Annotated in this window: 43 protein-coding genes and 1 tRNA gene; 18 read left to right on the top strand and 26 right to left on the bottom strand. The window is 41.8% G+C overall.

All coding sequences use genetic code 11. The features are described from left to right. Positions 1 to 580 precede the first annotated feature (580 nt). Entirely contained in the window at positions 581 to 2,518 is a 1,938-nt protein-coding gene (gene mnmG / locus NIES592_RS05835; RefSeq protein ID WP_073555179.1) for a tRNA uridine-5-carboxymethylaminomethyl(34) synthesis enzyme MnmG, read from the top strand. 354 nt (positions 2,519 to 2,872) lie between these two features. After that, positions 2,873 to 4,174, top strand: a complete 1,302-nt coding sequence (locus tag NIES592_RS05840) for a type II secretion system protein N (RefSeq protein WP_073555180.1) — start codon at positions 2,873 to 2,875, stop codon at positions 4,172 to 4,174. A 427-nt stretch (positions 4,175 to 4,601) separates the two neighbouring features. On the opposite strand, the gene NIES592_RS05845 is transcribed toward NIES592_RS05840, so the two are convergent. The 6 genes from NIES592_RS05845 to NIES592_RS05870 all read right to left on the bottom strand — a co-directional run bounded on the left by NIES592_RS05845 (position 4,602) and on the right by NIES592_RS05870 (position 13,909). Then, positions 4,602 to 4,946, bottom strand: a complete 345-nt coding sequence (locus tag NIES592_RS05845) for a hypothetical protein (protein ID WP_016868919.1) — start codon at positions 4,944 to 4,946, stop codon at positions 4,602 to 4,604. Positions 4,947 to 4,988: 42 nt separating this feature from the next. Continuing rightward, positions 4,989 to 5,375, bottom strand: a complete 387-nt coding sequence (locus tag NIES592_RS05850) for a nuclear transport factor 2 family protein (protein WP_062243508.1) — start codon at positions 5,373 to 5,375, stop codon at positions 4,989 to 4,991. Between the two features lie 147 nt (positions 5,376 to 5,522). Then, positions 5,523 to 7,415: a hybrid sensor histidine kinase/response regulator gene (locus NIES592_RS05855; protein WP_073555181.1), complete on the bottom strand. Its 1,893-nt coding sequence runs from the start codon at positions 7,413 to 7,415 to the stop codon at positions 5,523 to 5,525. Between the two features lie 15 nt (positions 7,416 to 7,430). After that, on the bottom strand, positions 7,431 to 7,877 hold the full coding sequence (locus NIES592_RS05860; protein WP_178379479.1) for a response regulator: 447 nt from the start codon (positions 7,875 to 7,877) through the stop codon (positions 7,431 to 7,433). A 129-nt stretch (positions 7,878 to 8,006) separates the two neighbouring features. After that, positions 8,007 to 10,922: a PAS domain-containing protein gene (locus NIES592_RS05865; protein WP_073555182.1), complete on the bottom strand. Its 2,916-nt coding sequence runs from the start codon at positions 10,920 to 10,922 to the stop codon at positions 8,007 to 8,009. A gap of 170 nt (positions 10,923 to 11,092) precedes the next feature. After that, a complete protein-coding gene (locus NIES592_RS05870; protein WP_073555183.1) occupies positions 11,093 to 13,909 on the bottom strand; it encodes a hybrid sensor histidine kinase/response regulator in 2,817 nt (938 codons plus the stop codon). Positions 13,910 to 14,576: 667 nt separating this feature from the next. Between NIES592_RS05870 and NIES592_RS05875 the strand changes: the two genes are divergently transcribed. Next, positions 14,577 to 15,050: a molybdenum cofactor biosynthesis protein MoaE gene (locus NIES592_RS05875; protein WP_026086564.1), complete on the top strand. Its 474-nt coding sequence runs from the start codon at positions 14,577 to 14,579 to the stop codon at positions 15,048 to 15,050. Positions 15,051 to 15,454: 404 nt separating this feature from the next. On the opposite strand, the gene NIES592_RS05880 is transcribed toward NIES592_RS05875, so the two are convergent. Continuing rightward, complete coding sequence (locus tag NIES592_RS05880; RefSeq protein ID WP_073555184.1) at positions 15,455 to 15,670, bottom strand: hypothetical protein; 216 nt, start codon at positions 15,668 to 15,670, stop codon at positions 15,455 to 15,457. Between the two features lie 45 nt (positions 15,671 to 15,715). Between NIES592_RS05880 and NIES592_RS05885 the strand changes: the two genes are divergently transcribed. The 5 genes from NIES592_RS05885 to NIES592_RS05905 all read left to right on the top strand — a co-directional run bounded on the left by NIES592_RS05885 (position 15,716) and on the right by NIES592_RS05905 (position 17,511). Continuing rightward, positions 15,716 to 15,952, top strand: a complete 237-nt coding sequence (locus tag NIES592_RS05885; RefSeq protein WP_009456735.1) for a DNA-directed RNA polymerase subunit omega — start codon at positions 15,716 to 15,718, stop codon at positions 15,950 to 15,952. Between the two features lie 88 nt (positions 15,953 to 16,040). Beyond that, a complete protein-coding gene (locus NIES592_RS05890; RefSeq protein WP_143168342.1) occupies positions 16,041 to 16,490 on the top strand; it encodes a hypothetical protein in 450 nt (149 codons plus the stop codon). A 71-nt stretch (positions 16,491 to 16,561) separates the two neighbouring features. Continuing rightward, positions 16,562 to 16,927, top strand: coding sequence for a DUF1818 family protein (locus NIES592_RS05895; RefSeq protein ID WP_062243524.1), 366 nt, complete (start codon positions 16,562 to 16,564; stop codon positions 16,925 to 16,927). Between the two features lie 82 nt (positions 16,928 to 17,009). Continuing rightward, a tRNA-Pro gene (locus tag NIES592_RS05900) sits at positions 17,010 to 17,083 on the top strand. A gap of 101 nt (positions 17,084 to 17,184) precedes the next feature. Next, a complete protein-coding gene (locus NIES592_RS05905) occupies positions 17,185 to 17,511 on the top strand; it encodes a hypothetical protein (protein ID WP_231936341.1) in 327 nt (108 codons plus the stop codon). Positions 17,512 to 17,723: 212 nt separating this feature from the next. Here NIES592_RS05905 and glgB read toward each other — a convergent pair whose 3' ends face one another. The 3 genes from glgB to NIES592_RS05920 form a co-directional block, all read right to left on the bottom strand. Beyond that, on the bottom strand, positions 17,724 to 20,021 hold the full coding sequence (glgB, locus tag NIES592_RS05910) for a 1,4-alpha-glucan branching enzyme (protein WP_062243528.1): 2,298 nt from the start codon (positions 20,019 to 20,021) through the stop codon (positions 17,724 to 17,726). 187 nt (positions 20,022 to 20,208) lie between these two features. Further along, a complete protein-coding gene (locus tag NIES592_RS05915) occupies positions 20,209 to 20,529 on the bottom strand; it encodes a hypothetical protein (RefSeq protein WP_073555186.1) in 321 nt (106 codons plus the stop codon). Between the two features lie 168 nt (positions 20,530 to 20,697). After that, positions 20,698 to 21,774 carry a PIN/TRAM domain-containing protein gene (locus tag NIES592_RS05920; RefSeq protein WP_073555187.1) on the bottom strand — a complete coding sequence of 359 codons (1,077 nt, stop codon included), beginning with the start codon at positions 21,772 to 21,774 and terminating at the stop codon, positions 20,698 to 20,700. 352 nt (positions 21,775 to 22,126) lie between these two features. On the opposite strand from NIES592_RS05920, the gene hemW reads away from it, so the two are divergent. Continuing rightward, positions 22,127 to 23,311: a radical SAM family heme chaperone HemW gene (gene hemW / locus NIES592_RS05925; RefSeq protein ID WP_073555188.1), complete on the top strand. Its 1,185-nt coding sequence runs from the start codon at positions 22,127 to 22,129 to the stop codon at positions 23,309 to 23,311. 138 nt (positions 23,312 to 23,449) lie between these two features. Here hemW and NIES592_RS05935 read toward each other — a convergent pair whose 3' ends face one another. From NIES592_RS05935 to NIES592_RS05945, 3 genes are all read right to left on the bottom strand, one after another. Continuing rightward, positions 23,450 to 23,773, bottom strand: a complete 324-nt coding sequence (locus NIES592_RS05935; protein ID WP_073555189.1) for a DUF2103 domain-containing protein — start codon at positions 23,771 to 23,773, stop codon at positions 23,450 to 23,452. 5 nt (positions 23,774 to 23,778) lie between these two features. After that, positions 23,779 to 24,105 (bottom strand): ATP-dependent Clp protease adapter ClpS, encoded by a 327-nt coding sequence (clpS, locus tag NIES592_RS05940; protein WP_073555190.1) that lies wholly within the window; start codon positions 24,103 to 24,105, stop codon positions 23,779 to 23,781. Between the two features lie 127 nt (positions 24,106 to 24,232). Beyond that, entirely contained in the window at positions 24,233 to 26,266 is a 2,034-nt protein-coding gene (locus tag NIES592_RS05945; protein WP_073555191.1) for an FAD-dependent oxidoreductase, read from the bottom strand. A gap of 472 nt (positions 26,267 to 26,738) precedes the next feature. On the opposite strand from NIES592_RS05945, the gene NIES592_RS05950 reads away from it, so the two are divergent. From NIES592_RS05950 to hisC, 3 genes are all read left to right on the top strand, one after another. After that, on the top strand, positions 26,739 to 26,981 hold the full coding sequence (locus NIES592_RS05950; RefSeq protein ID WP_062243556.1) for a hypothetical protein: 243 nt from the start codon (positions 26,739 to 26,741) through the stop codon (positions 26,979 to 26,981). After that, complete coding sequence (locus NIES592_RS05955; RefSeq protein ID WP_062243560.1) at positions 26,978 to 27,424, top strand: type II toxin-antitoxin system VapC family toxin; 447 nt, start codon at positions 26,978 to 26,980, stop codon at positions 27,422 to 27,424. The genes NIES592_RS05950 and NIES592_RS05955 overlap by 4 nt, the downstream gene beginning before the upstream one ends. A gap of 90 nt (positions 27,425 to 27,514) precedes the next feature. Further along, complete coding sequence (hisC, locus tag NIES592_RS05960) at positions 27,515 to 28,567, top strand: histidinol-phosphate transaminase (RefSeq protein ID WP_062243562.1); 1,053 nt, start codon at positions 27,515 to 27,517, stop codon at positions 28,565 to 28,567. Between the two features lie 123 nt (positions 28,568 to 28,690). Here hisC and NIES592_RS05965 read toward each other — a convergent pair whose 3' ends face one another. The 7 genes from NIES592_RS05965 to menD all read right to left on the bottom strand — a co-directional run bounded on the left by NIES592_RS05965 (position 28,691) and on the right by menD (position 36,197). Continuing rightward, positions 28,691 to 29,017 (bottom strand): hypothetical protein, encoded by a 327-nt coding sequence (locus NIES592_RS05965; RefSeq protein WP_062243565.1) that lies wholly within the window; start codon positions 29,015 to 29,017, stop codon positions 28,691 to 28,693. A 209-nt stretch (positions 29,018 to 29,226) separates the two neighbouring features. Next, entirely contained in the window at positions 29,227 to 30,780 is a 1,554-nt protein-coding gene (locus tag NIES592_RS05970) for a hydantoinase B/oxoprolinase family protein (protein ID WP_073555192.1), read from the bottom strand. A 168-nt stretch (positions 30,781 to 30,948) separates the two neighbouring features. Then, positions 30,949 to 31,245, bottom strand: coding sequence for a type II toxin-antitoxin system RelE/ParE family toxin (locus NIES592_RS05975; RefSeq protein WP_062243571.1), 297 nt, complete (start codon positions 31,243 to 31,245; stop codon positions 30,949 to 30,951). Next, complete coding sequence (locus NIES592_RS05980; protein ID WP_062243575.1) at positions 31,242 to 31,469, bottom strand: addiction module protein; 228 nt, start codon at positions 31,467 to 31,469, stop codon at positions 31,242 to 31,244. Before NIES592_RS05980 ends, NIES592_RS05975 begins: the two co-directional genes overlap by 4 nt. 89 nt (positions 31,470 to 31,558) lie before the next feature. Next, on the bottom strand, positions 31,559 to 31,909 hold the full coding sequence (locus NIES592_RS05985; RefSeq protein WP_256678066.1) for a protein-tyrosine phosphatase family protein: 351 nt from the start codon (positions 31,907 to 31,909) through the stop codon (positions 31,559 to 31,561). 87 nt (positions 31,910 to 31,996) lie between these two features. Further along, entirely contained in the window at positions 31,997 to 34,123 is a 2,127-nt protein-coding gene (locus tag NIES592_RS05990) for a hydantoinase/oxoprolinase family protein (protein ID WP_062243577.1), read from the bottom strand. A gap of 295 nt (positions 34,124 to 34,418) precedes the next feature. Beyond that, on the bottom strand, positions 34,419 to 36,197 hold the full coding sequence (gene menD, locus NIES592_RS05995; RefSeq protein ID WP_073555324.1) for a 2-succinyl-5-enolpyruvyl-6-hydroxy-3-cyclohexene-1-carboxylic-acid synthase: 1,779 nt from the start codon (positions 36,195 to 36,197) through the stop codon (positions 34,419 to 34,421). 188 nt (positions 36,198 to 36,385) lie between these two features. Between menD and folB the strand changes: the two genes are divergently transcribed. The 4 genes from folB (at position 36,386) to NIES592_RS06015 (ending at position 41,509) form a co-directional block, all read left to right on the top strand. Next, positions 36,386 to 36,745 carry a dihydroneopterin aldolase gene (gene folB / locus NIES592_RS06000; RefSeq protein WP_062243579.1) on the top strand — a complete coding sequence of 120 codons (360 nt, stop codon included), beginning with the start codon at positions 36,386 to 36,388 and terminating at the stop codon, positions 36,743 to 36,745. A gap of 549 nt (positions 36,746 to 37,294) precedes the next feature. Beyond that, the gene (locus NIES592_RS06005; RefSeq protein ID WP_073555193.1) at positions 37,295 to 38,593 is read left to right on the top strand and encodes a diguanylate cyclase domain-containing protein; all 1,299 of its coding nucleotides are present in this window, start codon (positions 37,295 to 37,297) and stop codon (positions 38,591 to 38,593) included. Positions 38,594 to 39,232: 639 nt separating this feature from the next. Beyond that, entirely contained in the window at positions 39,233 to 40,516 is a 1,284-nt protein-coding gene (locus NIES592_RS06010; RefSeq protein WP_073555194.1) for an ABC transporter substrate-binding protein, read from the top strand. 93 nt (positions 40,517 to 40,609) lie between these two features. After that, positions 40,610 to 41,509 (top strand): carbohydrate ABC transporter permease, encoded by a 900-nt coding sequence (locus NIES592_RS06015; RefSeq protein ID WP_073555195.1) that lies wholly within the window; start codon positions 40,610 to 40,612, stop codon positions 41,507 to 41,509. 425 nt (positions 41,510 to 41,934) lie between these two features. Here the strand turns inward: NIES592_RS06015 and NIES592_RS06020 are convergent, their stop codons facing one another. The 6 genes from NIES592_RS06020 to NIES592_RS06040 form a co-directional block, all read right to left on the bottom strand. After that, positions 41,935 to 42,930 carry a PRC-barrel domain-containing protein gene (locus NIES592_RS06020; protein ID WP_062243590.1) on the bottom strand — a complete coding sequence of 332 codons (996 nt, stop codon included), beginning with the start codon at positions 42,928 to 42,930 and terminating at the stop codon, positions 41,935 to 41,937. A 58-nt stretch (positions 42,931 to 42,988) separates the two neighbouring features. Further along, on the bottom strand, positions 42,989 to 46,678 hold the full coding sequence (gene smc, locus NIES592_RS06025) for a chromosome segregation protein SMC (RefSeq protein ID WP_073555196.1): 3,690 nt from the start codon (positions 46,676 to 46,678) through the stop codon (positions 42,989 to 42,991). Positions 46,679 to 46,777: 99 nt separating this feature from the next. Continuing rightward, complete coding sequence (locus NIES592_RS06030; RefSeq protein ID WP_306417342.1) at positions 46,778 to 47,104, bottom strand: hypothetical protein; 327 nt, start codon at positions 47,102 to 47,104, stop codon at positions 46,778 to 46,780. A 53-nt stretch (positions 47,105 to 47,157) separates the two neighbouring features. Beyond that, a complete protein-coding gene (locus NIES592_RS24935; RefSeq protein ID WP_178379481.1) occupies positions 47,158 to 47,310 on the bottom strand; it encodes a hypothetical protein in 153 nt (50 codons plus the stop codon). 589 nt (positions 47,311 to 47,899) lie between these two features. Then, complete coding sequence (locus tag NIES592_RS06035) at positions 47,900 to 53,422, bottom strand: translocation/assembly module TamB domain-containing protein (protein ID WP_073555197.1); 5,523 nt, start codon at positions 53,420 to 53,422, stop codon at positions 47,900 to 47,902. Between the two features lie 744 nt (positions 53,423 to 54,166). Further along, positions 54,167 to 54,994 (bottom strand): carbohydrate ABC transporter permease, encoded by an 828-nt coding sequence (locus NIES592_RS06040; RefSeq protein ID WP_009457419.1) that lies wholly within the window; start codon positions 54,992 to 54,994, stop codon positions 54,167 to 54,169. A 431-nt stretch (positions 54,995 to 55,425) separates the two neighbouring features. Between NIES592_RS06040 and NIES592_RS06050 the strand changes: the two genes are divergently transcribed. Beyond that, complete coding sequence (locus tag NIES592_RS06050; RefSeq protein ID WP_009457420.1) at positions 55,426 to 56,121, top strand: aldehyde oxygenase (deformylating); 696 nt, start codon at positions 55,426 to 55,428, stop codon at positions 56,119 to 56,121. A 493-nt stretch (positions 56,122 to 56,614) separates the two neighbouring features. Continuing rightward, entirely contained in the window at positions 56,615 to 57,634 is a 1,020-nt protein-coding gene (locus tag NIES592_RS06055) for a long-chain acyl-[acyl-carrier-protein] reductase (protein ID WP_009457421.1), read from the top strand. Positions 57,635 to 57,671: the final 37 nt, after the last annotated feature.

Here is a 57,671-nt window from a genome sequence, read left to right on the forward strand (position 1 = left end):
CTGCCGAAGGAATTGGCACTCTTGGTATGTTAATCAACTTCGTTGTCACTTGGAGCGTTTCTCGACTCACACCACCTCCACCACTGGAAGTCCAAGAGATGGTTGAAGTACTACGAACCCCTGGTGATGAACCACCAGCAATTGAGGAACTGGATGAAGATCATCTGGATTAGTAGGTAGGGGTGTTTCATTCCCTCAAACAAGTAAAATTTGCAAGTATTGAGGGAATTGAATAATTGTGGCAAATCTCTCCAAAGACAGAGCGATCGCTTTCTATTTGACCTCTTGCACGAATATTTGATAAGGAGGAATGAACCGCAAAGGCGCGAAGGACGCAAAGAAAGAAAATTTAGTGCAGCCGCACAGCGCGCGCGGTCTAGGCTATTTTGTCATTTGGCATCAAGCCAAGACGGCAAGTAGTCTCACCAATTACCCATTACCCATTACCAATTACCGACCCCAACGGATAATATCAGTGTTCAAACGGATATGATATGAATGGATTACCGTTGAGCGTGGGGAACTTACGGTGAGTTAGTTAGAATTAGTTAGATGTCTCCATGCTTAGTGTTTTTTCGTTATGACCATGCACAATTCTATAGATTTCCAAGACGTATTTGATGTCATCGTCGTTGGTGCTGGTCACTCTGGTTGTGAAGCAGCGCTTGCTACCGCACGCCTTGGTTGCCGTACCATGCTGTTGACACTCAACTTAGATAAAATTGCTTGGCAACCTTGTAATCCAGCAGTAGGTGGGCCTGCTAAATCTCAGTTAACCCATGAGGTGGATGCACTTGGTGGAGAAATAGGTAAGATGGCAGACCGTACTTACCTGCAAAAGCGGATTCTCAATTCTTCGCGGGGTCCTGCGGTGTGGGCATTACGCGCCCAGACTGATAAGCGGGAATACGCAGCGGTGATGAAGGGTATTGTTGAGAATCAAGAAAATTTAACTGTCCGCGAGGGGATGGTTACTGATTTAGTGCTGGGTGCTAATGATGAGGTTATTGGTGTTCAGACTTATTTTGGTGTAGGTTTCCAATGCAAAGCGGTAATTCTGACAACTGGTACATTCTTGGGTGGCAAAATATGGGTTGGTAATAAGTCGATGTCAGCGGGGAGGGCTGGAGAATTTGCTGCTGTCGGGTTAACGGAAACTCTACAGCGTTTGGGCTTTGAAACTGGGCGCTTGAAAACAGGTACGCCGGCACGAGTGGACAAGCGGTCTGTAGATTACAGCAAAATGGAACCCCAGCCAGGGGATACGGATGTGCGTTGGTTTAGCTTTGACCCCCAAGTGTGGATAGAAAGGGAACAAATGCCCTGCTACATGACGCGGACAACAGCCGAAACTCATCGTCTGATTCGGGAAAATCTCCACTTGTCGCCGGTGTATGGTGGTTGGGTAGAAGCGAAAGGACCGCGTTATTGTCCTAGTATTGAAGATAAAATAGTACGCTTTGCTGATAAGGAAAGCCATCAAATTTTTATCGAACCGGAAGGTAGAGATATACCAGAACTCTATATTCAAGGGTTTTCTACAGGATTGCCAGAAAACTTGCAATTGCAAATGTTGCGCAGTCTTCCTGGTATGGAAAACTGTATCATGTTACGTCCGGCTTATGCTGTGGAGTATGATTATTTACCTGCGACTCAGTGTTTTCCCACGCTGATGACAAAAAAAATTGAGGGGCTGTTCTGTGCCGGGCAAATTAACGGTACGACTGGCTATGAAGAAGCGGCAGCCCAAGGAATTGTGGCAGGAATTAATGCGGCAAGATTTGTGCGGGGAGAAGCAATGATTGTGTTCCCGCGTGAAGAAAGTTACATCGGTACACTAGTTGATGATTTGTGTACAAAAGACTTGCGGGAGCCTTACCGGATGTTAACTAGTAGGTCAGAGTATCGTTTAATTTTACGCTCTGATAATGCTGATCAACGCCTGACTCCTTTGGGAAGGGAAATTGGTTTGATTGACGATCGCCGTTGGGAATTATTTACCCGCAAGCAAGCAAATATTGCCGCTGAAAAAGAACGGTTGCACAGCATCCGGGTGAAAGAACATGATGAAGTTGGCAAAGCGATCGCTCAAGCCACAGGACAAGCAATTAAGGGTTCGATTACCCTCGCTGATTTATTACGACGTCCTGGATTTCATTATACAGACCTCAATGTCTACGGACTCGCAAATCCCCACCTCAACCGTGCTGAAACAGAAGGGGCAGAGATTGATATCAAGTACTCTGGTTATCTGGCGAGACAGCAAAATCAAATTGAGCAAATTGCTCGTCAAGCCAATCGCCACTTACCTCCAGATTTAGATTACGGAGCAATTGATACCCTTTCTAAAGAAGCACGGGAAAAGCTCACCAAGGTAAAACCGTTGACCATCGGTCAAGCAGCACGGATTGGTGGTGTGAATCCGGCTGATATTAACGCTTTGTTAATTTATTTAGAATTGCGTAGAACAAAGACGGATACTGAGTTTTCAGCTTTAGCTTCCCAACAAACTTTATGAAGCAGGAGTATAGTAGTAGGGTATATCAGGGTATAGTTGAGTATGATTGATGACATCAGTATATACTGAGAATAATCATCTAGCTTCCTGACTCCAGTCGAATTTAATACCAAATCCCTCATTAACTCGTCTAACTAAGACGGGATAATAGACTTTTGCTCCCAGATCAGCACCAGGGCTAACAAAATATAGGGGAAAGGTTAAAGGGGAAAACTAGATGATGGGGGGATGGGGAGATAGGGGGAAATTTCCACCCCACCTGCCCACCTCTCCATCCGGTAGACTTTATCCTTTCCCAACTTCTACAAGAAGTCTATTGGTTCGCTACGACGAAGCTAAAACTGAAAAATCGCTATGTCTCAAGAAGCCAGTACCAACCTCATTATTCCAGAACCATCAGAGGAATTAATCGCCATTGAACCTTGGACGATAGATACCTACGCAGATGGTTTTATGGATGATCTATTTGCCGAAATAGACTCAATTTTGGATAGTAGTGCCAATCTACCTTCGCACACGGTGCAGCAAACAAACCCGATGCCGCCAGTTGTTTTGCCAAATCAACCGTGGCAAAACATACAAACAGTAACGCACTACAGAAACAACCCGAATGCAGTGGTGGTGAATACTGCTCCTGTCAGAAAAGTTGTGAAAAGAGTACGCCCAAAATCACGACACTGGTTCAGTCGGATGCTAAGTGTAGGAACAAACTTGGCAGTGGCGATCGCTAGCATTGTCTGGTTAATGAACTCTGGTTTGTTCCACCGCTTCAGATTAGCATCTTTCCAGCAAGCCTTAGAAGCACCCCAACCGAAACTGCCCACAAAGGCAGAAATAGAAGCAGATTTTGTGAATTATATGTTGGGTTCGCTTGCTGCCATAGACAGACAAGAAGCGAAAACCAAAATCAAACCCATCAACGTTGCACTCACACCAGGAGTAACAACTAACCGCACAGCCTTAGCTTATGTCAGGAATGACCAACCTCCTCCCAGCCTACCACCAGTTTTGACCGCTAACAATACATCTCCTGCTCCGACTTCTACTTCTACGAACGTTGTTGAGCGAATTTATATCCCTGTTTATAAAGCGCCATTACCAATGCGCTATGTACCTCCAAAAGTTTCTGGCATTAGTAACACTTTGCCACCACTGCCATCTGCCGTGAATCAAAAGACAACAAATACCTCTAAACCACCATCCGTTGTCAAACCCTCTGCAAATAGTGGGATTCAACCAACTAAACCTGCAAATGTCTTAGCAGTAGTGCAACAAAACCTGAAACCCGTAGATATAAAAACAGCACCAATTACAGTTAGACAAGCACCTAAAGCAACGCTACCGTCTTTGTCAACTTCGTTAAAACCTGTACAACAACCTACAACTACAGCACCGCAATCACAACCAACACCAATCAAAGAAGTCACAGCTATTGCATCTGCTCCTACTCCTGCCTATGTTCTTGAGGGATTGCTAGAGTCAGAGAATAAATCCAAATCTGCTGCTTTATTTCAAATCGATGGTGTAACTCAGCGCGTTGGTATTGGTGAAAGCATCGGTTCTAGTGGTTGGACACTAGTAGATGTTGCAAACAAAGAAGCAATCATCCGCCGCAACGGCGAAGTGCGATCAATTTTTGCTGGACAGAGATTTTAGTTAATATATATCATGTTCGCTTGAATACCTATACTGTCGCGTATGCTGGTAATAGGTAATTGGTAATCCGTAATGGGAAAAACTAATGACCAACAGCCAAGCATAATATCGTAAGCAGTTAGTCGAACTTGATATAAGTTAGTGTGAACAAATGGCTGGTTAAGGCTGTGAGTAGTTAGTAGGTAAAAACAACTTCCAATTTCCGTCTACACCTTAACACAGTAATATCTTTCGCCTTTTGTGCAAACCAGACAAGGGCACATCATCTTGAAACTGAAGTTTAATTCGACAAAAATAAAGCTACTAAACTGTCCTAATTCAAAGATTCAAATGCAGAAAAACTCCACGACCATTTGGGTTGAAAAACGCTATGTTTTCACGGAACACTCAACCAAATAGTTTATCAAATTAATTGATTCTTACACTTTTAACGAGACTCTAATTTAGTAACTCGCTTCTCTAATCCTTGGACTTGGCGCTTAACTTCGACTACTAATGTCGCCAGTCTATCAAACATTTTATCTTTTTCTTGTTGGGAAAGATTTCGTCGGGATGGCGACGGAGTTATGGTTGTTCTGGGTAATGAAGAAGGACGATTTGATAACTGGGATTGGAGTTGATTTACTTCTGACTGCAAGCGATTAAAATCAGCTTCTAAATTGTTAAGTCGAGATTCTATTTGTTGCGATGCGGCAGGATGAGAAAACAAACCACCCCAAATAAAAATAAACGTTAATATTCCCAGAGAGATTAACACCCCGATTCTTTTCATTGCTTTGCTATAGTGACAATTATATCACTACGTTAGCGCATGTCATCGCATAATCGGGCTGGCATGATGATGGATTAAGTACCATTTTCCTCCCAAAAATTCAAAAATATTTGTAGCAAGCGATCGCGCTTCGATTTTCCTACCGTTTATCACTTGCATCACATTTTCTACTAACACAATATAGGCAAGATGATCGCGTATCTCTACACTAATTATCTCGGCATTAATTTCAATATAAGGAGTATTTTTAAATATCTTCTGCCAAGAGGTAGAAATTGCTTTCCAACCCCGGAGTATATCCCAGCCAGGGTGAACACAAAGACTACCAGTTCCTTGAGACCAAACTGCACTCATAGCCTCAATATCTTTTTTTTCAAACGCCCGATAAAAAGCATCATTCACAGCTAAAATTTCAGAATTATTTGTCATTTTTCATTGGTTAGTAGTTAGTTGTTAGTAGTTAGTTGTTGTTTAATACTTACCCCTCACACCCCTCACACCCCACCCTTACGGGAAGCCGCTACGCGTCTACACACCCCTCCCCATCACCCCATCACCCCATCACCACATCAGAAACTACTTTCCACTTTTCACCACACCAATGGTTTGCAATAATTGCTTGGCGGTGAAGGGTTTAGATAAAAAGGCTTTGACACCGATGTCGGCTGCGGCGTTTACCTTTTCGGTGGAAGCCAGTCCACTGACGGCGATAATTTTGACGTTGGGATTAATTTTTTTCAAGGTGCGGATGGTTGTCAGTCCATCCATAGATGGCATGAGCATATCTGTTAATACTACAGATATTTCGTCACGATGTTCTGCATAAAGAGCGATCGCTTCAATACCATCGCTAGCTGTGATTGCTTTATAATTGTGGGTTTCTAGGGATGTTTTGGTGATGTCCCGAATCGAATCTTCATCGTCAACGACCAAAATTAATTCACCATTGCCGGTGGGTAATTCTTTTTCTGGTTCTTCTAGACTTTCTGGTGTCTGTTGTGCTGGTAAAAATACTTTAAATTGGCTGCCTTTACCAACTTCACTATAGACATTAACAAAGCCGCCATGACTTTTGACGATTCCTAGTACTGTAGAAAGACCTAAACCAGTTCCTTTGCCAAATTCTTTCGTCGTATAAAATGGCTCAAAAATCCGGTCGAGGATTTCCGGGGCAATACCCACTCCTGTGTCAGCAACAGTAATTGCTACGTAAGCCCCTACTTGGGCATCTAAATGCATTCTGGCATAGTTTTCGTCGACTAAAAAATTTTCTGTGGAGATTGTTAAATTACCACCGTTGGGCATAGCATCACGGGCATTGACACATAAATTCATCAGTACTTGATGCAGTTGGGTAGCATCACCATATATAGTCCAGAGATTTGGAGGGATAGAGGTAGAAACGTTAATGGATTTCGGGAAGGTTTCTCTAATTACTTGCTGGATTTCTCGGACTATGTGCTTGAGTTGCAGCAAGGTGCGATCGCCTTCCATCCCCCGAGTAAAAGATAATACTTGTTTAACTAAATTTGCTCCCCGTTTGGCATTACTAATTAAAATTGGTAAAAGTCGCTTACTGCGCTCATCATCTAGTTGTGATTCTAAAAGTTGCGCTGTCATCAATATTGGTGCTAGGACATTGTTCAGGTCATGGGCAATACCACTAGCCAAAGTACCTATACTCTCTAATCTTTGGGCGCGTAAAAATTGTGATTCTAATAATTTTTTTTGGGTAATATCAGTATTTACAACTAAAAAACATTGGGTTGTGTTGTCAAAATCTTTTACGAGTGTCCAACGGCTTTCAACTGTAATCTCCTGACCCGTTTTTGTTATTTGCTGTAATTCACCTTCCCAGGCACGATTTTTCATTAGAATCGAGAGGGCAGCTTGTAATTTTGATAAATCTTTTTCTTGCCAAAGTTCTGAGGCTTTTTTACCAATAGCTTCTTCTTTTTTCCATTTGTAAAGTAGTTCAGCAGCTTTATTCCAAAATAAAATTTTTCCTTCTAAATCTTGGACAAAAATAGCATCAGTTGCTACATCTAATAAAGCGGCTTGTTCTCGGATTTTTTGCTCATTTTGTTTACGTTCTAGGGCATAACGAATCGAACGTTCTAGTAAAGGTGCTGCTAACTGACTTTTTTCCAGATAATCTGCGGCTCCGGCTTTCATCGCCTCGATGTCTATTTCTCTGTCTCCCTGACCGGTAAGAAAAATAATCGGAGCTGTACAGCCATGATCAACAGCTTCACGTAATAATTCTAGACCGTTGCCATCGCCTAAACGGTAATCTACTAGATAAACATCATACTGCCCAGAGGCGATCGCGTCTCTGCCTGCTTGATAATTATCTACCCATTCCAATGTACAGGTAGCTACTTGAAATTCTTTAAACCAATCGCGAGTTAATATATAATCATCCTCATCATCGTCAATCAGCAGAACCCTGATTAAGTTGTTTTTCATTGCTGCCTCCCACGCTTATAGCGGCAGTTCTACAATTTCAAACCAGTACTTTCCTATAGTCTTCATTACTTCTACTAAGGCGGCAAATGTCACCGGTTTAATGATGAACGAATTTGCTCCCAAATTATAGGTACGATAGATATCTTCCTCGGCTTTTGAGGTAGTGAGTACCACAACGGGAATTGACCTTAGTTCTGGATCATTTTTGATTTCCCTAAGTGCTTCACGACCATCTTTTTTCGGCATATTCAAATCTAACAAAACCAGACCAGGACGAGGTGAAATATGAGGATCAGCATATCGGCCGTGCCGATACAGATAATCCATTAACTCTTCTCCATCCCGAACGATCCGTAGCTCAATGGTCAAGCGACTTTCTGCTAATGCTTCACGAACTAACATACAGTCGTCCTCATCATCATCGGCCATTAAAATAGTGACGGTTGTTTGCCGACCCTTCACCCTGCATTTTCTCCTTTATGAGGTTTCTTAGGATTAATTCATTATTAAATTGCAACAAATAAATGGGTAAAAATGCAAAACTGCTAATTATCATATGGGGTATGATAAACCCATTAGTAGCAGAAAAAATCAAGAGTGAGGATGAATAGGCAAAGTGACGATAAATTTTGCCCCTTGTCCTGGTTCACTCCTGGCGTTGATGGTCCCTTGATGACGCTCAACTATTTTGCGGCAGATTGCTAACCCTATACCAGTGCCATCATATTCACTACGACCATGTAGGCGCTGAAAAACGTTAAAGATACGGTCTAAGTATTTCTCATTAAACCCTATACCATTATCTTCCACAATGATTTGACATTGTTCAGCACTGACATGTTCTGGATCATACAGGAGTTGGCTGTAGATTTTCACAATAGGCTGTATTTCTTTTTGATGAAACTTCAGAGCATTACCAATGAGATTCTGCAATAATTGTCGTATTTGCAGCGGGTCGGCATCGATCACGGGTAATTCTCCGATTTCTATAGTTGCTCCGGTTTGCTGTATGCTAATTTCCAAATCAGACAACACTTCTTGGGTAACCTGTAAAAGATCCACCGCCACAAAAGGCTGCGCTCTGGTGGTAACTCGCGAAAGGGTCAATAGATCTTCTATCAATGTCTGCATCCGACGAGCAGCATTTTGCATTCTTTCTAGATAGTCACGTCCTTGTTCATTGAGGACATCACCATAACTAGCTTTCAGGCGATCGCCAAAGGTTTTAATTTTCCGTAGTGGTTCTTGCAAGTCATGGGAGGCGACAAAAGCAAATTCTTGCAGTTCTTCGTTAGAACGGCTGAGTTCCTGTCGTTGTCTGGTTTCTTGTTCTAGGAGTTTAGCTTGGGCGAGGGCAATACCAATTTGATCTGCTAGTTGGCGCAACAATTCGGTTTCCCACTCATTCCAGTAGCGGGGATGGGCGCACTGATGGGCAATCAACAGCCCCCAGAGTTGATCTTGCATGATAATGGGCACAACTAGGTTAGCTTTAACTGATAATCCTTGGAGAAATTCCACATGACAAGGTTGGATATCGGCTTGGGTAATATCTTCAATAGCGCTAATTCGTCCCCGGCGGTATTTTTCGATGTAATCTTCTTGAAAGCAGGGATCAACAATGTTTCGCCCCAAAATCATGGGTGTACCAGGAACCACGGCTTCTTTTACTACAGTCCCAGAACCATCAGGACGTAATCGAAAAACTACTACCCGATCTGCACCTAATAGCTTTTGGACTTCTGTGACGCTAGTTTGCAGAATGTCATCGATTTGTAATGATTGGCGAATTTTGAGAGTGATATCAGCAAATAACCGCGATCGCATGTTTTGCCGTTGTAATTCTTCTTGTACCCGTTTGCGATCGCTGATATCCATCATGGCACCGATCATGCGGACAGGATTACCTGCACGGTCAAGAACAACGTAACCGCGGTCAAAAATGTGTGCGTAGGAACCATCAGCACGACGAAAACGATATTCGTTAGACCAAAATTGTTGTCTACTGTCTATAACAGCGTGAATATCAGCAATAATTCTCTGTCTGTCATCTGGATGTATGCATTCATACCACCAATTAGTATTATTCCTACTTTCTTCTGGTGGATAACCAAACAATGTTTGGACATTTTCATTCCACCACACTTGGTCGGTTGACAAATCCCAGTCCCATACCACGTCAGTGGTAGCACGGGCAAGGATTTGAAAACGTTCTTCACTTTGATGTAATTTTTCCTCTGCTAGCTTACGTTCGGTAATATCTGTATGGGAACCTACCATCCGCACAGCGTTACCATCTTCATCCCACAGGGCTTGACCGCGATCTAAAATCCATTTGTAAGTACCGTCTTTACATCTAATGCGGTATTCACTGATGTAAAAAGGAGTTTTTTTATCAAAGTGGTCTTGAATCACTCGTCTCACCCAACCAAGATCATCGGGATGCACTCGGCTTGACCATTCATCCAAGTGGTTGGAAATCTCTTGTTCTTCGTAACCAAGCATTTCTTTCCAGCGTGTGGAAAAGAAAACTTCATTGGTTTTGACATTCCAATCCCAAATGCCATCATTACTACCCTGCACAGCTAATTGCCAACGTTGCTCACTTTCTTTGAGGGCTTCTTCAGCTGTCTGGCGGGCGATCGCTGTTGCTAGAACATTGGCAGTGGCTTGTAAAAAGTAAATATCATCTTTGCTAAAAGTACGATATTTGGTTGTATGGGCGCCTAAAACACCAAAAGCACGGTCTTTACCATGAATAACGACACTGAGGCTACTAATTAATGGCTGTTCCTGAAAAAACGGTGAGGAATTGAACCGTGTTTCTGTGCGCAGGTCTTCTACAATCACTGGTTCGTTAACTTTGAGAGTGTAGCCAGCTTGAGAATTGTTTCCAGCTTGGATAGTTGCCTTTCCCACTAGTTGTTGTTGCCAACCTACTGCTGCTCGCAACAGTAGTGTGTTGTTATCTGGTAGCAGTTCCCAAGCTTTGCTATACTCTACTTTTAGACACTGGGCAACAAAGGTGACTGCTTGCTGCATCAGGGAGGTAATATCTGTGCCAGCTAGTGCCTGTTGACTGAGTTCTGCTACTAGAATCTGCTGTTCGGTTTGTTGTCGTAGCGCCTGCATGGCGTGACTAGCTTCTAAAAGACGCTGCACTCGTTGACGCAATATTGGCCATTTCACAGGTTTGGTAATAAAATCTGCCGCACCTGCCGCAAAAGCCTTTTCTATAGATTCTTGGTCAGTAAGACCTGTAACCATTAATATAGGAGTGCGATCGCCACCAGGAAGGCTTTTTAATTGGGCGCAGCAGGTAAATCCATCCATCCCCGACATCAAAACATCTAGTAACACCATGTCTGGTTGCTGTTGAGTATAAATAGCTAGGGCCTCTTCACCACTACTTGCCTCTAGTACTCTATATCCTGCTGTTTTTAACAATTCATGTAACTGTTTACGTACACAATGGTCGTCATCGACAACCAAAATTAAATTAGTCATTTTTTAAGAGTCAATGATTAATAGTCAAGATGTTTAAAATATTTTGATAAAAAAATTAATATTATTTTTTTACTTATTCCATTCTATGTATTTTTTGCTTCTTTTTCTATTACTTTCTGCATCAGATAAGCATTTTGCTAACTTATAATTCAACATCAGATGACAATTGACTATTGACTATTAACTACATGTAATGTTTTTAATAATTCCTGTGCAGTATAGGGTTTTGGTAAGAAAACTGTACGCTTTGTATTGTTATTTAGTAAAATTTGTTCACCTGTTGCCAAGCCACTCACAGCAATAATACGTAAAAGCGGATTCATTTTCCGCAATGTGTTAATAGTGGTTGTGCCATCCATATTTGGCATCATCATATCTATAATTGCTGCACTAATTTTGTCTTTGTGTTGGGCATACAGTGCTACTGCTTCAATGCCATCACTAGCAGTGAATACTTTGTAGTTGTGATTTTCTAAAGAAGTTGCTGTAATCTCTCTGACGGCGACTTCATCATCTACAACCAAGATCCATTGTCCTTGACCTTTTGGCATTTCTATGTTTTCTGATGGTGCTTCAGTCTGTGTTGGAACTGCTGGTAAAAATACTTTAAATTTTGTACCTTTACCAAGGGTACTAGACACAGTGATAAAACCACCGTGACCTTTGACAATACCCATGACTGTTGAGAGTCCCAGTCCTGTACCTTTACCAAACTCTTTGGTTGTGAAAAATGGCTCAAAAATTCTGTCTAATATTTCTTGAGAAATGCCGACTCCTGTATCAGTGACTTTCAGGACTATGTAAGAACCAACTTTTGCATCTAAATGCATTTTGGCATAGTTTTCATCAATGACAATATTTTGAGCAGCAATTGTGATCTTTCCACCAGTGGGCATGGCATCACGCGCATTGAGGCACAAGTTCATTAATACTTGATGTAGTTGGGTACTATCTCCACAAACGCTCCACAAATCTGCTTGAATTTCAGTGTCAACAGTAATTGATTTGGGAAATGTTTGTTCGACAATTTGCTTCATTTCCAAAATCAGGTGTTTGACTTGGAGAACAGTGCGATCGCCTTCTATCCCCCTTGCAAATGACAGTACTTGCTTCACTAAATTTGCACCACGCTTGGCATTATTTTCTACTATTGATAAGATTTGGCTATCGCGTCTGTCTTGGGATTTAGCTTTTAATAGTTGTACCGACATCAAAATTGGCGATAAGACATTATTTAAATCATGAGCAATGCCACTAGCAAGAGTCCCAATACTCTCCATACGTTGGGCGCGTAAAAATTGTTTTTCTAGTTCTTTTTTTTGGGTGATATCTGTATCAACTATCAGAATGGATTTTGGTTGTTGATGTTCATCTCTTACCAGTGTCCAACGACTTTCAATGATGATTTGTTGACCAGATTTGTGAGTTTTTTGTAATTCTCCTTGCCAAAAACCGTGTTCTAAAACTGTGTTATTAATTTCTCTTAGTAGTGATAATGGTTCGTGAGCAAAAAGTTCATCAGCATACTTACCTATAGCTTCTTCTGATTGCCAGCCGTAAAGGTTTTCTGCACTTTTATTCCACAGTAAAATCTGATTAGATAAATCTTTCAGAATGATGGCATCAGTGGCAATATCGAGTAAAGCTGCTTGTTCGCGGACTTGTTGTTCTGCTTGTTTGCGGGCAGTGATATCCTCAAAAATATATAAACGTCCAAAATATTGATCATTAACGTCGCGGACTTGGGTTGAGAACCGCCGTATGATTCGCCCATCGGTAAATAAAATTTCGTCTTCAACAACACAGTGGTTGTCTTCGCTTTGTAAGGGTTTACAGGACTCAGCAAAAGCGGGAATATCTGCTATTAATTGTAGACAATCGGGTATGATATCCTGATTCTTTAATTGACGACGTTCCATCAATGGTTTGAGGTGTTGGATACCCCAAATTTCACAAAATCGATCATTGAAATACAAAATATTGTCTGTACGATTATCGACAACATAAAATGCTAGGGGTGAAACGCTAGTCATAGAACGTAATAGGGCTTCTTGCCAGCAGAGATGTTCTTCGGCAAGTTTGCGATCAGTAATATCTTCTACTACATAAGCAAATTGTGGAGTGCCGCCACAACAGGCAGCAATTGGTGATACTGTACTTCTAAGCCATTTTTTACCCTGGGGGTGATCGTGAGCATATTCAAAGCTGACAGGTAATTTGGTATATTCAGCCTCACGATAATAATGTATCCACTCATTCACGGACTCTTTTGGTACACCTAACTCACTAGCAAAGCGATTTTGCATCGCTTCTGGAGTTAGCCCAAAAAATTTGGCACTAGTCGCGTTATCAGAAATGTGCAGTATATCATTACCTCGGAGTTCAACAACTCCCATCATCATAGGGGCACTGTCATAGAAACTACGGAGGGTAGATTCGCTCTGCTGTAGTGCTGTTTGTGACTGTTTATATTCCTTTTTAATACTGACTAATTCGGAGAGATTTCGTCGTAATTCTAATTGCCTAATAACTAAGCGGCCAATAGCTTGTAGTGCTTGTATTTGTTCTGAGGTAATTTCACGGGAAATGTAATCAACTACACAAACAGTCCCAATTGCTTCTCCCTCTGGTGCAAACAAAGGCACACCTGCATAAAATCTGACATGTGGTTCCGAGGTAACTACAGGCGAGTTGGCAAACCGTTCATCAGCCAAAGTGTCAGGGACAATCAAAATATCCTTCATTTCTATACAAATAGGGCAGAATCCCATCTCTCTTGGCATTTCTCCCACCGATAATCCCACTTTAGCCTTGAACCACTGACGCTTAGCATCAATAAAATTAATCAGAGCGATCGGTGTTTGGCAAATTTGAGCCGCTAAAAACGCCAAATCGTCAAACACTTGTTCTGGTAAAGTGTCTAGAATTTGATACTCATGAAGAGCTTCAAGCCTCTTCACTTCATTATTAGGCACTAAAGTTTTCATGAGATGTTTTCCCACTATTCCTGATTTACGGCTTGCCTTCGTGTAACCTATGGCTGTTGAAATGACTGAAGTAGGGCGGTAAGAAATAAAAGAGCGACATCAGTCATGAGTGTGTTTGCAACTGCTATACACAAATACCCTAACGGGAAAATTGCTTGCTAATTCACCTTACGATTACTTTAAGTTGGTAGTTTAGTTCAAGTTACTATCCAGCCATCTAAATTAGAGACAATTAGACAACTTTGTCACTTCAACTATAGTAATATGCCTTAGGGGAGATGACAAAATAATTATTAAATTGGGTAAAACTACTTAAAAAATCCAAAAATTGCCCAGTTATAAGCACTTTTGTTATGGATGATCTTTGGATAAAGCTGACATAAGCTGGCAACAACAGGATCAAAGATACTTACTATGGGTGTAGGGTAACTGATAATAGTTGGTGGTTGGTTGTTAGTGGTGAGTCCAGCTCCCCAAAAAGGCGGTTACCGTCACGTAGACACCTAGACGCGTAGTGGCTTCCCGTAAAGGTAGGTTGGTGGTTATTTCTCTACTTCGCCCACTCCACTCTACGGGAAGCCGCGCAAAGCGCGTCTACACGCTCTCCCTACTCTTCACACTCCACACTTCTGTAATGTCCAATGCTTCATACCCAATAACTTTTGCTATGATAACAACATTTCCCTTTTCCATAAAACCTAAATCTGAAGATAGCTTTGTCATTACCTTTGCACCGTTACTAGTTGAGGAAATCTATCGATTAGCTAATGATCCAGCAAACGGGGCTGTAGTGGTGATGAGCGGTACAGTTCGCAATCAAACTGATGGTAAACCAGTTGTTTCCTTGGAATACCAAGCTTATGAACCAATGGCTCTACAAGTGTTCTATCAAATTGCTACCGATATTCGTCAAAAATGGACTGATGTCAATCGTGTAGTCATTCACCATCGCATTGGACATTTGCAAATTGGCGAAATCAGTGTTTTAGTGGCGGTGGGTTGTCCTCACCGTTCGGAAGCATTTGCAGCTTGTCGTTATGCAATCGACACTCTCAAACATAACGCCCCCATTTGGAAAAAAGAACATTGGCAAGATGGTTCTAGCAGTTGGGTAAGTATTGGTGCTTGTGAACAGTCTTGATGTTTCCTAGCTGGGGGGTTGCAGGTATGAGGGGGCTGCCACTGCAACCATCAATGGTATTGCAATCAGTATAATCTCCGTTATTGATTACTCCTACCCAGGAGTAATTGCAGCGATCGCGTATACGGAACTCACTGCGATCGCCCTCAAAATAATGTCGCGATCCACAGAATCGCGACATTAGTAAAAGAAACCTTAGGGAAAAAACGAGTAGATGATTGAGGAAATCATTTACTTCTAATATTGTCTTGCTTTTATGTAAAGCACTAATCTATCGATTGTTTTGAAAATAAGTGTCAAAGTGATAATATATCAGCTTATCTAGAGGAAATATCTAAAAACAAATATCTGATTGATGTGGAAAACAAATTTACCTGAGTGCATTAATAAAAATACCGCCATGATCACAAAACTACGACGGTAAGCACAATGCCTTTGTTAATGCGATCGCTCTGATCTAGTTGTTCAATTGCTTTATAACCCTCAATTGTCAAAATAGCAGTTCCCCCTGCAAAACAACCTCCACGCGCAGCAGCAACATCAGTGACACAAAAAGAAAATAATAAAATAATCAAATTAACCTCTTCCCCGACTTCTACAAGAAGTCTAATCAATGGCAAATGACAATACTGCTAAACTAAAAAAGACCCAAAGAACCAGTAAATATGCTAAAGCGTTCTAAGTTCGAGACAACCCAAACCCAAATTATGCATCGTGCAGAAGATTTGATTAGTGCAGCTTCAAATCGCTACCGTATTACGGTTCAGGTGGCAAATCGTGCTAAGCGTCGGCGTTATGAAGACTTCGAGAGTAATGATGATGTGATGATGAAGCCAGTACTCAGAGCAATTATTGAAATGTCAGACGAACTGACTCAACCAGAAATCATCGGAGAAGTATAGATAAATTAATTTTAATAAGGTGTGGTGTACTATGCTCAAGCTTTGGCGGGCATTATTTACTCCCCACTTTTTGAGGGGGGTCGGATGTATGTTAATTTTAGGTGGGTTTTGGTCTAGCTCAGAACACCAGCAATTTTTCCATACTAATTTACTCTCCACCTCACCTGCCTATGCTCAAAGAGTACCCTTGACTGATGTTTGGCAGCAGGTGTATAAACAATTGCCTGATTTACCAAAAGAAAATCAATTCATTAGCAAACAAACAGGGAAAGTCGCCGAAAGCAACACCCTAGTTAGTCGCATGATTAGTTATCACGTCTATGTTAAAGGGCGTACACCAAATTATCGGCTAGATTGGAAATTGACTTTGGCTGATTACCTGGATGCAAATGAAGTAATGTATGAATCATCGTATCCAGGTAACGATACTTTACGAAAAAATCCCTTTGCAAGCGATCGCGCTGCCATTCGCCGCCTGACTCGCCAGCAACGCAATGCCCTCGTGCAAGCATTAGTCAATGCTTTTAGCCAAAATTAGTTAGTGGTTGTTTTTTGTTTGTTTGTAGTTTGGAACAACCAACAATCAACAACCAACAACCAACATAAGTTATGCAACGTCTCATCAAAAGTGGAGCTGGTTGGCGTATCGGTTGGAACCCATCTGCACCAGAATTTAAGGGTTTGGTGGGTACAGATGATTGGGCAATAGAATTAACAGAAGCGGAATTAAATGATTTTTGTCGGCTACTGTTGCAGTTAGCAGACACAATGCAGCAGCTGACGTCAGAATTAATGGATGAAGAAAAAATTGCCTGCGAAGCCGAAAGCGATTTGTTATGGATGGAAGTAGAAGGTTATCCCCACGCCTATAGTCTGCGTTTTATCCTCAACACAAGCCGTTGTGCAGAAGGTAAGTGGAATGCTGCGGCGGTTCCGGGTTTATTGCAAGCTGCGGGAATGCTGAAAGTTTTTTGAGTAGGATAGTTGATTATTCCAGAGCTGATTGCTATAATTAGGAGGTTGACTAAAACAATTCCAACTTGTGAATTGTTGTGTCCGGGGCGTAGCGCAGCTTGGTAGCGCGCCACTTTGGGGTAGTGGAGGTCGTGGGTTCAAATCCCGCCGCTCCGATTGATAAAAAGCTTACTCTAAGCAAGTTTCAATCATTCTCTTGAATTTAGCAGACAAGTAAAGAAGTGCCATTTTCAGCCTTTAATTGGTATGAGAGTGGTATGACTAAAAAAGCTCAGGATGCCTATCAGAAGGGAGTTGTGGCTGTTGAAGACCATCAAGACAGACTAAGGTTAAGATGGACTCATGCTGGTAACAGGTACTGTTTAGCTCTGGGTTTACCAAACTCTAAAGTCAACCTGAAAGCAGCTAAACGCAACCCTGTGTTGGAAAACGCTGACTATAGTATTCCCATACCTACAGAACATCAAACTATTCCTCAGCGCGATCGCACGGATGCTTACTATATAAAAGTAATAGAAGGATGGAATCCGATTGTTAAGCTTGAATTAAATGCGCCATACCGAGGTCGTATTGGCGGATGCTAAGTGCGATCGCTCAATATGAAGAAATGTAGTAGGCGTAAGCATACCTTATACAGTTATCAGTTTTCAGTTTTTTCTACTGATCAAAGTACTCCAGCAATTGATGGTTACTGATGATCAGCATTGTTGGGGCTTATGTGTCCCGAAATACACGCCTAATCACTGATAACTATTCACTGTTTACTGATGCTAAACCGCCTACTACAACATCATTATTACTCTTGTTGAGACTTCATCACCTCGGCTGTCTTCTCCCTATCTAACTTGAGAATTAACACACCCAAAGGTGGTAAACACAAATCCAGCGAATAAGACCGATTGTGCATCGACCAATTATCCGTCCACTTACCACCTAAATTGCCCATATTGCTGCCACCGTATTTACGCGCGTCGCTGTTAAACAACTCGGTGTAAAATCCGGGTTCCGGTACACCGATGCGGTAGTGAGAATGGGGTTGGGGGGTGAAGTTACAAACAACAATCACAAAATCTGCAGAGTCTTTGTCTCTGCGGATGAAGGACACAACGCTGTGGCGGTTATCGCTACAATCAATCCACTCAAACCCTTCGCGGGCAAAATCTAGGGTATACAAAGACGGTTCACTGCGGTAGAGATGGTTTAAATCCTTAAAAAAGTCTTTGAGTTGTTGGTGTGGCTCATGTTGCAATAAATGCCATTCTAAGTCAGCCCAAACATTCCACTCGCTCCACTGCCCAAACTCCATGCTCATAAACATGGTTTTCTTACCTGGGTGAGTAAACATATAGGTGAACAAACAACGCACGTTAGCAAACTTCTGCCATCTGTCACCGGGCATTTTACCAATGATGTTGCTCTTACCATGGACAACTTCATCGTGAGACAGTGCCAACATGAAGTTTTCACTGTGGTGATACCACATACTAAAAGTGACATTGTTCTGGTGGAACTGACGGAACCAGGGGTCCATGCTGAAATAATCAAGCATGTCGTGCATCCAGCCCATGTTCCACTTTAAGTTGAAGCCCAAGCCGCCAGTGTATGTCGGCCAAGAAACCATTGGCCAAGCTGTAGATTCTTCAGCAATAGAGACAATTCCCGGAAAATAGCTAAAGATAAGGTGATTTACCTGACGCAGAAAATCTGCCGCTTCTAGGTTTTCTCTACCTCCATATTGGTTAGGTAGCCATTCGCCTTCTTTACGGCAATAATCGAGGTAAAGCATCGAAGCAACCGCATCAACGCGAATACCATCAATGTGGAATTTATCAAACCAAAACAAAGCATTGGCAGCTAAGAAATTGCGGACTTCGTTGCGTGAGTAGTTAAACACCAAAGTTCCCCATTCTTTATGTTCGCCTTTGCGGGGATCAGCGTGTTCATAAAGGTGAGTACCATCGAAGAAAGCTAAACCGTGACCGTCTTTGGGGAAGTGACCAGGAACCCAATCTACGATTACGCCAATACCGTTTTTGTGGCACTGGTCAACAAAATACATAAAATCTTCTGGGCTACCATAACGGGAAGTAGGGGCGTAATAGCCTGTGACTTGATAACCCCAAGAACCATCAAAGGGATGTTCAGCGATAGGCAATAATTCCACATGGGTATAGCCCAAATCTTTGACGTAGGGGATTAACCTGTCTGCTAGCTCTCGATAAGTCAGAAAACGCGCACCAGGATTAAGTTCAGAAACAGGAACGACAGGCTCGGTTTCCCCATTAGGCAGTCTAGGTGGTTCTGCGCTAGAGGCGTGTAACCAAGAACCTAAATGTACTTCGTAAACTGAGATGGGTTGAGTTAGAGGATCAGTGTGACGCCGCTGCTCCATCCAATCTTCGTCGTTCCACTGATAGCTATTTAAGTCAGTGACAATCGATGCTGTTTTGGGACGAGGTTCTTGTTGGAAACCGTAGGGGTCAGATTTTTCGTAAATGTGACCTTCTAGATTTTTGATTTCGTATTTGTAATGTTCTCCTACCCCAAGTTCAGGAATAAACAATTCCCAAACCCCAGTTTGTCCTTTACGCATCTGATGTTTGCGTCCATCCCAGTGATTGAAATCGCCGATCACGGAAACGTTACGTGCATTGGGAGCCCAAACGGCAAAATAAACACCTTTAACGCCGTCTACTTCTGTGGGGTGTGCTCCCAGTTTTTCATAAATGCGGTGATGGTTTCCTTCAGCAAACAAGTGCAAATCAAAGTCAGTTAAGCGAGGAGAACGGAAGGCGTAAGGATCGTAGATGACTCTTTCGTGTTCTCCTTCTTTGATTTTGAGTTGGTAGTTGGCTAATTCTTTTGTTTCAATCGCGCACTCAAAAAAATGGGGGTCATGCACGCTTTGCATGGGATATTCTTTCCTTTCTTCTGGAAGAATTACCCACGCCTGACTGGCATTGGGTAGGTAGGCTCGCACAGCCCAGACAGTTTTGCCATTTGCTTCTACAAGGTGGGAACCCAATATTTCAAAAGGATCTTGATGTTGATTCCAAACGATGCGGTTTACTTGTTCGGGGGCAATCATGGTCATAGACATGGAGCTACCTATGTTAGTTGAATAAAGTGGTTAAGTAAATCTACTTTTTTAAGTTCTATATATTATTCTTTACATTTATTTGCAGTTTTGTCTTGATGGTCATCGTGAATTGGGGGGATTGGGGAGACAAGGGAAGGGGGAGAAGGAGAGAAACAAATGACTAATGACCATTGACCATTGACTAAATCAATGTATCCAGAAAAGGGAAAAGCTGGAGTAAAGCTTTACGCAGTCTCAGCAAAAAGATATTGTCTCTGATGTTAGAACTTAGTTTTGGTGGTGGGGCTTGTTGTAGTTGGGCTTGCAGTTGTGCATAGTCGCCGGCGGATAGGGGTTTGCCATCAATTGGCGATCGCGCTGCTAAGATAATTTCTGTCCGTAATATTTCTTCTGGTATGTCTTCTGCTGGTGGTAATGCTGCTACTATTGCTCCCTGATAGTTTGTTATGCTTACAACAATGCTACTAATAGCTGTCAAACAAATATATTTTATATATTTCATCTTTATTAATTTTTGATTTTTAATTTCGGTTATTTATTGCTAAAAAGTTTATACCACAGTTGCTGCCGCACAACTTGTATATATTGAGCAATTAACCAAAAAATAACCGATGCACTCTAGTTGCATCGGTGAGAAAAATATTTAGTAAACTTAAACTGGACATTTCCTTCATGCCAATGCAGATGCTTGGGGTTTAGCAAAGATCATCCTACCGGCTGAGGTTTGTAGGGCGCTGGTGACAACTACCCGCAATTCACCACCTACATAATTGCTACCTTCTTCAACTACAACCATTGTGCCATCGTCTAAGTAGCCGATGCCTTGACTGGGTTCTTTGCCTTCTTTGAGAATCTTGAGGTCAATGTTATCGCCCGGTAAGTAGGTGGGACGTACAGCATTAACTAAATCGTTAACGTTTAAAACAGGCACTTTTTGCACACTGGCGACCTTCGATAAGTTATAGTCGTTGGTTAAAAGTGTGCCATTGATTTCTTGGGCAAAGCGGACTAACTTCGCATCTACGGTTGCGATATCCTCGTAGTCTATTGAGTTAATCAAAATGCGATCGGGGTATACTGTTTTAATCCGGTTGAGAATTTCTAGTCCCCGTCTTCCCCTTACACGTTTTTGGTCTTTGCTTGCATCCGCTACTTGTTGCAGTTCTTGCAAAACAAATTGTGGTACGAGTAATTGTCCTTCCAAAAAGCCAGTTTCTAGAAGTGTTTCAATACGACCATCAATAATGCAGCTGGTGTCTAGTACTTTGGTGCTAGCTGGTTTGAGTGTTCCTTCTACCACCATTGTTTCTACAGTATTGGGATTAATCAAACGCAATAAACCACGTCCGTGGGTATCTGCGAGATTCATGCCAGTATATGCCAGTACGATGCTGCCAACAACTGCTACCAATGGCTTAATAAAGCTAAAATCGGTGGGAATCGGTAGCAGGAATAGAGGTGCTAGCATTAAGTTAGCGATCAGTAACCCAATTACTAGACCGATCGCACGGGTTAAGATGATTTCAAAGGGCATCTCCCGGACTTGACTTTCTAGGCGGCGATATGAGGTCTGAAATCTCAGTCCAACTGCACCGCCAATAATAGCAGCAAAAGCAGCAAAAACTAAGCGGAGAGCTTCTTGGTTTGTTACCCGTTCGAGTGCCCCATTTGGTAGAAACTCGATACTATAGTAGCCTACGCCTGCTGCTGCCAGGATGAATGAGAAAATGATAATTGCATCTAGCATAATTGTGTTGTTTTCCTGCAACAGTGTTAGTCGATAAGTAAAGTAATTTTTATCTCATCGCTAAGAGCGATTTAGAATATTTACGCTCATACTAGATGTTGAGACTGACAACATCTGCACTCATTATAACTAATGATTTTTATGCTCTATTATTGCCATCTTTTGACTGAAAAACGATAAAAAATTGTTAATAAATAGCTAGAAATAATTAAGATAAAATGCTAACTACAAAAACACTGTCAGGGAGCAGATTTGCTCTTTTGCCTTATATGTTCCGTCTTATGTGTTTTACTTAACTTATTAATTTTCATGTTTTGTAATTCTCATAATCATATTTTAATTTTCACTTAAAATGGCACAAAAAGATATATTTTCAGATCTTCCAACTTCTACCTATATACATATTCCCTTTTGCAGACGCCGATGCTTTTACTGTGATTTTCCTATTTCTGTCGTGGGCGATCGCTTGCGTGGAGAAACATCAGGCACAATCTCTCAATACGTAGACTTTCTTTGTCAAGAAATTGCCCTTGCTCCTGTTTTTGGTCAATCTTTGCAGACGATTTTCTTTGGTGGCGGTACTCCCTCGCTTTTATCTGTGCAACAATTGCGACATATATTAAAAGCACTAGAGCAAAAATTTGGTATTTCTCCTGGGGTGGAAATTTCTATGGAAATAGACCCAGGTACGTTTGATTTAGAACATATTCAAGGTTATCGTAGCGCAGGCGTCAATCGTGTGAGTTTGGGCGTGCAAGCCTTTGATGCAGATTTATTGCAAGCTTGTGGGCGATCGCATTCTGTTAACGATATTTACAAAGCAGTAGAATTAATTTCGCAAGTCGGGTTTTCTGACTTTAGCATAGACCTCATCTCAGGATTACCGCATCAAACTCTAGATAGGTGGCAGGTATCATTAGAAAAAGCAATTGCGATCGCACCAACCCATATATCTATATATGACCTGACTATAGAACCTGGAACTGCCTTTGGTCGTTATTACAAAGGGGGTACTCATCCCCTACCTACAGATGAAACTACAGTCAAAATGTACCAAATGGCGCAGCAAATCCTCACTAGTGCAGGCTATGAACACTATGAAATTTCCAACTATGCCCAAGTAGGACACCAGTGTCGGCATAATCGAGTTTACTGGCAAAATCGCCCTTACTATGGTTTTGGTATGGGTGCAGCCAGTTACATAGAAGGGAAAAGATTTACCCGTCCCCGTAAAACCAAAGAATATTATCAGTGGGTAGAAGCTGGCTGTGTAATCGATTGTGAAGTGACATCCGCCGATGAAATTTTGTTAGAAACCTTAATGCTAGGGTTGCGGTTAGCAGAAGGTGTCAATTTGGCAGTGCTAAAAGAACTGTTTGGAGAAAAGAAGGTAGAAGAGATTGAGAAATGTTTACAGCCGTACTTGCACCAAGGCTGGGTAAAACTCGAGGGAGAAAATTTGCGTTTGAGTGATCCCGATGGTTTTTTGTTTTCTAACGTGATTTTGGCAAAGTTGTTTGCTGAGTTAGGGGAATAGGGAGGTGGGGAGTATGAGGGGTGTGGGGAGTGTGAGGGGTGTGGGGAGTGTGAGGGGTGTGGGGAGTGTNGGGGAGACATAGAGGACAAGGAAGAACTCTTGTAGTGTTTTCTCCCGATCTCTGATCCCCAATGATGACTACTTTTGCATCACAGTTGCGATCGCTTCTTCGAGTTGTTGTTGCGGTAAGGTGGTTAAAATAAATACTTCTTGTACAGTTTTACCGTGACGTGCAATTAATTTAAACCCGCCCCGAATGGGTACAGACACCCGCAATTGCAACTTTGGGCTGTGACCTTTTACTCGTCCAAGTTGTCCTGGTGTGACGGTTTGAATGCCATCTAGTTTGCACAGACGTTCGAGGATGGGAATAAGTCCAGGGATATGGGTTGAGTGATTCCAAACTAATCTGCCATCTTTAACAGGTGTTGCTTTGCGGGTGTCTGGGGTGGGTTTTGTCATAAATTTTACGCTGCTTCCAGAGGAGCCATTGTGAGACCAGCTCGACGTAATTGCTGATGGTAAAGTTCAGCTGGTTCTTGCGGTCCAGTCCAAACAATGGCTTGACCTTCGTAGTGTACTTGGTTTGTGAGTTCCCAAGCGCGATCGCTAGTCATTCCCGGAATATACTTCACCAAGCACTCAGCAACATGCTGAAAAGTATTGAAATCATCGTTTAAAACAATGACTTTGTAATTTGGATAGGTCTTGCGAGTAACTTGAGTTGACCGTTCAGGAGCTATAGTTGGTGTCGCTGCCATCGCGTAAACAGCTGCTGAAAGTTTGGTAATCATAAAAGAATTAACCAACAGGTCTTTACAAAACTACACTACAATTAACAGTTTAGTCTATGGTAGTTGATTGTTGATTGTTGTTTGTTGTTTGGGACAACCACCAATCAATTACCAACACCCAACAAAATTATTTCCAATCTTCCCAATTTTGATTGAAAATCGAGGTATCAGGGAAAGCGGTGGGGTTGCCGTTTTTCTTGAGCAGATTTTGCAAGGCAATCAGTTGCGGTTCTATTTTTGGTAATTCATCTACTAGTTGGTAGGGGGCGATGTTGTTTTTCAAAGCAAAAGCTGCTGTAGTCCCTGCTGCTGCACCAGCAGACCATTCAAAGGAGTGGACGCGGTAAGCTGCTGCTGCAATGTGACTGGTAGCAATACTTTTACCTCCGACTAGCAAATTATCAATTTTTTGTGGAATCATTGCCCGCAGAGCTATCTGGAAGGGATAAGCTTGGCCTGCACCGCGTCTTTCACCTTCGCGTTCTGTGTTTCCTGGTGCTTCGGGTGGGCTTTTTGTCATGCAAGGATGAAAGTCGATCGCATAATGTCCAATACCGACACCATCAGGAAAAACCGTAGAACGAGTGCGTCGAGCAACAGTTTCTGGAGGTTTTTGACCTGAAAGGACTGATAAAGCTTCTAAACCCGCCAATGTTGCTTGTAAACGACGATATTCAGCAGGTGAAAGCACTTGCCGATAATAGGGGTCATCGTACTTACGGCGAGAAATATCAACTTCCCAAATACTAAAGCCTTGAGGCGCACCCCAGCTGGGACGGCCAATGATCCGCCTGCCTTCACGCATATATGGGTATTTTGACAAGCCGTGGGCTGTTCCCATCGGAGAATCTAACCCGGAAAGAAAGCGATTGTTTGGTTGTGGCTGCTTAACCCCATTCCCTAATTGAGAATCTGTAGTTCCTGCTGTCAACCAATAATAATAACCAAGCGCATTTTCCTCACCTTTACGCAAAGTTTCTACCCGTAGTCCACCCAGCCAACCACCAGGGTTAAGCTGTCCGGTAGCTTGGAGTTGCTCACGAGTATAAATCAAGTTATCTTTGGCGGTTCCCGGACGGTAGTCATTTCCCCAAGTCCAGTTTTGCATGGAAATGTCACCTGGTACGGGAGCCGTAAAAGTTACACCGCCAAATTTCATTTGTTCGCCTCTGCGGGGACTCCAGATGCGACGGTAGGTAAACACTAAAGGAAAGCTTGCCAGTCGTTGCAATTCATAACTGTAGTAGGGCGAGTACTGCATGTAAAATGGGGGCATGGTTTGCTTTTGCGGTTCCTTAGTTGCCTCCATTGCAAAGGTGTAAGTAAAGCCTTGAGTGCAATAGGGATCGTTGGTAGCGCTGGAGGATGAAGGTTCCAAATAAGAACGTGCATCAATACCCAGACGATAGGGAACATCAGCAAGACCGACAATTTCTCCAGTTTCGCTAGCATCTACAACATACCAGTTAGGAACATTGCCTTTTTGTGCTTGTTTGGGAGCCAGGCGAATAATAGTTTTGGTAAAGCGGGAAGAATTTTGATAGGTATAGGCGTCTTGGATGGTTTGGGATAGGGTAAAAGTATTGAGTGGGGGAGCATTGGGTGCTGGTTTATGTTGGATGGCGATCGCATTATTAATGATTTTGCCATCAGAACTGATATTCAAGTCTTTGATGACTGTATTTGGGAACCATTGCAACTTCCCTTTACCCTTTCTTTCGGCATCTTTGAGCATGGAACTCAAGATTTCATGCCCATCCTTGGGCAGAAAGCAGGAATCACTTACCCAGCAGTCACCAGGATTGAGTTTGCCGTACTTGCGTTCAATCCGCTGTCGCAGTTCTAAGTAACCGCGAGAGTAGTATAACTTTGCTCGTTGGGTTGGTCGTTCATCCAACGCCGAAGTTCCTTGAGCAGAAATCTGTCCTCCCAGCCAGTCGGTAATTTCGGTGAGACAAACCGTTCTCCCAGCAAGTAAAGCTTCGTAAGCAGTTGCTACACCAGACAGTCCACCACCAACAACCAGAATGTCACAGTTTACCGTTTTGTCTGGTGTTCTGGGTGGTGCTGCGATCGCAGTGTCAGGTGCAACAAAACTCGAAATGAGAGTGAGACTAATTAAAGAGGTGTAGTGACGAGATGCTAGACGTTTACGCTTCATGTTAAATAAAATTCCGCTCAACTCCTCGATCACGGCTTCCTAGCCTGGAACTAAAGTTCAAGCTGAAAGTAGAAACCCGTTTTAACAGGTTGAATATAGAAGCCGGAAATTTATTTTACGGCTACTTTTGCAAGTAAATTCAACCGCTACGGATGTCTAAATATGACAAGCCGCGATTTTACTTTCGTTACGTACTTTATCAGCTCTTGATGACAGATAGCCTACATTAGTGAAAAGTATTATCAGAAAAAATAATACTGAAAGTAGAGAAGACTACTTTAGTGTTTTTTACTAGACAATTTCTCTTTAGTTTATTTAGGATTGTGTTACAGAAACGGAAAAAATGTAATTTTTTGGGGTAGGTTAGCGTTGCTAAGAAAAGAATGGATTGGAATATTATAATAAAGCGATACTCTATAGGAGTGGCTACCGCATCGCGTAGTGTAAGAAAGAGTAAATCACACACATAACCATGAATGTACAACTTGTTAATTCCCTTGTAGAAGTGGTATTAAACCTCTCCCCCGAAGACCAGAAACTCTTTCAATCAAGACTCCATAGTAGACAGCTAGAGAAAGCAACTCACAAAAACTTAACACCAACAGAAAAAGCCGAGCAGTTTCGTCAATGGATGGCTCAATTCCCGAAAAGTAGTATAAGTTTGCCTGCTGAAGCAAGCCTGCGTGAGAATATTTATGATGATCGCGGTGTATGACCAGCTATTTACTAGATACGAATATTATTCTTAGATTTACTGATACCTATTCCTCTGAATACGAAATTATTAATAATGCTATTTTTCAAATCTTGCTACAAGGTGGTCAGTGTTTTATTACACCTCAAGTTTTAATTGAATTTTGGGTTGTAGCCACCCGTCCCGTTGCTGTAAATGGATTGGGATGGACACCAGAAGCAACCGAACGAGCAGTGCAAATGCTCATAAATCAGTTTGAGTGGCTGGAAGAAACACCAGATATATTTCGCATTTGGTTGAGCCTCGCTACAACTCATAAGATTTCAGGGAAACGCATCCACGATTTACGCATACAAGCAATAGTGCTTGCCCATAACATCGGCCATATTCTGACTTTAAATCCAAAAGACTTTATAGAAGTCGAAGGAATTACTATTGTTCATCCCAACAGCATAAATAGCTAGAGTTTTGGCAATTAAACCCATAACTCGCTGTGTTTTCCAGTAGAGCATCTGAAGCGATAATCATCCTAGTAGTCTGCGAACTTGAACTTCATGAGTTACTTCCGTCCCGCCATTGATGCCATGACTGGTTACGTTCCCGGAGAACAACCGAAACCGGGAACCAAAATTATTAAGCTGAATACCAATGAAAATCCTTACCCGCCATCACCAGACGCACTCAATATCCTGAGAAACTTAGACAGTGAGTGGTTACGGCGTTATCCTGATCCCTTTGCGCGCGAGTTTTGTGCTGCTGTCAGTGAAGCATTAGGTGTACCCGCAGATTGGATCATTGTCGGTAACGGTAGTGATGATGTGCTAAATGTGTTGGTGCGTGCTTGTGCGGAAGGAGGCGATCGCAAAGTTGTTTACCCAATGCCGACTTACGTTTTGTATCGTACCCTAGCAGCGATGCAACCAGCAGAAGTTGTCGAAGTTCCCTATCCCCAAGATTTTACGCTACCTATTGATGATCTGGTTGCTGCTAATGGGGCGATTACCTTTATTGCTTCTCCCAACAGTCCTTCTGGTCATTCTGTACCGTTGGATGATTTGCGTACTTTAGCACAGCGAATTGCAGGCATTGTCGCGATCGATGAAGCGTATGTTGATTTTGCTGAATCTTCTGCCTTGCCGTTGGTGCAGGAATTTGAGAATGTGATTGTGTTGCGTACTTTATCCAAAGGCTACTCTCTGGCAGGCTTACGCATGGGTTTTGCTGTAGCTCATCCCAAATTACTAGCAGGCTTGTTTAAAGTCAAAGATAGTTACAACATTGATGCGATCGCCACTTTAGTTGGTGCAGCTGCGATGCGGGATCAAGCTTATAAAAATGCTTGTGCTGAGAAAGTAAAAACATCACGAGCAAAACTGACTGTTGACTTAAAAAACCTAGGTTTCACTGTTCTTGATTCCCAAGCAAATTTTGTCCTGGCTACACCCCCTGAAGACAATGCAGAACAGCTTTATTTAGGATTGAAAGAACGAGGAATTCTAGTGCGTTACTTCAAACAACCGGGATTAGACAACAAACTGCGGATTTCAGTCGGTACAGATGAACAGAATCAAACATTAATTGAAGCTTTAGTCAGCTTGCTCAAATAAAATCGATTACAACCGTGAAAAACTCTGCGAACCTCCGCGCTAACTCTGCGCTCCTCTGTGTTTAAAATCACTACTCTACTCAATTCGTAGTAAGCACGCTTTGTGCTTACTACAAACTAATCACTATTCCTCAACTTGGCGGACTGCAAACTTATGTAGAGGTAGGCTCACAATACAAGAAAATGTTAAGAAATACGACAAAGCTGTTGTAATCCTCAAAGTCATATGTACAGCTTCCCAATGAGGTAACAGTAATTTTTCAATACCAAAAGCAACGCAGTAAACTAGCCAGTAACAAAAGGTCATTCTAAATAAAATTACCTCTGTTGCATCTGCATCATCTTTTTCTTTTTGCTGTTTGTTCTCCCATAGTAGAAGCAAACCAATAATACAGGCTAAGCAAGAAACAGCAACAAAAAAATCATGACAAAAAAAGTTTACTGAAGGCATTTTTCTTTATTCCAAATTTTTTTCTATTTTTTAGATCAGTCTAAAGGAATAGATATAACGAGATAGGCAAATAGTTACAAACTGAAATAGATTCTGATGAATATGTAAATAAATAATACGAATTTATAAATTTTGCTTGGTGTCTTTGTGGTTTCTATAATATTTTTAACCACCAAGACACAAAGACACAAAGAAATAGTCTAACTCAGCTAGCAGGATAATTTACCAAATCCTCCTCCCCCAGGAGTTTCAATGACAAAAATATCTCCTGGCTGCATTTGCACTGTCGCTGTGCTGTCTAAATTCTCTTGGGTTCCATCTTGACGTTGTATCCAGTTGCGTCCAACTTGTCCGGCTTCTCCACCATTTAACCCAAAGGGAGGAATAACTCGATGTCCAGAGAGAATATTAGCTGTCATCACTTCTAAAAACTTGATGCGACGGATAACGCCATTCCCACCTGAGTGTTTTCCTTTACCGCCGCTATCAGGACGCAAACTAAAGCTTTCTACTAAAACAGGATAGCGAGTTTCTAAAACTTCGGGATCGGTGAGGCGGGAGTTAGTCATGTGGGTGTGGACTGCATGAGTACCATCAAAGTAAGCCCCTGCACCAGAACCACCGCAGATAGTTTCATAATATTGATAGCGATCGTTACCAAAAGTAAAATTGTTCATGGTTCCCTGGGAAGCAGCCATGACGCCTAAAGCACCATATAAAGCATCGACAATAGTTTGCGATGTTTCTACATTTCCGGCTACCACTGCTGCTGGATAGGTTGGGTTCAGCATACAGCCTTCAGGGATAATAATTTCTAGAGGTTTAAGACAGCCGGCATTGAGGGGAATACTATCATCAACTAGAGTCCGAAAAACATATAAAACTGCTGCTTGGGTGACGGCTTTGGGAGCATTGAAGTTAGTATTTAATTGTCGAGATGTGCCTGTAAAATCGATGGTAGCACTGCGGTTTTCTCGGTTAATTGTGACTTTGACTTGAATACGTGCGCCGTCATCCATTTCATAGATAAATGAGCCATCTTTGAGAACATCAATCGCTCTTCTTACTGATTCTTCGGCGTTATCTTGGACAAATTTCATGTAAGCTTGGACTGTTTCGAGTCCATATTGAGAAACCATTTTTCGGAGTTCTTGTACTCCTCTTTCATTGGCTGCAATTTGTGCTTTAAAATCGGCAATATTTTGGTCAGGATTACGAGCCGGGTAGTGATGATTTAAGAGTGTTTCTCGTACTTGGTTTTCTCGAAAATTGCCTTGTTCAACTAAGAGGAAATTATCAAAGAGAATTCCTTCTTCTTCGACTGTGGTACTGTGGGGAGGCATGGAACCAGGGGTAATTCCGCCGATATCGGCTTGATGTCCGCGGGAAGCTACATAGAAAATAATTTGTTTTTCCTCTTCATCAAAAACGGGGGTAATTGCTGTGACATCGGGGAGATGGGTGCCGCCGTTATAGGGATTATTAGATAGATAAACATTTCCTGGTTTGATAGTTTCACCTTTATCGTTAATTAAACTACGAACACTTTCACTCATTGAGCCTAAATGTACGGGAATGTGTGGGGCATTAGCTACTAGTAGTCCGGAAGCATCAAAAATGGCGCAGGAGAAATCTAAGCGTTCTTTGATATTGACTGATGCTGCTGTGTTTTGCAGAACAATTCCCATTTGTTCGGCGATAAATTGATAGAGGTTTTTGAAGATTTCGAGGCGGACGGGGTCGGGTTGAGATGTTGTGTACATATTTTTATTTATAATTTATAAAATAACCGCACCAGATGCAGAGAAGGCAGAGGAAAGTGTGGATTTTTTGGTTTACTAAGTTAGATAAAAATTATTAACCTATAGTTTATTTACATATCAAAATTGAGGAGTCTATATATCAAAGAGAACCTTAGTATTAACGCTGTACTAAGTTCTATCCAACCATTGTTTTGGATCGCGTTTTGCATGGAAGCAAGCAAGAGCAAAAACTGTCTCTTGGTCAAAAATGTAGAGAATTATGTATGGGAATCGACGGATTAATGCTCTTCTTACCTGTTTGTGGATGACTTGGTAAGCAAGGGGGTTTCGTCCAATTCCTGACAGACAAGCATCGACTGCACGGACAAATTCAGAACCCAAGCCTGGATTTTGGGATTCGTACCACTCAAAAGCATCCTGAATATCGTATTCTGCTTCTGGCCGAATAATCAGGTTATATTTCATTGGGAGAAGCCTAACCGTTTTTTAACCTCTTCCCAATTAGAACCATTTGTGGGGTTTTTATTGTAACTTTCTAAGCGTCGGTCTAACTCTTGTTGTTGCGCTTCACTTAAAGTAAGCTCTTCTTGCTGTTCTAAGATGCTGTCCCATAAATCTTCAGCAAGTTGAATACGTTCCGCAACGCTGAGTTGAGAAATGTCAACTTTTAAGAGAGGATGGAAACTCATGAGTATAAAGTTAAGGTTAGTTTTTGACTATTTTACAACATTGTGGTTTCAGGCAAGGCAGTACACTTTGTTCTACCTAACTTACAACTCTAACTTTCTCCAGCGCGACGACAATCATCTAAAAGTGCGTTTAATTCTGCAACCATTTTCCAAGGATTTTTTCCTTTGAGGACGCCAGCAATTGCTGCTTCATAGGGGTTTTTTCCTGTTTTTCTGACTGCTGCGATCGCTTGTTGGTTTGAGAATCCTCGCTTGCTGACTAACCAAGAGGCTAAGACGTGTCCTGTGCGTCCCACTCCCCCGGAACAATGAACTACTACTTTTTCTTTTCGCTGATCTGCAACTGCTAGGAAGGCTAGGATTTGCTGGGTTAGGGTTTGGCGACTGCCGAGTTGTTCTGTGGCAAAATAATCAGCTTTTTCAAAAAATTGGAAGTCCATAAAAGGATGATGGAACGAAGTATTATTTAAACTAGACTGCTTTGGTACTATATATTTCAAAGCTAGCATTGAACACAACGATAAGCCCTAATCAAGACGTTGCAAAACTAAATGATTGCGTTCAGTTAAGCTTGCTTGCCATTCAGGCTCAACTATAATTGTGCTAATTTTTTCGACAATAATTGCTGGCCCATTAATATTATCTTCTGGTTGTAAATCTTCTCGCCGATAAACAGGTGTATTATGCCATTGGTCAGCAGTAAACATCTGTACTGTGTCGACAGAACTGGGAGGTTGATTAAGAGGACGGGTACGGGTAATTAAGGGTTCTTCTGGTGTGTCCATTTTCTGAATTATTTCGACTGAGGCGGATTCGACAATTAAGGTTTTTTCTATTTGAATGAAACCATAGCGCGATTTATGTTCGACTTCAAATTCTTGCCGCATCATTGCTACATCTAAGGCAAAATCAATTGTCAAAATCGAGTTGGTTCCTTCATATTTCAAGTTAACTTTTCGGACTATTTCTTGTTCGTTGCTTGCTTTAACCTCCCTCTGTTCCCCTTTAGTAAGGGGGCTATCTAGTTCACTTCTAGCTTGGGTTTCTAAAACTTGCATTAATTGTTGTAATTGTGGGATTAGTTCTTGGGTGAGAGGTCGTTCAACTCCGCTTTCTCTGATTGCCCTCACATCAGCTAATCCCATACCGTAAGCTGAAAGAACTCCTGCATAAGGGTGTAAAAATATCTTTTTCATTCCCAAAGTATCGGCGATTAAACAAGCAACTTGACCGCCTGCACCACCAAAACAACAAAGTACATATTGAGTGACATCATAGCCTCGTTGTAAGCTGATTTTTTTAATTGCGTTTGCCATATTCTCGACAGCGATCGCAATAAATCCGGCGGCTACTTGTTCGGGAGTACGGGTGTTACCTGTAGCATTTTGGATATCTTGAGCTAGCTGAGTAAATTTCTCAACAACTATATTTTTATCTAAGGGTAAGTTGCCGTCTGCGCCAAAGACATGGGGAAAATATTGGGGGTGAATTTTGCCTAGCATGACATTAGCATCGGTGACGGCTAATGGCCCACCACGACGGTAACAAGCAGGGCCAGGATTTGATCCCGCTGATTCTGGCCCGACACGATAACTAGAACCATCAAAAAACAAAATTGAACCGCCGCCAGCAGCAATAGTATTAATTGCTAATACGGGAACTCGCATCCGTGCGCCAGCAATTTCTGATTCTAGCTGACGTTCATATTCTCCTTTAAAGTGGGCAACATCCGTACTTGTTCCGCCCATGTCAAAGGTTATAACTAAATCAAAACCTGCTCTTTTACTGGTTTGGACTGCGCCGACAATACCCCCAGCCGGACCACTTAAGATACTATCTTTACCTTGAAATTGTTGTGCATCGGTTAAGCCGCCATCGGATTTCATGAACATTAATCTTACGCCTGGTAACTGACTAGCTACTTGGTTGACATAGCGACGCAGAATTGGAGTTAAGTATGCATCTACAACTGTTGTGTCTCCTCGACTGACCAGCTTCATCAAAGGACTAACTTGGTGGGAGATGGATATCTGCGTAAAACCAATTTCTTGGGCAAGTTGGGCGACTTGTTGTTCATGACGAGGATAGCGATCGCCATGCATAAACACAATGGCACAACTACGAATACCTGTGTTGTAAGCTGTTTGTAAGTCTTTTTTGACCTGTGCAATGTTGACTGGGGTTAATTCGTTGCCGTTAGCATCATAGCGTTCGTCTACCTCAATTACTTGTTCATAAAGCATTGTGGGTAAGATGATATGTCTGGCGAAGATGTGAGGGCGGTTTTGGTAGCCAATTCGCAATGCGTCTTTAAACCCTTTGGTAATGAGAAGAACTACGCGATCGCCATGTCTTTCTAACAGGGCATTTGTGGCAACTGTTGTTCCCATTTTTACCACTTCGATGGCTTCTTGGGGTATGGGTTGATTGCGAGAAAGACCGATGATATCTCGAATACCTTGAATGACTGCGTCTTGATATTGTTCGGGATTTTCTGAGAGTAATTTGTAAACTATAATCCATTGCTGATTGGGCAGGGGAACAATTAAAAACCGTTCTTGATGTTGCGAGAGTTTGTTGATGATTCCTTGATTATCAGTAACGGCAACAATATCTGTAAATGTACCACCGCGATCGGCAAAAACTTTTAACATATTAGTGATTTGTCATTGGTCTAAAAATAGGGTAACAACTAGATGCAGAGTGTTTCTACTACAGTACACTTTAGGAACTGACTTTCGATAAGTGATATTACGTATTTAATAGTGCAATAAATGGCGTTGCTGACTTTGGTCATGAATTATGTGTGCATACATTTTTGTAGTTCGATGCCAAATCATTGTAGAGACGTAGCAATGCTACGTCTTTCAGAGCCGTTTATGCAGGAAAATTTAAAGGCGTGGTTTATGTTTTACGCTCGCTTGATGATTTGAGAGACCTCTGCCAAATTCAAAATTTGGCAAATTTACCTAAATTTTCCTGACGCCACTGAGCGTCTAGTTTGCGATTTGTTCGCAACTCTAACACTCGTATGCCACTGGTAGGTAGAGGATTTAATTTTGTTTGTAATTGTTCCCAGGAAGTTATCAATTCATGTTCCACACTGTAGCTAGCACACAATTGGGAAAAGTCTATATTTTGGGGTGTGGCAAAAAATTCTTCAAATGGTGGTTCAAACTTAGCAATAGGTAACATTTCAAAGATGCCACCACCATTATTGTTAACTAACACAATTGTTAGATGTCCAACAAATTTATTTCTAATTAAAAAGCCATTTGTATCGTGTAATAGTGCTAAATCTCCAGTTAACATGACGCTGCTTTGATGGCGATGAGCAATTCCCAAAGCGGTAGATAATGTCCCATCTATACCGTTTGCACCGCGGTTAAAAAAGGGTCGTATACCAGATTGATTGAGTTGCCAGAAATATTCTACATCTCGTACAGGCATACTATTGGCAATAAATAAAGGTGTTTGTGGCGGTAGACTCTGGGAAAGTAACCAAGCAATTTTACTTTCTAATAAATCGTCTATTTGCTTAAAGGTATGATCAACATTTGTTCTAACTTGTACTTCGACTTGATGCCATAGTTGCAAGTAAGAGGATGGGGTGGTGGAGTGGTGGGGTGATAAGGAGAATTTACCCTCTTGTTTGCTGACTAATTCTTCTACATTCACCCGTAGATGAACTGTCCTACTGTGGAGAGGATCAAGATTTTGATCGCTAGAGTCAATTACCCAACGTCTAGCAGCAGTGGATTTTAGCCAGTTACGCAGTACTGGACTGGTGGGCATTTCACCAATTTGAATTACTATATCTGGTGTGAGCTGTTTTGCTAGTTGCTGATTCCGCAATATCAGGTCATAAGTAGAGATAATGTGAGGGTTGATACTAGCATAATTTCTGACAGGGGATAATCCTTCAGCTAAGACTGGAAATTGTAAAGTTTGGGCAAGTTGGGCGATCGCTTGACAATATTCCTGTGGCTGTTGTGGTTGGGCAACTCCAGCTATAATGATTCCTCGCTCAGAGTTTTGCCAATCGTTAAGGGGAACAGATGGGGTGATTGGGAGATGGTGTGATGGGGAGAATTTTGTAACGTGAGCAAAAAATTCTTCTGGGTTAAATTGTGACTGTAGAAACGCCAAATTTTGTGTCTCTACATTCGCCTCAGGAATCGGTGCAAGGGGGTCGCGAAAGGGTATATTTAGGTGTATGGGGCCAGGGACAGGGTAGAGCGATCGCTCCCAAGCATAAACCATTGTTTGCCGTAAATAAGCTAGCATTCCCATTTCTGCTACGGGTACAGCTAACTCTGTTTGCCAGTTGGGGTAACTGCCATATAATTTCAACTGGTCTATAGTTTGTCCAGAATGACAATCCCGTAATTCTGGTGGTCGATCGGCGGTTAAAACTAGCAGTGGTACACGAGTTTGTTTCGCTTCAATTACTGCTGGGTAAAAATTCGCTCCCGCTGTCCCAGAAGTACAAACGATAGCCGGGGGTAATCCTGTGGCTTTTGCTCTTCCTAAGGCAAAAAAAGCTGCGGAACGTTCATCGAGAATGGAAATAACATCTATTTCTGGTGCTTGTTGAGCAAAAGCAACCGCTAATGGTGTGGAACGAGAACCAGGACAAATGATAGCAGTTGTTAAGCCCAAGTGCTGCAACGTTTGTGTCAATACGGAAGCCCAGAGTTCATTTGTGTTTCTGAAACCAACTTGCATGGAATTTTTTGAGATAGGGGATAGGTGATGGGGTGTAGATGCGCTTTGCGCGGCTTCCCGTAGGGTAGGGAAGATGGGGTGATGGGGAGAAAAACTAATAACCAATGACAACCAACAATCAACCATCAACCAACAATATATGACTTGCTTTACAATCCTAAAGGCAAAATTCGCTCTTTTATTTTCATATGGACTGCATTGATGTCACGGGAATTCGGGCTTATGGCTACACTGGCTATCTAGCAGAGGAACAGGTGCTAGGACAATGGTTTGAGGTGGATGTGAAGTTATGGTTGGATCTCAAATCAGCAGGCAAAACTGATGCGATCGCAGATACTGTAGACTACCGTCAAGTTATTAATTTGGTGCAACATCTGATCAAAACATCAAAGTTTGCTTTGATTGAAAGACTGGTAGCTGTAATTGCAGATTCTATTTTGCAAGAGTGCGATCGTCTCACGCAAGTTCAAGTTACCCTCAGTAAACCTGCTGCACCAATCCCAGACTTTGCTGGCAAAATCAGCATTTGTGTGACTAGAAGCAGGTAAGTGGGGAGGTGGGGAACTCGGGGCCCCGGGCCCCCTTTGGGGATTAGGGGCAGTGGGGAGGTGTGAGGAGTATGAGGGGTGTGAGAAGTGGTAAACAACTAACAACTAACAACTAACAACTAACAACTAACTATTAACTATTAACTATTAACATACATATCATAAGGCAATAGTTATACCAAAATACTTATGAACGTAGATCCCTAATATATCTAATAAGTTAGAATAAATTGGGCCACTGTATATTTTAAATTTGATAAATAGAAGAAATGTGCTATGTGCTGCCAATATTTATCAAGCTTATCTAAAAAATAAAATTTTTTGTTAAACAACATTATATTAACTTGATATGAGACACCTCAGTTACTTTTAGCTGGTTAATTAAGAGTTAAAAAATAGACTATTTTCTCAAAAACAGCAAGAGGTAGTGATTAATTTAGTTAAGTAAGACACAGTATGATAGGGGATTTATTATGATAGGATTACGGTCTTCCAAACTTAGCTGACATCGACAACAAAATTCGCTCCTGTAGAACTGGTAACTTTAGCATGGCGGCTCCAAAAATCCTAGTTATCGAGGATGAAGAAATCCTTGCTGTGGATATTACAAATACTTTACACAAGTTAGGATATGAGGTTCATAAAATAATTAATTTTGGAGAAAATTCAATACAAAATATAGTAGAAATCAGTCCTGACTTAGTGTTAATTTGTATCTGTTCAATAGGAGAATTAGATTGTGTGGAAGTAATAGATACGATTAAATTTAATTTGAAAATACCAGTACTCTGTTTAACAGAAGATCCAGAACATAAAACATTTAGTAATAATCACTTAGGAGAGCCTTTTAGCTACATTATTAAACCCTTCACGGAAAAAGAATTGTATAATGCAGTCGAAATGGCTCTTTATAAAGAGAAAGTTCAAAACCAACTACAACAGGAAAATCAAAAACTACTGACGGTTATTAATAGTATGGGCTGCGCAGTAGTGATGGCAGATATAAATGCTAGCATCCAAATGATGAATCCAATAGCGGAAATACTGACTGGTTGTCAGCAAAAAGAAGCTTTGGGGAAATTTTGGAGAGATGTTTTAAATTTAGTTGATCAAGACACTGGAGAAGAGATTGTTGATATAGTAAAGCAAGCAATGGAAACTGGTATAGTTTTGCAACTACCAGAAAACTGTCTTCTCATAACCAGGGATGGAAAAAAAATACCGATTGGAGATACTGTTGCACCAATTCGTGATCATATGGGTAGAATTGCAGGTGCTGTGATAGTTTTTCAAGACATTACTCAACGCAAGCAAAAAGAAGCACAACTAATTCGCAACGCCTTCTATGATGGACTAACAGCACTACCTAACCGAGTGTTATTTCTGGATAGGCTAAAACAAGCATCAGAACGTTGTAAAAGACGCTTTAATTATCATTTTGCTGTTTTATTTTTAGATTTAGATAGTTTTAAAATAATTAACGATCGCTTTGGGCATCGCATGGGTGATGATTTATTAGTGGCGATCGCTCGACGCTTGGAGTCGTGTTTGCGTGGTGGTGATACTGTCGCTAGATTTGGTGGCGATGAATTTGCAGTGTTGTTAGAGGATATTAAAGATGTTAGTGATGCTATTAATATTGCCAAACGTATTCAAGAAACTTTAAGTTTACCTCTGCACCTCAATGGATATGAAATCTCCACAACAGCTAGTATTGGGATAGCTTTAAGTTGTAGTGGTTACGAAGAACCGACAAATCTATTGCGGGATGCGGATACAGCAATGTATCGTGCCAAAGTAAAAGGAAAGGCTAACTATATTATTTTTGATAAAAGTTTTATAGATTAAATTTAAATTACGTTTAATGTGGATTGAAGCGGTAACAACAGTATTTTGTTATCGAACACGGATGCACACAGATTAACACCAATGATTTATCTGTGTGCATCTGTGTTCGTAATTTATTGACTTTTGTTGTGGCTGCAAGTCATCTCGATAGTCCAATATTTTTTGGGAAAGCGAACACCGATACACACCGATGAACACCGATGATTTATCTGTGTGTATCTGTGTGCATCTGTGTTCGTAATTTATTGACTTTTGTTGTGGCTGTAAGTTATCTCGATAGTCCAATATTTTTTGGGAAAGCGAACACCGATACACACCGATGAACACCGATGATTTACCTGTGTGTATCTGTGTGCATCTGTGTTCGTAATTTATTGACTTTTGTTGTGGCTGTAAGTCATCTCGATAGTCCAATATTTTTTGGGAAAGCGAACACCGATACACACCGATGAACACCGATGATTTATCTGTGTTCGTATTCATTGATTTTTGTCATGGCTGCAATTCTAATTGATAACAAAAATAAATAATAAATTAGATTACGTATTTTTAAAATTTCCTGACAACTACTTAATATTTCATCAAATCACTTACTTTTTCAGAGTAAAGTGAATATTTAACCGTCAGCCAGCAAAGCTAATGGTAAAAGTCCTAGCAAAATTGAAATTTTCAATAGTAATTTTTGTTGTGGTATTGTTGGGTATTATTTTTGTATCTGTTCCGCCAGCCCACACCCAACAACCAGTGGTTCTCAATTTGTTGATGACAGCCCCTGATGCTCAACCTTGGAAAGAGGGTATCATCAAAGACTTTGAGAGTAAAAATCCTGGTATTCGCATCAATATTATTGAAGGGCCAAACGCTACGAATTTACTCGAAGACCTGTATACATCAGCTTTTATTTTAGGTGATTCTCCCTATGACCTGATTAATATGGATGTCATTTGGACACCTAAATTTGCTGCGGCTGGGTGGCTGCTAGATTTAACAGACAAGGTTACAGAATCCGAATTAGCAGCTTTTTCACCTAAGGATGTAGAAGGTGGACGTTACAAAGGTAGGTTGTATCGAATTCCGATGCGGAGTGATGTGGGAATGCTTTACTACCGAGAAGATTTACTTAGACAAGCGGGGTTTAATCCACCAGAAACTTTTACAGATTTGATCAAGATTTCCCAAGCATTAAAACAGCAAGACAAGATAAATTGGGGTTATATTTGGCAAGGTCGCCAATATGAAGGATTAGCGGCGATGTTTGTCGAAATTCTTGAAGGTTTCGGGGGATTTTGGGTGAATCCTAATACCCTAGAAGTAGGATTAGATAGACCAGAAACCTTAAAAGCGATCGCTTTTCTCAAACAGACAATTCAAATAGGTATTTCTCCTCCTGGTGTGACAACATACCAAGAAGAAGAAACCAGACGCATTTTTCAGAGTGGACAAGCGGTTTTTTTACGCAGCTGGCCCTATGTTTGGCCCCTCGCGAATGAAAAAGATTCTCCCATCAGAGGTAAAATTGCCATTAAGCCAATGGTTAGCGCCTCTGGTGAAAATTCAGGGGCTTGCTTAGGCGGGTGGGGTTTGGGAATTTCTAAAACGACTAAACATCCCCAAGAAGCTTGGAAAGCAATTCAATACTTTACCAGCGAAGCAGCACAGCGTCGATTTATTCTCCAAGCTGGTTTTGTACCTAGCAGGCGTTCATTATTTACAGATCCGCAAATCGTCGCCACCTATCCCCACTACCCCCAGTTACTAGAAGTAGTGGAACAAGCTGTTTTGCGTCCACCCATTGCTCAGTATGCCCAAACCTCAGATATTTTGCAACGTTACCTGAGTGCAGCATTAACAAATCGTATGACTCCGGAAGCAGCCATGAAAGCAGCAGCCCAGGAGACGAGGCGGTTGTTGGGGGATGTTTGAGGAGGTGGGGATTAGGGGAGTGGGGGAAGTGTGAGGAGTAGTAAATAACTAATCAACAACTAACAACCAACCACCAACAACCACTAACCACCAATGACCAATTTAAGTACAATGCGTAGTCGAGAACACAGAACGGCGTGGCTTTTCTTGTTGCCTGCGCTGTTGCTGTTATTGTTAGTATTTGGTTATCCAATTTTGCGGGCTTTTTGGTTGAGTTTGTTTGCTCAGAATTTGGGAACTCAGCTACAGGCTAATTTTGCTGGTTTGGATAATTATGTGCGGATGGCTGGGGATGGGCGTTTTTGGCAAAGTTTCTGGATTTCATCTGTATTTACAACCGCATCTGTGATTTTTGAATTGGTGTTGGGGTTGGGAATCGCCTTAATTCTCAATCAACGATTTTTTGGACGAGGTGCAGTCAGAACTGTTGCTATCATACCTTGGGCTTTGCCTACTGCTTTGATTGGTTTGGCGTGGGCGTGGATTTTTAATGATCAATTCGGGGTGGTAAATGATATTTTGCTCAGGTTGGGTGTAATTCAAACTGGAATAAATTGGCTGGGGGAACCAACCCTAGCAATGGTTGCAGTTGTGTTTGCAGATGTGTGGAAGACTACGCCATTTATTAGTATTTTGTTGTTGGCTGGATTGCAGTCAATTTCCTCAGATTTGTACGAAGCCCATGCCATTGATGGTGCTAAACCTTGGCAAAGTTTCTATCAAATTACCTTACCACTGTTGATGCCACAAATTCTGATTGCCATGCTGTTTCGCTTTGCCCAAGCTTTCGGGATTTTTGATTTAATTGCTGTAATGACTGGTGGTGGACCTGGTGGCGCTACGGAAGTTGTATCTTTATATATCTACTCGACAATCATGCGTTATTTAGATTTTGGCTATGGAGCGGCGCTGGTAGTGGTGACATTTTTATTATTAGTTACAGCTGTGGCGATCGCAAGTTGGTTATTGAGGAAATCTCGTTTAATGGTGTAAGAGGGAAGGAAGCGGGGATTGGGGATTAACAAAACAGGGTTAATTAACTATCTGTTTTTCGGCGTTGCTGAATCTGGTCATGAATTATGTTTGTATACATTTTTGTAGAGACGTNGCATTGCTACGTCTCTATATATCCGTGAATTGTAAATTCATATCTTGATTCAGCAATGCCTGTTTTTCTTACCCTTGCGCCAGTACAGGTACACTTGCTTGTGCTTTGGTCTTACATTCTTATACTCAAAAAGTGCAGTATTATACTGCACTTTTTGAACTAGCCTGCTCCCACGTGAACTTCTTCTCAATCTGTTTTTTCTTGAGGAGTCTGACTCCCCTTCGCCAGCGGTATCTTCTAAAAAGTCAGGGATTAAGACTCTGGACGTTATTAGTTTGTGATCACTGATAACTGTTCACTGTTCACTGATTTAATATCCGCCTTCTTCTTCGTACTCTGGCATTTTCTCTTTGACTTTCTTGGGAATGTTTACCGGCTTTGGTGGTTCATCATCCCAAGCATCGCGCTTGAGATCGTCGTCATACTCATCATATTCTTCTGTATATGATGATTTACTGGTGTAAGGTTGGGGTGGTTCGTAGGGTTGGGCTTCATACCTATCTTTACCCGTGGCTTCACTCCAATTGTCTTCTTCCTCTTCTTCTTCGTAGCGGATGGACTCGTAAGATCGTGCTTCCATCACCCGTCGTTGAGGTCGTTCTTCCTCATAATAGTCTTCGTCCCATTCCTGTTCTACCACAGGTTCGGGAGCGCGAACTTTAGGCTTAATTGGTTCTATTGGCACTCCACTCGGTAACTGGTTGGAAGGTGCAACTGTTCGGGGAGCGTAGTTGTAATCTTCTACGTCTTCCCGCTCCCAAGGCGCTCTACCGATACCAAGACGCTCTAGAATACCGACTGTGAGCTGAGTTACCCGTTCTTCAGCACCCTCGAATACAATTAACCTGTTAGGGCCTGTACTGACTATTTCTTCTACCGAGAGTTCATAAGTACTCAGGAAAGAATCAGGAATTTGGGGTAGTCCTAGGGAGGCGATAGTGATAGAATGTATTTTCCCTGTCTCGCCGTTGAATTTGAAGCCGCGGACTTTACCTAAGACTTCACCTGTTTCTGTAATTACTTCCCAGTTAATTAGGTTGCTGAGTGCCTCAACCTCAATGTCTTCGATGACATCCTCGTTATCAACCAAAATCACATCCCCGATTTGGCTGATGTTGCTGAGGTACATATAGCGCGGTATGCCAGAGACGGAGATCAGGCTGTCTCGCAAGCCAAGAGCCACAACCTCTCGCTGATCTACATCAACCCAGACTTGACTGACTATGCCTAGTCTTTTCCCGTTGTCACGGGTGATTACCTGGGTATTTAAAATATCGGAACGCCTAATTATTTGTTCAGAGGTCATTCTATACCGAGTCCTGATCTCGAATCCGGTTTATCTATACACTATTATTAACAAAAACTCAAGCCGACGTATTAGACGATTGTAACTTAATACCCAACACTTGAGTAAAAGCTCCTCTTGCTTGAGTAACGCCAATCGTGCGTTCGGCTGATTCTATCATCGGGCGACGCAAACTCACAACTATAAATTGTGCTTGTTGCGCCTGTTGTTTAATCATTTTAGCTAATCGTTCCACGTTTGCCCCATCCAGAAACATATCTACTTCATCAAATGCATAAAATGGCGAGGGACGATACCTTTGCAGGGCAAAAATAAAGCTTAAAGCTGTGAGAGATTTTTCTCCCCCAGACATGGAAGCAAGGCGTTGTACTGGTTTACCTTTGGGGTGTGCGACTAAATTTAAGCCGCTACTAAATGGATCTTCGGGATTGTCGAGTTGTAAATAGCCGTCGCCTTCAGAAAGGGTGGCAAAAATTGATTTAAAGTTTTCATTGACGGCGTCGAATGCTTCTTTAAAAGCGCGTTGACGCAAAGTAGTAAAGTTTTCAATTCTTAACAATAATTCTGTACGTTCTGCTTCCAATGTTTGCAATTTTTGACTGAGTTCTTCTAAACGTTTTTGGGTGCGTTCGTATTGTTCTAACGCCAGCATATTCACTGGTTCCATTGCTTGTAGGCGCTTAGCAAGCGATCGCAATTCTTTTTGTAATTCTTCTAAATCGACTTTATCTGGAACTTCTGGTAAAGGTGATGGTAAATCTGCCGCCACTGTTTGCAGTTGGGCTTGGACGTTTGCTAGTTCTTCCCGACGCGTTTGCTGGGTTTCTTGGAGTTTTTGAATTTCCCACTCTAGCTGTTGTTGACGCTGGGTGTCAGCACGCAATTCCTGTTCAGCGCGATCGCGTTTTTGTTTTTCTTCCCCTAAATTCGCTTCCATTTCACTCAAACGCTGGCGAGTCTGGGAAATTTGATCGTTAATTGTGGTTATTTCTGTGGAGACGCGATGAATCGCATCTCTACAGGAGGATTGTTGTGTTTGGTATTCTAAAATACGCTGTTCTGCTGCTTCAATTTTCTCCTGTAAGCGCTGTTGCTGATTTTCTAAGTCTTTGAGGTTTTGTTCGGCTGTCCGTAATACTTGTTCTTGTTGTTGTAATTGTTGCTCTTGTTTTTTGATCACTGCTTGAATTTGCTGCCATTCCTGGGGAGTTTGGGAGGCTTCCAACTCTGCCAGTGCGTGGCGCATTTGTTGCAATTGTTGCTCTTGTCCTGGTAAATCCCGATCTAAAACTTCCAAACGAGATTGAGCAGTGCTAAGTCTTTCGGTATTTTGGCTAAGTTGCGATCGCGTAGTTTCTAACTGAGTAGTGAGGGTTTTGATTTCTTTTTGTAACTGTTCTAGCTGTAATTGCTGTTCGCGCCGGGTTTGACGTGCTTGTGTTAATTCTTGGGAAAGCTGTTTGGCGCGAGTTGAAAGGGATGCGATCGCCTCGGTACAACGTTCTAAAATTCGATCAATATCTCCCAAGCGCTTTTTCAGCGCCAAGACTTCTTCCGATTCCGCTGCTTCGCCACTTCCAAACCGCAACGCCGAACGCTGGAAGACACTACCGCCAGTCATCGCACCACTAGTTTCTAACAATTCGCCTTCGAGGGTGACAATCCGGTAAAGTCCCAAATTTTTACGAGCGTGTTCTAAGGTGGAAAAGACAACTGTATTGCCAAAAACGTAGGCGAACACATCCCGATAACGCGGCTCACACTCCACTAAGTTCACAGCATAGCCGATAAAGCCTTGAGCTAAACGCAGGGTTGCATCTGGTGTAAATTTCGGAGCTTGAATTTTATTTAACGGTAAAAAAGTTGCTCTCCCAGCACGTTTTTGCTTTAATAATTCAATTCCGGCGGCGGCGACGGAATCATCTTCCACCACAATATGTCCCAACCGCGCACCAGCAGCAATTTCCAAAGCGAGTTGAAAACGCGGTTCCACTCGTCCTAGTTGGACAACCATCCCACAAATACCAGGCATTCCTGATTGTAGAATGACTTTACTTGCGCCTGTGCCTTGGACTTCGTGTTGTACTTGCGCTTGTGCTTCTAATTTATCTAATTGGCGTTGTTTTTCCCGTTGTTCTTGTAAGAGGCGCTTTTGGGTTTCTTGTTGAATTTGTAATTCTTGTTCTGTGGCGGTGATATTTTCCGCTAATGCTTGAATTGGTTCACTGGAGGAATTAAATTCTGTTTCTAGGCGACTACACTCAGTTTGTTTTTCTGCAAGTTGTGGTTCTAGAGTTTGAATTAACTGGGTTTGTTCTTGAATTTGCTGTTGCAGTTGGTTGTTTCGTTCCCTTAGCTGTGCTTGTTCGGTGCGCTGGGGTTCGACGGTTTGCAGCAAAGTTTCAATTTGGCGATTGAGTGCTGTTTGTTGTTGTACCCACGCTTCCGAAGCAGAAGCAATTTCTGCTGCTGCTTGACGGGAATTTTCTAATTCTTGTTGGGTTGCATCTCGTTCCGTTTGTAGAGACTTTGCATGCAACGTCTCTACACCGTGTTGTTGCACTAGTTGTTCTATAGTTTGCTGGTGCTGTTGAATTTCTTGCTGAGTTTGAACTAGACGCTTGGCTGTTTCTTGGAATGCTGTTTCTAATTCTGTTTGCTGGCGCTGGAGTTGTTTACGTTCGGCTTGTTGGTTAGCGAGGGTGGATTGTACTGCTAAAAGTTCTTCTTCTCCCAATGCTTTCACACGGGCGTTGAGTTGTGCAAGTTGGATATTTTTTTGGGTAATTTGGGTGTTGAGGTGGGTGAGTTGTTCGGTGAGTTCGGTGGAGGTGCGATCGCCTGCTTGAATTTGGTTCGCTAACTTTTCTTGGTGATTTTGCAAGGTACGCCAAGATAACACCGCTTCCCACTTTTGTTTTTCTAGATACTCAGTGCGGAGTTTTTGGTATTTTTCGGCTTTGGCTTTATCTTGAGAGAGGCGATCGCACTGTGCTGTTAACTCTGTTTCAATAATTCGGCAACTATCTTCTTTTTCCCGAACTTCTTCGAGAGTATCTTTCGCTTGATTAATTTTACGGTCAAAGGCTGCCACCCCTGCCAACTCATCAATAATTTCGCGCCTTTCCCGCGCGTTCATCGAAATAATACTAGTGACGTCCCCTTGCAAAACGACGTTGTAACCTTCTGGATAAACGCGCAGACGTTCTAATTCTTCGTGTAACTCTGTCAGAGTACTGGAAATTCCGTTAATGTAATAGTTTGATGTATAAGTTCCTTGGGGAGTCACGCGTAGCCTGCGGGTGACACTCCACTCTCCACCCGGTATAGCGCGGATTTTTTGTTTACGATTTTTTTCGTCTTCTGTTTGTTCAACCTCTTGTGTATTCTTCTCTGCAACGGAGGTATCGTCATCGAGGCTTTCAACTTCGACGGTGGAAACAATCGGTTCAACTTCTAAAAATTCATCTGGTTCATGATCCGATAAATCAAACGTCACCGTCACACTAGCTTCGACAGCAGCACGAGATTTGCTAGTTTGGGTGGTGTTGACGAGATCGGGTAAGCGATCGGCGCGCATTCCCTTAGAATTAGAGAGTCCTAAGCAAAATAGCAGCGAGTCAAGAATATTCGATTTCCCAGAACCATTTGGTCCAGAAATGACAGTAAACCCCGGCAACAGAGGAACGGAGGTAGTGCCACCGAAGGATTTAAAATTGGTAAGTTCAACCCTTTTTATATGCACCATAGGCGCTGACTAGTTGGGAAGGCGGAAAGTTCAAGTGTATCAGTGAAAGTCGTTAATAGTCATTGATTTGGGATCGGGGGTTGAGGATTGGGTAGGGTTCTAGTGGTCTGTGTCATTAGTTCTGAGGGGTAAAAAAGAACCGTCATTATCTTGAATGCGGATCAAAACTGAATTTTTATCTTGACTCATGCTAGTCGAAACAGTAATGCAATTGGGGTGGGCTTGAATTTCCTGAAAGTTACGTCCAAAATTTGACTCCTCTAAAGCATCTATGGCATTTGCTAGTAGGTTCATGAATACTTGATTCAATTGTCCGGCAAAACATGGGATGGGAGGTATATCACCATAATTTTTCACAACTTCAATGGCGGGACGAGTATTATTCGCTTTGAGACGATGTTTGAGAATCAAAATAAGCGATCGCAAATATCCCGAGTTCCCAATTCAAAAGTAGTGATTTGCTTGATCTTTTGCCATTGTCATAGACACAACTCCAAGTCATACCTTAAACCAAAAGCACTTTGATAGCGATCTTGGGCATTTTTTGCCATTAGTTTCGTCACAATATCTGACAGTATTTGCGGAATTTCTTCCCTGGTAACTGTAGCTTCTACCATGTTGATTTCATCCACTGATGCTCTGTTCTATAATAGTTTTCCCATCAGTGTGGTTTTTGTATCAAATATTGCTACAATTCATCTAATTTACTTAAAACAAATGAGGTCTAGCAGAAGCCTACTAGACCGGAAATTTTATTTGGAAGGCGATCGCAATTAATTAAAAATGCATTGCGTCACGAAGAGTTATCGATGGGAGTAATTACAACTAAGGGTGGACAGTAGGACACTGCAAATTAGCTCATCTACGATAGAAAGCTCAAGACAAAGCATTCACTGAGTGAAAAATTAAACAGTGCAACTGAAAGCGAATGTGATATTTAGGTGAACTATTGCAGCGCTGGGCTTAGGCAGGAGGCACAAGCCTTTGCCTGTGGATTAAGTATATTAACGTGTGCCTGTCGTTCATGTGACTTGATTCTATACAACTTTTGAGCAAAAGTCAAGTAGATTCTTAAGACAATATTAAAAAATAAGCTTTTTTTAATTTTTAGTGATATGTGGTACTTGATTTCATTTAATCCATTGGCACAATGATCGTAAAGAACTATTGCGATCGCTTTTCATGGCTCTGACTACCAGACATTTAAGGAATTCTACCTGCCTAGAACCTATCTTCATACTCCAGCACCGCCTGATTATCGCCAGATAAATCAGTGGAAGTACGCAGGCGAAACTCAGAATTAATACGATAGTTAACGCCAAATTGTGGCGCTTCATCACTCGTCAAAACTTTGAGAGCAGAAAAAGAAATATTACGGGAAACATCAATTCCAGCTTCCGCTGCCAGATCCATCGAAAAATTTCTCCTTGTTACTTCTGGATTATCTGGATCATCGGAAGCAACAGTAGGAAATATACGTAGTTCACTTAAACCGAAAGCGTTACCAATTTGGTTAAAAGCGCGTTGAATATTCAAAGCCGAACCTGCTAAATTGACAAGTCCCAAGGTGCTATCACCACGTCCCAAGGTTTGTACAAAACCACCCCCTAGTAAAGCAACTATTTCTGTTTGATTGCGGGGAGGATTGCTGGTGAGTTCGAGATTTTGATTAAGCTGGCTAGCTGGACCATCGATTCTGGCTTCGACACGCACAGTATTTACAGGTTGAAAGGATGTAATGTTTTCATCACTGATTTCAGAAGAGAAAGGAGTGGTAGTTACTTGGGAAGGGTTGACATCCAATACGTTAGCAAACAGGCGGATATCCAAGTCGGGGTTTTGATCTCCTCTAAAAACCGCTCTGTTTTTATAACCACGAGCAAGGTTAAATTGAGTAGTAAATAAATTCACATCTCCACCCCGTAGGCGAATAGTTCCTTCAGGTTCTGGATTATTAAATGAACCATTGACATTCAGCGAACCAGTAGCGCGGAAACTTAGAATTGGTGGTAAAGCAATTTCTACATTTTTGTCTAATTCTAATTTGAGATCATTAAATCGTGTGACTGTGGTGTAATTTTCAGATTTTTCTGGTTTATTTGTTTTGGCATAACTAATTTCTTGATGACTATTGCCAGCATTGATGGCGTTGTTAGCTGATTCTGTGATTAAAACCTGACCATTAGCTAGCTTGAGATTACCGCCAATAACTGGACTGAGAGCAGAACCAGTAATCTGCAAATTGCCACTCACCCCTCCTTGATACCGTCCCTTCAAATTCACTGCTAATTTATTCAAAGACACATTCAGAGGATGATCTATTTGTTTTTGAGAGTTAGTGAAAATCGGAATTTCTCCTTGAGCTATGATATTACCCTGACTAAAATTGCCTTGCAGACTTTCAACTTTAATACGGTCAAAATCAAACTGGGCCTTCCCTGTGACATCAGTCAATTTTCCTGGTAAAGCCTGAGCTGAAAATGTGGCATCTTTAACAGCAGCAATACCATTCACAATTGGTTGTTCTTTTGTTCCCCGTACAGTGAGATTGACTTCCCCTTGTCCCTTTTCAAAAGCTAGCTGATCTGTCAACAAGTTTAAAATTGCTAAGCCTTCGTTTTTCACTTGCACATCCAAATTGATTTGGTCGCTATCTGGTGCAGCAGTAGCAAAAGGCAATTTTGCAGGAACACTGCCAGTAATGGTAACAGGTTCGGAGCCAGCAACCATGACGTTACTACCAAAATTTAAACGTCCATCGTGGTAGCTAAAACTTGCAGTCGCCGATTCTATACCTTTTTGATTTAGGGTTCCTTGTGTAACTTGTAATTCTCCTCTGGCTTGGGGATTATTGACACTGCCTGCTAAAGTTGCTGTAGCGTTGATCTTACCTGTCGCACCCATTGGCAAATTGACGTAATTACTCAACACCTCCAGGGGGAAATTTTTCACCCGTAGCTGACCCGATTGTTCTGTACCGCCTAGATTACCAGTGAAAGCGATCAGCTGATCTTGAGATTCAATTCGCAAAGGTAGTAACCTGAGAACACCATTTTCAAAGCTACCGTGAGCAATTACTTGTTCTACTGTGTATAGGTGGTTGGGTTCGCTTTCTCGTCCCCAGACGAAGTTTTGACCATTCAATTTAAAATCTGCTGTTAGTCCATTTTCTGTGGCAGTATCAAAATCAATTTCGCCGTTAAAAGTCCCTTTTAAATCTGCTAAGTCTGGTACTAAAGCAACATCACGCCGTTGTTGTTGCTGTTGTGCAATCAGTGCTTTAATTTCGGAAAAACGGCGAATTTGATCTAGTATAGGCTGTCCTGCTGAACCGACTGCTACGGTGTTGAGGTCACTAGCTTTACCGTAGGTTGGGGTAGCTGTTCCCCGTTGGAAATCTTGCAGTTCAAAAAACTGGAGTGTTGTTAATATATCTTGGATTTCACCTTGACTGATGTTTAGTTTGCCTTTGATTTGGGGAGTTGTAGCTGTGGGTGTAAACTCACCAATAAAGGCATAGCGACTGTTACCTTTGATGAAGGCGCTATCGGTCAGGGTTGTCTTACCATCTTCGTAACGGAACAGAGCTTGTAAGCGATCGCCTTTAATTCTACCTACTTGTGGCTGAGCGATCGCTACATCCCCGGCTACTGCTAATGTATTTTGATTAATAAGAAAATCTCCACTCAGTGAACCTGCTATTTCCCCTTGTCCCAAATAAGTACTTGCAGGTACTGGCAAATTCAACACTTTTAAGGGAAAGTTTTCTACTTTTGCCGCTAAATTATCGCCTTGTGCTTGACCTATTGCCGAAGCTTGCTGCCATTGCACTGTAAAGGAATTGGGGCGATTATTCCCATCGAGATTGACAGCAATTTTGTCATGCTTGCCAGTGACATCTAAATTTAAACCACGTCCTTGCACTGATTGGATGTTACCGTTTAACACCGACTCAAAAGCTAAGTTGTTAACATTCAAGTCCCGCAGTGTCAGTTTTCCTACCAAATTTGGCACAGGCAGATTGCCAGTAATTTTCCCGTTAAAATCAGCTTTTCCAGCTAGATCTACTGTCTGAGGCAACTTTAATGGCAACTGTTGCAGATCGTAATTTTGGGCTTGAACATCAAGATTTAACTCCGTAATTTCAGGTATGCCAGCTTGATTGCTATTGGCTAATATGTAACCACTGGCATTTAAACCAGGGGCTGTTGCTCGTTCAACGAGCAACTTTTCTCCATCCCAGCCGACAAGCGCAGTCAGTGGTCGCTCAATACTAGCTAGACCTTGAGAAAAGTTTACCTGACCTGTTGCCCGGATATCTGCTAACTTAGAGCTTCCTAAATTACCAGCAACTTGGGCTTTGCCACCGAATTTACCTTCTAGCTGCTCATGAAACCGATTTAAGTCCACGCCAGCAGCATTAACTACAGCCTGATAGCGACCGTTAGCTACTTGGATATTTGTGGCTGTAAAACTGCCACCACCAACATTAAGTTTGGCTTGACCGTTAGCTTGGATTGTTTCTGGTTGAAATGACTCTACAGAACCAGTAACATTAAACTTACCAGTAATTTGACCGTGTAATTGCTGAGGAACAAGTGTTAATTGTTGCAGTGGTGCATTATTTGCTTGCAGTTGTGCCTGATATACACCGTTGGCTACTTGAATATTCGTAGCAGTAACTGTACCAGTTTTTACAGCTAAACTAGCTGAGCCATTTCCACGTAAAGTTTTCAGGTCAAAATTGTTGGTATTACCTGATACTTGGAATGTACCCGCCATCGCAGCTTGTAATGCAGGTTGTAATGCAGGGACAGGCTGTTTCAGCAACTGTGACAACCTCACACTATCGGCTACAAGTTTGGCAGAAAAGCTGTTTTCCCCTAGCTGGATTTGAGAAACTGCCACTGTGCCATCTGCGACTTTAACTTTGGCGTTCTGAGTGCGAATATTACCCAGTTTGAAGGGTGCGGAACTGCCAGAGAGGATGAGGCGACCGTTGAAGCGGGCATCATTAAGATTTATATTTTCTAGTTGTTGGGGGTTGACAAAAGGTTCTATTTGTACGCCCGTGGCATCAGCAATTGCTTGCCAATTCTGGTTATTCCAACTGCCGGCAACCTGGACTTTACCACCAGCGACACTGAGGACAACATTACGGAAATTGAGAGTGCGATCGCTATTGACAACAACTTCACCTGTGGTAGGATACTGCGCCTGGGGAGCCTGGAATTGAACTGTTGTTTGCACATTGTCAGCAGTGCCAGTCATTTGGGCTGTACCAGAGACAGTACCGACTTTCAACCCTGGTTGGGAGTTGTAAACAAGAGCGATCGCATCACCAGGAACATCCTTGGCCGATAAATTAAAATTCAAACGGGGAACTGTCCCCAACTCAACCTTGCCAGTACCCTTGACTTCACCGCCGACTTTGGCTTTGCCTTGAATATCTTTAAAGACAATCACCTGATCTTTGGGTGCAAACTCAAACTTGCCACTGGCACTATCAAAATCAACTTTATCAATTTGGGCAGGCTTGTTAGTGGTAACGATACCTGTAAGAATCGGTTCGGTCGTTTTTCCTGTAAACTGCAAATCTGCTTGTACTTCCCCAGTTACAGGTACAGGCAATTTCAGTTTGAGAGTTTCTTGGACATCAGCGACATTGACGCCATTTACACGCCCTGCCAACTTATAACCAGTTTCGGTGTCAATAATACCGTTAGCAATTAATGGGATTTTGCCGTAGCTGCCGATGACATTGTCAAGCTTAATTTCTGTGCCTTGAAAGTACAGCTTTCCTTGGGTATTCAAAAATGGTTGGGGAACTTTTGGAACTTGAAACTGAACTGCTTGCAAATCAACATTACCAAATAATATAGGCGGCTGAGTTTGCCCAATTTGAAACTGCATCTGCAAGTCACCATTGACTCGACCGGCTTGTAATGATAGTGGTAACTTAACTAAGCCCGTCACATCAGAGGCTAGCAACTCTTGCCCGCGTATTTGTAAATTCGTTGCCCATGTCTGTGGGCGGATATCTCCCTTCAAGGCAACATCACCCCCACTGCTTGGTTTTCCTGTCAAGTCCAACCGAATCACTTGGTTGTTTTCCAATAGTTGGGCAGTTCCGTTTACTTGTGAAAGTGTCACGGGAGAGGAGAGGGGAGAAGAGGCGTTATTCCCCGTGTCCCCCTTGTCCCCCATGTCTTCTATATCTCTCTTGCGTGGCACTAAGACTAATTGGGCATTGCGGAACCGTATTTTATCCAAATCTGTTTGAATTGGTTGACCTTGACCTTGTCTTTTGATAATAGTGGTAATCCAGCGCCCTTGTTGATCCTGTTCAACGTAAACATCTGGATTGACTAAGGTTACATCCAACTTCAGTTCACGCTTAAAAAGTAACTGTAACGGTTCAAAACCTACCTCCACGGTATCGACTGCAACACTATCAGGGTCTGTGGGTGTTGCTGGAATGGCTGAAGTCCCAAACTTTACTCCCGTGAGCGAAAATCCCTTAACTTCTCCTAGCTTCACTGGACGATTGAGTGTAGTGGTCAGACTTTTTTCTGCTAGTGGTGTTAAATCTTTCTGGATAAAACTCCACAACCGCCAAGCACCACCTATAAGTCCTATTAGTAAAATTCCACCTAAAGCGATGCCACTACGACCCAATATCAGCAACCATACACGCTTGTTGTTAGTTGGAGATTTATAATTTTGCTTGAGAGATTTACTCATGGGATTTTACTTTTATGATTAGCCGAGTTGGAGAGGCACAATAGTTTCACCAACGCATGATAGACGGGTTTTGTTTCCTAAAAGGGTAATAGGAAATAATCCTTTCTCCCTTACCCTTTCCCCTTTTACTATCTAACAAAGTTTATTTGGTACACCATTTACCTGGCAATGCCATTACCAGGATACAAACCTATTTTGGCTTTGGAGTATAAAAATAGCGATGATTTAAGTAAAGAAAAAAGAAGCATTTTCGTGGGTTTTAGTCTAAGCAATTAGTGATTGCTAGCAAAATACTTAATATTCATTAATATTTGAGTTGTCAGTGATAATTTCACATTCCGAGTTGGAATTGTTGAGAATTGCTGACAAACAAACACACATTCCCGCAAGCATCCATTAGTGGTTGACAAGGTTGATTATGTGGATTAACACTATTGCGTCTGGCAAAAGGTAAAAGGTGAAAGAGAGGGTATTATTTCCATCCCTTGCCCTTTTTCCTTTGCCTTTCATCAGGAAGTATGCGTATTAAGCTATACCACCCAATCTAATCTCTAAAATTTAAAATCGGTATAAAATTAATACTGGTATGTTTAACAAAATTTGAGACAAGTATTTTGTATAAAATTACACAATAAGAATTGTGACAACTCCCAGACAAGGGATTAGAGTTTGGGGAACAGGTGAGGATACAAATAATAAATTTTGAATACTGAAACCTTTATATATAATCCATAATTGATTCGCTTAATTCTTAATTCCTGTTGTGGCAATACCCTGGATCAATTGACGCTGGCCAAGGAGAAATAAAAATAAAATCGGTACAGTGGTTATAGTTACTGCGGCCATTAGCAAAGGCCAGTTATTGGTAAATTGTTCTTGGAACTCAGCCAAAGCTAGCTGTACAGTTCTCAATTCTGGTTTTGTAGTAAATACTAACGGCTTAAATAAATCATTCCATTCACCGATAAAGGTAAACAGAAACAAAGTTACCAAGGCTGGGCGTGCTAAAGGTAATACTATTTGCCACAAGATTTGGACTCGGCTTGCCCCGTCTATTGCTGCTGCTTCTTCTAACTCTACAGGTATTGTTAAGAAATACTGCCGTAATAAGAAAATACCAAAACCATTAGCAGCCGTCGGTAAAATCAAAGCCCAGTAAGTGTTAATCAAGTGTCCCCATTTCAAGACCAAAAATATAGGAATCACGAGTAATTGAAAGGGAATCACCAGTGTTGCTAAGACAATCAATAGTAATGCTTGTCTACCACGAAATTTGAGTCTTGCCAGGGCATAACCTGCCAAGGCAGAAGTCACTATTTGAAAACCCGTGACAGCTAATGCTACCAAGCTAGAATTAGCGAATGCCAGTAAGAATTTACCTCGTCGCCAAGCTTCATGGTAGTTTGCTAAAGACCAACCGTTCTGAAGAAGCAGATTCGGAGTAGTGCCAGGCGGTGCAAGAGATGTCAAGAAAACTACAAAAAGGGGTAACAAGACAATCAGGCCCCCTAACAAAAGTACTGCCAGACTCCAAAAAGAAGAATATTTAAGATTTCCGAGTGGTTTGGACATGTACTGAATTTGAAGATCCAACCATTTGTTTTTTGTGACCAGAGTAAGCCTTCCTCCGGAGGAGCTACGCTAACGCTGCCGGCAACCGCTAATCTATAACATAGTGACTTGTTAAGTTAAATTAAACCACAGTGAGTAAAAATAAGGATTATGGATAAAGGATGAAACATGAAGGCAGCTATGTTGAAAGCAGAAGGCAGAAGGCAGAAGGATGAAAAATTTTCACACTTCAAACTTCATCCTTCACAAATCACACTTTACCCTATCCTTTGGGGAGCCGCCCAAAGGGCACGGCAGATGCTTTATGCCGGGAAACCCGTCCACCGCACTGCCTCGTCTACATATTTCATCACTTTATCATTGCCCTATATTCATAGGGTTAAATAAAATCTTGGTATCAAATGTATCATATATCCAGGAGCGAACATCAAATGCAGCAGCTAGCAGATCAACCAGAAATTGATTTTCACAGCGAAACCTATAAAGATGCCTATAGCCGCATTAATGCAATCGTGATTGAAGGGGAACAAGAAGCGCATGAAAATTACCTGAAACTTGCTGAACTGCTGAGCGAACACAAAGATGAGCTAATTCGTCTTGCCAAAATGGAAAGTCGTCACAAAAAGGGATTTGAAGCCTGTGGGCGCAATCTCCAAGTAACCCCAGATATAGAGTTTGCTAAACAATTTTTTGCCCAACTGCATCACAATTTTCAAGTAGCAGCCCAAGAAGGCAAAATCGTTACTTGCTTGCTGATTCAATCCTTAATCATTGAATGTTTTGCGATCGCAGCATACAACATCTATATCCCTGTGGCTGATGATTTTGCCCGTAAAATTACTGAAGGCGTTGTCAAAGATGAATATAGTCACCTAAATTTTGGAGAAGTTTGGTTGAAAGAACATTTTGAAGAATCAAAAGCCGAATTAGAAGAAGCAAATCGCCAAAATCTTCCGATTGTTTGGCAAATGCTTAACCAAGTTGCAGATGACGCCGAAGTATTGGCAATGGAAAAAGAAGCGTTGGTAGAAGACTTTATGATTCAGTACGGTGAAGCTTTAAGTAATATTGGCTTCAATACCCGTGATATTATGCGTCTGTCTGCTTACGGACTTAGAGCTGCGTAATCTCAAGGTAAAAGTTAGAAGGAATAAGGTTAAGATTTTGACCGTGCTAATTTTCGATTTTGGAATAATCAACTAAAATCGCAAATTTGAAATTCAAAATCGATAGACCTTTTAACTTTTACCTCGTCTTGGCATGAATCACTATCCAACTGTTGAGAAATCTTGGGCTTTGTGTAGAATTTTCACGAGTTATAAATTTCTCTCCCACTGACTACTCTGATTTTAGATGACTGGTTGAAGATTGTTTTTCTGGTTCGATGACATATTGGTGTTTCAGTTAGATCACAAATCCAAAACTTTCCAGCCACCGGATTTATCTTTTGGTTAATCCGTCTTGAAATCTAAAATCCAAAATCCGTCTTGAAAAGCTTTGAGCCTTGCTATCGCTTTCGGAGGTGACGCTAACGCCCCAAGCCCTGGCTCAAACTTTTCGCAAAATCCAAAATTCCTTGCCACCACGCTTTTAAAAAGCATACGCCTAATAGAATAGTTCATGTTTGGTCTAATCGGACATCTCACTAGTTTGGAACACGCACAAGCGGTAGCCAGAGACTTAGGCTATCCGGAGTACGCAGATCAAGGTCTAGATTTTTGGTGCAGCGCCCCGCCCCAAATTGTTGATCACATTACTGTAACCAGCATCACTGGTCAGAAAATAGAGGGAAAGTATGTAGAATCCTGCTTTTTGCCGGAAATGCTAGCAAACCGTCGAATTAAGGCAGCTACACGCAAAGTCCTGAATGCTATGGCTCTTGCTCAAAAGCATGATATAGATATTACGGCTTTGGGTGGATTTTCCTCGATAATTTTTGAAAATTTTAATTTAGAGCAGTTCAAACAAGTCCGCAACATCGAGCTAGAGTTTGAACGCTTTACCACAGGTAATACACACACCGCTTACATTATTTGTAGGCAGGTAGAACAAGCATCAAAACAATTAGGGATTGAACTATCTGATGCAACTGTTGCTGTGTGTGGAGCAACTGGAGATATTGGTAGTGCTGTTTGTCGCTGGTTAGAGGCAAAAACAGATGTTAGGGATCTGCTACTAATAGCCCGAAACCAAGAACGCCTGACAAATTTGCAAGCAGAACTAGGGCGGGGAAAAATCCTAGCTTTGGAAGAAGCATTGCCTCTTGCTGACATTATAGTTTGGGTTGCTAGTATGCCCAAAGGCATGGAAATCGATCCTACAGTGTTAAAAAAACCCTGTTTGTTGATCGATGGAGGCTATCCAAAAAATCTAGCTACTAAGATCCAGCATCCTGACGTGCATGTTCTGAATGGTGGCATTGTGGAGCATTCTCTTGACATTAACTGGAAGATCATGAAAATCGTCAATATGGATGTCCCGGAAAGACAATTGTTTGCTTGTTTTGCAGAATCAATGCTGTTGGAATTTGAGAAGTTGCATACGAACTTCTCTTGGGGACGTAATCAGATTACCGTAGAAAAGATGGAACATATTGGTCAAATTTCCATAAAACACGGATTTAGACCGCTGTTGGTGTAGGTAAGAGGTAATGGGTAATGGGTAAAAATGATTACCA

Source organism: Fischerella major NIES-592, from assembly GCF_001904645.1.
Taxonomy (GTDB): Bacteria; Cyanobacteriota; Cyanobacteriia; order Cyanobacteriales; family Nostocaceae; genus Fischerella; species Fischerella thermalis.

Coding starts and splice junctions, on each gene's coding strand:
- mnmG (WP_073555179.1), top strand. CDS start 581: ATGACCATGCACAATTCTATAGATTTCCAAGACGTATTTGATGTCATC.
- NIES592_RS05840 (WP_073555180.1), top strand. CDS start 2,873: ATGTCTCAAGAAGCCAGTACCAACCTCATTATTCCAGAACCATCAGAG.
- NIES592_RS05845 (WP_016868919.1), bottom strand. CDS start 4,946: ATGAAAAGAATCGGGGTGTTAATCTCTCTGGGAATATTAACGTTTATT.
- NIES592_RS05850 (WP_062243508.1), bottom strand. CDS start 5,375: ATGACAAATAATTCTGAAATTTTAGCTGTGAATGATGCTTTTTATCGG.
- NIES592_RS05855 (WP_073555181.1), bottom strand. CDS start 7,415: ATGAAAAACAACTTAATCAGGGTTCTGCTGATTGACGATGATGAGGAT.
- NIES592_RS05865 (WP_073555182.1), bottom strand. CDS start 10,922: ATGACTAATTTAATTTTGGTTGTCGATGACGACCATTGTGTACGTAAA.
- NIES592_RS05870 (WP_073555183.1), bottom strand. CDS start 13,909: ATGAAAACTTTAGTGCCTAATAATGAAGTGAAGAGGCTTGAAGCTCTT.
- NIES592_RS05875 (WP_026086564.1), top strand. CDS start 14,577: ATGATAACAACATTTCCCTTTTCCATAAAACCTAAATCTGAAGATAGC.
- NIES592_RS05885 (WP_009456735.1), top strand. CDS start 15,716: ATGCTAAAGCGTTCTAAGTTCGAGACAACCCAAACCCAAATTATGCAT.
- NIES592_RS05890 (WP_143168342.1), top strand. CDS start 16,041: ATGTTAATTTTAGGTGGGTTTTGGTCTAGCTCAGAACACCAGCAATTT.
- NIES592_RS05895 (WP_062243524.1), top strand. CDS start 16,562: ATGCAACGTCTCATCAAAAGTGGAGCTGGTTGGCGTATCGGTTGGAAC.
- NIES592_RS05905 (WP_231936341.1), top strand. CDS start 17,185: ATGACTAAAAAAGCTCAGGATGCCTATCAGAAGGGAGTTGTGGCTGTT.
- glgB (WP_062243528.1), bottom strand. CDS start 20,021: ATGACCATGATTGCCCCCGAACAAGTAAACCGCATCGTTTGGAATCAA.
- NIES592_RS05915 (WP_073555186.1), bottom strand. CDS start 20,529: ATGAAATATATAAAATATATTTGTTTGACAGCTATTAGTAGCATTGTT.
- NIES592_RS05920 (WP_073555187.1), bottom strand. CDS start 21,774: ATGCTAGATGCAATTATCATTTTCTCATTCATCCTGGCAGCAGCAGGC.
- hemW (WP_073555188.1), top strand. CDS start 22,127: ATGGCACAAAAAGATATATTTTCAGATCTTCCAACTTCTACCTATATA.
- NIES592_RS05935 (WP_073555189.1), bottom strand. CDS start 23,773: ATGACAAAACCCACCCCAGACACCCGCAAAGCAACACCTGTTAAAGAT.
- clpS (WP_073555190.1), bottom strand. CDS start 24,105: ATGATTACCAAACTTTCAGCAGCTGTTTACGCGATGGCAGCGACACCA.
- NIES592_RS05945 (WP_073555191.1), bottom strand. CDS start 26,266: ATGAAGCGTAAACGTCTAGCATCTCGTCACTACACCTCTTTAATTAGT.
- NIES592_RS05950 (WP_062243556.1), top strand. CDS start 26,739: ATGAATGTACAACTTGTTAATTCCCTTGTAGAAGTGGTATTAAACCTC.
- NIES592_RS05955 (WP_062243560.1), top strand. CDS start 26,978: ATGACCAGCTATTTACTAGATACGAATATTATTCTTAGATTTACTGAT.
- hisC (WP_062243562.1), top strand. CDS start 27,515: ATGAGTTACTTCCGTCCCGCCATTGATGCCATGACTGGTTACGTTCCC.
- NIES592_RS05965 (WP_062243565.1), bottom strand. CDS start 29,017: ATGCCTTCAGTAAACTTTTTTTGTCATGATTTTTTTGTTGCTGTTTCT.
- NIES592_RS05970 (WP_073555192.1), bottom strand. CDS start 30,780: ATGTACACAACATCTCAACCCGACCCCGTCCGCCTCGAAATCTTCAAA.
- NIES592_RS05975 (WP_062243571.1), bottom strand. CDS start 31,245: ATGAAATATAACCTGATTATTCGGCCAGAAGCAGAATACGATATTCAG.
- NIES592_RS05980 (WP_062243575.1), bottom strand. CDS start 31,469: ATGAGTTTCCATCCTCTCTTAAAAGTTGACATTTCTCAACTCAGCGTT.
- NIES592_RS05985 (WP_256678066.1), bottom strand. CDS start 31,909: ATGGACTTCCAATTTTTTGAAAAAGCTGATTATTTTGCCACAGAACAA.
- NIES592_RS05990 (WP_062243577.1), bottom strand. CDS start 34,123: ATGTTAAAAGTTTTTGCCGATCGCGGTGGTACATTTACAGATATTGTT.
- menD (WP_073555324.1), bottom strand. CDS start 36,197: ATGCAAGTTGGTTTCAGAAACACAAATGAACTCTGGGCTTCCGTATTG.
- folB (WP_062243579.1), top strand. CDS start 36,386: ATGGACTGCATTGATGTCACGGGAATTCGGGCTTATGGCTACACTGGC.
- NIES592_RS06005 (WP_073555193.1), top strand. CDS start 37,295: ATGGCGGCTCCAAAAATCCTAGTTATCGAGGATGAAGAAATCCTTGCT.
- NIES592_RS06010 (WP_073555194.1), top strand. CDS start 39,233: ATGGTAAAAGTCCTAGCAAAATTGAAATTTTCAATAGTAATTTTTGTT.
- NIES592_RS06015 (WP_073555195.1), top strand. CDS start 40,610: ATGACCAATTTAAGTACAATGCGTAGTCGAGAACACAGAACGGCGTGG.
- NIES592_RS06020 (WP_062243590.1), bottom strand. CDS start 42,930: ATGACCTCTGAACAAATAATTAGGCGTTCCGATATTTTAAATACCCAG.
- smc (WP_073555196.1), bottom strand. CDS start 46,678: ATGGTGCATATAAAAAGGGTTGAACTTACCAATTTTAAATCCTTCGGT.
- NIES592_RS06035 (WP_073555197.1), bottom strand. CDS start 53,422: ATGAGTAAATCTCTCAAGCAAAATTATAAATCTCCAACTAACAACAAG.
- NIES592_RS06040 (WP_009457419.1), bottom strand. CDS start 54,994: ATGTCCAAACCACTCGGAAATCTTAAATATTCTTCTTTTTGGAGTCTG.
- NIES592_RS06050 (WP_009457420.1), top strand. CDS start 55,426: ATGCAGCAGCTAGCAGATCAACCAGAAATTGATTTTCACAGCGAAACC.
- NIES592_RS06055 (WP_009457421.1), top strand. CDS start 56,615: ATGTTTGGTCTAATCGGACATCTCACTAGTTTGGAACACGCACAAGCG.